Consider the following 57,671-nt stretch of genomic DNA (forward strand, 5'->3'; position numbering starts at 1 on the left):
TTCAATGCTAAGAGACGGTGTTTCATGGGTAGCGCCAAAAGTTATAAATTAACTATTGACGCCATAGTCTCTTGTTAAGTATTAAATGTTAAGTATTACTGGCTTTTAAGGTATTTTAGTTTACTCATGCTAAAGAACCCCGTAAACACATATAGCTTAAAAAAGTAACGATTTTATAAAGCAACACAAATAACTGTATATAAACACAGTGCATGCGATTTTGGTATTTAAACCCGCATATGCAGCCGATACTAAATTAAAAAGTGCTTATGAAAAAATAGCCCGCATAAAATTATGCGGGCTATTTAATTTAGGGTTAAATACGTTTATTTAAATATATTATTGTTCTCGTAATGTTAGTGATACATCGTCCACATAAAAGTCAGCTGTGATCTCGTTTGATTCAACATAAAGTAATGCGACACTTTCTTGTGTTGTGATTGAATGCGTGTAGGTACCTGACAACTGTACCCAACTACCCGCGCTTACTGTTGTAACGGGCGTGAGTTCAAGATACTCAGTGCTAGCGTGCTCTATTTGTAGGGTTAGTTTTACCCCTGGTGAAACAGTGCTGGTATCGTCAGATAACTTAATCCATGCAGACACATTATATATTTCACCTGCTGTAAATAAGCCTTTAACATCTTTTTGAATACCATTCCAAGTTTCAGTTCGCCCTTGTACTAAAGCACTATTACTGCCAGTGTGAGCTTGGGTTGCATCTAGGGTTATGCTTGCACTTCCGCGCGCTTGCCATGAATCAAGCCCAGCTTCAAAGTCACCATTGGTGAGCAGTTCTGATGAAGGTTTTGGCTCTACTACTTCAATTAGCTCTTTTAATGCATTTGCAAAACCTTGTAACGCTGGCTTAGCTGTATAGTCGTTAAAAAATAAAAGTGGCCATTCTGTAGTAGGCTCTGGCCAGTTTTGTAACCAGCTATCTTCGTCAATTACACCCCAAATAGTTATGCCACCGCGTTGATCTTCAGGGACAGTTTCTAAATAGGTTTTAACAATATTGTAGTAGTACTGCTTTTGTTCATCCGCTCTTTCACTTGTTAGGTAAGTTAAAGGAATGCCACCTTCGTTGTTCATTCGAACATCTAATTCGGTAATTTTAACTTTAATTTTAGGGCGAATATCGACCACTTTTTGAAGATGAGCTTGTATTGTAGAAATATCAGGGCTGTTGAGTGAAATATGAGATTGAAAACCTATGCCATCAATAGGCACGCCATTATTTTGAAAATCGTTAACCATAGATATAACGGCATCTAATTTGTCGGCGTTCCAAATTAGGTTGTAATCGTTGTAGTATAAATCTGCATCGGGATCGGCAGCTCTTGCGGCTTTATAGGCTAGCGGTAAAAATTCAGCACCTATGTTTTCAAACCACACTGATTCATCGGCACTGTCACTTGTGGTTTTTTCGCCACGGTATTTACCATTTTCCATAAACGCTTCGTTAACTACATCCCAACTCACTACGGTATCGTTAGCGCCTTCTTCTTCAAAATGAGTGGCTATTTGCGTTATGTGATCTTCCATCATTGTTATCCAAGCAGCTTTATCCCCTTGAAAACTTTGCATCCACGGTGCTATTTGTGAGTGCCACACAAAAACATGGCCATGCACGGTGAGTGAGTTGTCTTTTGCGTAGTTTACAAGCTCATCAGAATCATCATAAAAAAATTCGCCTTGGGTAGGTTGTAAATAGGTAGGCTTCATAATATTTTCGGCAGATAGTTGATTAAAGTGTTGTTCAATAATCGTTTTAATTTCTGGTCTATCTATTATGCTGTTACCAAAATCGCCCGCAGGCACAGCAACACCTATGTTAAAGTTAGGTGCTAAAGCTTTTAAACTTTGTGCTGTTACTTCGCTGTATTGCACATCAGGTATTTCTTCTGCTGGTACATCGTCTAAAATAAAGCCTGAAAACTCATCTATGTATATAGATTTATTAATGTTTTCTTCTTTTGAAAAGTGAATTGCTAATCTAACTAATGAGTCAGCTTCAGCAGTTGCTGCTGTTAATGTTATTTTTTGCCACTCGCCTGTTAGCGTTTCTTTTACTAGGCTAAGCTGGCCGTAATCTGGAGCGGGTGTTTGTATCCAAAAATCGGCACTGGTTCCCTCTTCACCTTTGGCCCAAACACTAAACTCGTAATTTTTACCGCCAGTAACAGGAATGTCCTCATAAGCTATTTCAATACCCCAAGGGTTATCACCTAATGTATTAACAGTAACCTGAACCGCTTTAGTGCCTTTGTAAGCATTAACGCCTTCTTCTGATTCGATTACTTCTATTGTTGAAGAAGCACTTGATTCTTGATCTGGCCTAAATACCCAATTTCCAACTGGTGTTGTTTGCCCTGCCGCGTCTTCTTCAAAGCTACCATTTATTATTTCAGCCGCTTCTGGGGCGTCAGGTACTGGCGTTTCTGGCACTACAACTTCAGGTGTTTGTACTTCTGGCACCTCAGCGTCGTTATTACTCCCTCCGCACGCCATTAATAGTGACACTAAGGTCACTAATCCAGTGTTACGAAAAATCGATTTTTTCATTTTTTATTCCTTAGACTAAAGCAATAAATGAGTCGTTTAGCAAAATGTTATAATCGTCATCTCAGTGAGTAAAAATGATGGAATATTTTACATCACTTCAAATACACTTTTATTCATAATGACTACAACTAATTTAATTAAACAAATACTCATCTATTTTTATTATTGTAATATCTCATCAAATTTTAATGTCTCTCTTGTGATAAACCACAAAGATAAATTAAAAACCAATGAGTTATAGTTAAGGTTTAAATTAAATTTTTACTGTTCAATATTGTGTGTGTGAATATATCATCATTAAATTAACCTAAAACCAACATTGTTATAGTCTAATTTACAATAACTATCAAGGTTAAAATTCACTCAGTTTTTTATTAGATATAATGGCTTAATAGTAAAATTGATACTTTTACTGAGGTGCTTAGTGGGCTTTGTTATGTAAGCTAATAATAAATCAGAAGGTAAATACAATAAAAAATAAAAGGGGTTACCGCTTAGCTAAACCATACAATTTATAGCTTTAATGATATGAATATAAGCGAATTGGTATAAAACAAAAAGCCAGCGATTAAGCTGGCTTATAGGTTTGCTAATTACGTTATTTAGCTAATTATTTACGTAGTGCGTCGATTCGTGCATCAAGCGGCGGGTGCGATGAAAACAATTCAGCCATGCCTTTGCCACTTGCAATACCAAAGGCCATCATTGAGCCTTCTAATTGCGAAGGATGGTTTTGCTTTAATCGCTCAATGGCTGATCGCATTTTGTCAGCACCAACTAGTTTTGCTGCGCCGCTGTCGGCTGCAAACTCACGTTTACGGCTGTAACTTGCAACTACTATGCTTGCTAATACACCAAATAATACTTGGAATAACATATCGAATAAGAAGTATGTCCAGCTACTGCCGCCCTCTTCTTCATCGCTATTAATAAAGTTATCTACTATGCCAGCCAGTACTTTTGCGGCAAATATTACAAAGGTGTTTACCACGCCTTGTATTAGCGTAAGCGTCACCATGTCGCCGTTAGCAATATGCGATACTTCGTGGGCAAGTACGGCTTCGGCTTGATCTTTGGTCATGTTGTGCATTAAGCCTGTGCTTACTGCCACTAATGAGTTGTTTTTACTTGGGCCCGTTGCAAAAGCGTTCATTTCTGGGCTGTCGTAAATAGCCACTTCTGGCATTTTAATACCTGCTTTTTGTGCTTGCGCAGATACCGTTTGTACAAGCCAATGTTCGGTTTCGTTTCGAGGCTGCGTAATTACATGCGCGCCTGTTGATTTTTTAGCGATCCATTTCGACATAAATAACGAAATAAACGATCCACCAAAACCAAATACGGTGGCTATAAGTAAAATTCCGCCAAGGCTACGATGGCTTAAGCCCAGCGCGCTCATTATTATTGAAAGCACTACACCTAATACCAACATAACCGCTAGGTTAGTTAATAAAAACAAAAATACACGTTTCATATTGTCCTCACAAAAATAGGTTTGATCACCGAACATAAAATTAAATTAGGTTAAAGCAATCACTGCGCCATGACACACTATGTCATAACGTTAGCGCTATTTTGTGACAAACTATGTCATAACACAAGTGTTATTTATGTGTTTATTGATAATTTTTTTAAGAAGCGTTTTACAGCAATTTTAAAACTGAAGTTTCTTTATAAATCAGCTTATTACAAGCTGTTATTTAGCTCTGCCATATCAATTGGAAATCCACGCTCGTGTGCCAATATGCGCGCAACTTCGTCAATACTTTCGCTGCTATTATGTTTAAGGTATGACCATTGATGGGTACTGCGGTGATGATTTACAGCAGGATCGCTGCTTATTATTCCCAATTTTATAAACTCACCCACTATCTGATCTGCCGCTATTAACGTTGACGATGCTTTAACATTTTCGGCCCGTGCATAATTAATATGCGAATATAAGCTTACATCGGCTACGCGCAAAGTGTCGTCATCACCTGGGATTTGTTGCCCGCCAAACAAGGCATTATTTTGTGTATTAGCAGTTTTAAACGCAGGTACAAACTCGGCTACATAATCAATTGCTGTTTGGGTGCGTGTTTGCAATGCTGCTTCATCCCAGCCATCTTTAATATAATGCAGATATTTATCGGGGAGTTTAGGTTGTGCGCTCATTGGCGTTGCATCAGCTAACCCATCATTAAACAATGTAATGTTGTTAGTCATGCCATGTATTTGAAAATATCCGTTAGGGTAAGGCGTTAACTGCGCCATACCTTCTGGCGTACCACGGTTACCATAAATGATTATTTCGGGTATTTGCCCACCAGCACCTTGCCAATGAGTAATGTAAGAGGCTTTAAATTCGACCATGCGTTTTACATCTACCCCAACCAGGTCGTCAATAATACCGGTTTGAAAACCACACGCATTAATAAGGTAATCTACCTCAATCGTTTGTGTATCGACTTGTGTATCGGTTTGAGTATCAGGTTGTTCATCAAGGCTTGGCTCTGATTGGTATTCAATGCGCCACTTAAGTGTTTGCTTATCATTATTGGTATTTATAACTGGCGATACACTTTTAACACTGGTGCTTGTTAAAACGTGAGCGTGTTTGTACTGTGCAAGTGCTAGTTGTGCACTGGCCGATAAACGAAATATATTCCAACCATATTCTTGTGCAACAATAAGCGGAAACTTTAACTTATCTAAATCTAAATGCTTAGCCACGGGTATCATCCACTCATCTAACGACGTGGGCTTCGCTACTTGTTTTTGCTTAGCAAGCTTTAGCATTTGCTCATAACTATATAACTGATAATAATGCTCTGGCTCGCCTAATATTTTGTTAGCGCTATCTTGCTCAACAAGCTCGCTGTAGGCTTTTACTAATTTATTTAAACGCGGAAATAAATCCTCGGGTGAGTCGTCATCGCGCTTAGGCACGGCAAATACTGTAGGGCGAACATCAATAGTGTGAGGATAAAGACGCGCAATATCTATACATTGCTTGAGTAAATCTATGCAGTCTTCGTCGGGTATTTCACGGTATAAGTTGCCACCTGCATGCAAATGGCACATTGGAGGGCCATCAATTAACGACTTTTTCTTTTCAAGTACATAAGTTTCTAACCCTAACGCAGCAAGCCTAATGGCAATTGTGGCGCCTGCTGTACCCCCACCAATTATGCCTACGCGTTTTTTAGGTAAGCCATAGTTTAGTGCTTTTGGCTCAGCGCTTACGTGCGCATCAGGGGCGTAGCTTTCAATAAATGGGTGCGTCATATAGTCGTTATGTCCTTAGTAACTTAGTAACATTGTCTTTAAGCAAGCTATGTATTTATAAATGTTTATATGTGTACTAAGGCTGACTATTTCAAGATTTACCTAAAAAAGTAAATCTTTTTAAACCACTTAAGTGTTTATAGATAATGCACTAAGCAAGCTTTTGTATATTTGTAACTTAGGAGTTTGCTCGCTGTATGGGCTTATAGCAAGTATTGGGAACGGTAAACGTGCTTTAAGTGAATCAAGGTTTGCTTGGTACTCGTCCATGTTTTTATCGACTTGGTTTGCAATCCAGCCAACACAGTTTATACCCATACTTTGCATATGCGCAGCGGTTAGTAACGCATGATTTAAGCAACCTAGTTTCATACCAACAACGAGTATTACCGGCATTTGCTCTGCTTTAACCCAGTCGTATAAATACTCCGTATTGTTAATAGGTAACGCCCAGCCACCAGCGCCTTCGGTAAGTATGTAATTAGCGCCCTGCTGTTTTACATCTTTATAAGCATCACTTAGTTTATCTATAGTAATACTAACCCCAACTTGCTCAGCGGCTATGTGCGGCGCAATAGGTGGCGCAAACGCAAACGGATTTACTACGTCGTATTTAGCGCTGACTGTTGCGCTTTCCATTAGTATTAGAGCATCAGCATTTACTAGTTGATCGAACGCCATTTCGCAGCCCGCAGCAAGGGGTTTAAAGCCAATGGCTTGTTTTTTGTGTTGGGCAAGTAACTTTAATAGCAAACTGGTAACGTGGGTTTTTCCGGCATCAGTGTCGGTGCCTGTTATAAAAAATTCTTTCATGCGTTGCCTTTAATGTCTTTGGGCTTATTTAGTGTTTTTCTAATGATAACAGCACCACATGATAAGACACACATGCTTTGTTATTTATAAGCGGATACGCACTGCATACTTTTTGTAGCGCCGATTTGGTAAGTAGCCCTTGGCGTGTATTGGTATGATTTTGCGTAGTAGCGCCAATAGCCTTAATTGAAGCAATAGCTTTTAAAGGTGTTGTGTATTCATCGGTGTAAATACGTTTTTTAGCACTATTAATAGTAAAGCCTGCCTTTTGGACTGATTGGTTTATATGCAATTCACTATTAAAGGTATTTATATGGCTGTTAGAATCAAGCGCGGCAAAGGCCGTTTTTATTTCGTTAAGTGAGCCCTCTACCACAGTGCTTATGTATGCCCGCCCGCCTAGTTTTAATATGCTGTAAAGCGATTGCATTAAAGCCGAAAAATTAGCAGACCACTGCACTGCAAAGTTACTGTAAATAACATCAACACTGTTTGCTTGCAGCGGTAAGTTATCCATATCTGCACATATTTTAGGTGTGGTTAAATTACTACTTTGCAGCATGTTTATGCTCAAATCCATGGCAATAACGCTTGCAAACATACTTTGTAAGGTATGCGTATTAACAAGTGGGCCTGCGCCTAAATCAACACAAAGCTTATTTTTATTAAAGCCTGGTTTTATAAGTTTAAATAGATCGGTCGCTGCGTGTTTTTGTACATTTGCATGGGTGTTATAATGCTCAGCTGCTTTTGAAAACTTACTTTGGGTGGACTTTTTAAGCTCCTTGTTTAGCTCCTTGCTTAAATCCTTGTTTAACTCTCTATTTGAATCGCTACCCACTAGGCACGGTTTTACAAGTTGTGTTTGCACTAGGTCTGTTTTTAATACTGGCTGAGCAATCATGCTATTGCACCTACTAAATGCTTAACTAAGTGCGTTATGTCTTGCTCGGTATGTGCGGCTGTTAAAGTAATGCGCAAACGTGAGGTGTTATGTGGAACCGTCGGCGGTCTAATTGCAGTGAGCCAAATACCCTCTTGTTTAAGTTTATCTGCCGCTTGCAACGTTTGCTCAGCGCAGCCTAATACAATGGGCTGTATGGCTGTGTTTGACTCCATAACTGCAATATTATGGGTTTTAGCGAGTTGCTTAAATAATGCAATATTGGCATTTAGCTTATTGCGTTTATCATCAGCTGTTTTTATGCTTTTAATACGCGCAAGTGTGTGGCTTGCCATAAGCGGTGACATGGCGGTTGAATACGTGTAATCGCGATTAAACTGCAGCATGTAATCAATAAACTGTTTACTGCCTAATACACACGCACCACTACTAGCCGCTGCTTTACCAAAGGTAATGACTAATATATCTGGAAGCGTTTGAGTAATAAATGCTTCGCAACTGCCCAAACCTGTTTTACCTAATGCGCCAAAGCCGTGTGCGTCGTCAATCATTAGCCATGCGTTGTGCTGTTTTGCAAGTGCGAGTAATTCTTTAAGAGGCGCGGTATCGCCATCCATCGAAAACACGCCTTCGCTTATAATTAGCTTGTTTTGCGCTTTTGATTTTTCGAGCCGTGAGCGTAAATGGTTCATGTCGTTGTGATTAAAACGGACTAAAGCCGCGTTACAATGCAGAGCACCGTCAATCAGGCTTGCATGATTTAACTTATCTTGAAAAATAGCGCTGTTTTGTGCAGCGGCTTTATCTTGAAACAACGCCTTAATTACGCTGCTATTAGCGCTAAACCCTGAGTTAAATAGCATCCCTGCGCCATAACCAAATTGCTCGCATAAGTATTGTTCAAGCGCTTTTTGCTGCGCCTGATAACCTGTCACTAATGCGGAGCTGTGGCTGCCTAATGCTTGGGAGTCATCAAGATTAACAGCCACATCTCCAAAGCCTAAGTAATCGTTACTGGCAAAATTAAGATAGGTTTTATTATTAACCGTTATGGTACGCGCTGTTGCATGTTGCACTACGTGGCGCTTACGAAGTAACGCATCTTGCTGGCGAGCTTGCAGATGCGTATTTATAAAATCAAAAGGCATAGATAAAAGCCTACGCTTCGTAAAACAATTCAGACGTTGCTTTGTCGGCTACTTGCGATGAAAGCGAGGCTTCAACTGCTTCGTCTGAATAGTCGTGACGCTTTTCTGGGTTCATACCTAATTTTTTAATTAGGTTCATATCGGCATCAGCGTCTGGGTTTTCGGTGGTAAGAAGTTTGTCGCCATAAAATATTGAGTTAGCGCCTGCAAAAAAGCACATCGATTGCATTTGCTCGTTCATGGCGTTGCGCCCTGCCGATAAACGTACATAACTGTGTGGCATCATAATGCGCGCTGTTGCTATGGTACGTATAAATTCAAAATGATCTAAATCGTCTGCGTTTTCAAGCGGTGTGCCTTTAACTTTAACGAGCATATTAATAGGCACGCTTTCTGGCTGTTGTGGCAAATTAGCTAGCTGCATCAGTAACCCATAACGGTCGCTTGCTTGCTCGCCCATACCGACTATTCCGCCTGAGCATACTTTCATACCGGCATCGCGTACGTGGTCAATGGTATTTAATCTATCTTGAAAAGTACGGGTTGATATAATTTGCTCGTAATACTCAGGTGACGTGTCAAGGTTATGATTATAGTAATCAAGCCCAGCGTCTCGAAGTTCATGAGCTTTTTCGTTTGTGAGTTTACCCAGCGTCATACAGGTTTCTAGCCCTAGCTCTTTTACTTCTTTAACCATTTGCGAAATGTATGGCATGTCTCTGTCTTTTGGATCTGACCATGCAGCCCCCATACAAAAACGCGTCGCGCCTTTTTGTTTTGCAAGGCGCGCTTGCTCTACTACTTTTTCTACTTCTATTAAGCGTTCGCGTTCTAAATCAGTTCGGTAATGCCCCGACTGCGGGCAATACTTACAATCTTCTGGGCAAGCGCCTGTTTTAATTGATAACAACGTAGAAATTTGCACTTCATTTGGGTTGAAGTTAGCACGGTGAACCGATGCGGCTTTAAAAAGTAAATCGTTAAATGGCATTTCAAATAATGCTTTAACTTCAGCGTGGGTCCAATCGTGACGAACAGGTGCAAGTTCCATAATACTCTCTTATTTTTTCTCAACGGTGATATTGGCTTAGTCTACGAGTTGAAGTAACATTGTCAACGAAGCCCATCAAGTTAAAGTTTACATATGATTAAAAAGAATACGATTGACCTTGATTTTGATCGTGAGCACATTTGGCATCCATATACATCTATGACTAAGCCAATTCCGGTATACCCTGTTACACATGCAAATCACAACATTATTCACCTCGAAGCTGGCGAGCAATTAATCGATGGCATGGCCTCGTGGTGGAGCGCAATACATGGCTATAACCACCCTGTTATAAATAACGCCATGATTGAGCAAATTAATAATATGAGCCACATTATGTTTGGCGGTATTACGCATAACAGCGCAGTAGAGCTTTGCAAAAAAATAGTAAATATAACGCCGCCTAGTTTAACTAAAGTGTTTTTAGCCGACAGCGGCTCGGTAAGTGTTGAAGTAGCAATAAAAATGGCGCTGCAGTATTGGTTAAGCCAAGGCATTACAACAAAACAAAAATTAATGACGCCTTACAAGGGCTACCATGGCGACACTTTTGCAGCCATGAGCGTATGCGACCCCGTTAACTCAATGCATAGTTTATATTCAGGCTTTTTACCTGAACACGTTTTTGTACCTGCACCGGTTAGTAAGTTTGGGGGCGAGTTTAACCAGGCAGAAGCACAAGAGCTTGAAGCGTACTTTAAAGCAAACCATAACCAAGTAGCCGCCTTTATCATTGAGCCAATAGTACAAAACGCGGGTGGGATGAACTTTTATCACCCTGATTATTTAGCCTGCGTGCGTAAATTATGCACTCAATATAACGTACTGCTAATTTGCGACGAAATTGCCACAGGCTTTGGCCGTACAGGTAAATTATTTGCTGTAGAGCACGCTAATATAGAGCCCGATATAATGTGTATTGGTAAAGCATTAACCGGCGGCTCAATGACACTATCGGCCACTATTACTAGCGATAAAATAGCCATTGGCATCAGCGAAGGTGAAGCAGGTGTTTTAATGCACGGCCCTACTTTTATGGGTAACCCGCTTGCCTGTGCTGCGGCCTGCGCAAGTATTGATTTATTACTTGAGCAAAACTGGCAACAACGAATAAAGCAGCTAAATACCCAGCTACAACAACTTAATAAATGCAGTGAACTAGATACGGTTGCCAATGTGCGTACCTTAGGTGCAATAGGCGTTGTTGAACTAAACGAGGCTGCTGGCAATGTTGATGTTGCTAAAATTCAGGCTTATTTTGTAGAGCAAGGCGTATGGATACGTCCATTCGGTAAACTAATTTACCTTATGCCACCGTATATAAGTGACGACACCAGTATAAAAACACTGTGTGATGCCATTTACAATGCCATTAAAGGCAAGCATTACGCTTAATAGCCGGTCTCAATAAAGGTTATAGCGATATTTGCTGTAACCTACCGCTACATTTAGTGTTTTTATCTATTAAGCGAGTTTGTAGTTATTGATCTCGTTAACTATTAGCTATATGATAATGTCTATCATTTACAATTACCTTTTTGGACTTCTTTGCTATGAAATTACTATTTAAACCAGCCAAAACTTTAGGTGCAAGCCTTTTACTAGCCTCGGCGTTTATGGCTCAACCAGTATTAGCTAACGGCCCTATTGGCGAGCATGTTAATCATCTTCAAGCTAACCTTAAAAGTTACGCAGAAGAAGTAGAATGGATGGTAGGCAAAGTTGATACCATGGTAAGCGACTACGACACTAAAGGCGCAAAAGCGGTAAAAACTGATGATTTAATTGAATACTGGGAATCAGTTAAGTTTCACAGCGCAATAGAAACTAACTTCGTACCGGTATACGCTTCTATTTGGCAGGGTCTTTATGGCGTAAAAATGGCCATTGATAATAAACAGCCTGCTGAGGAAGTTCGTAAACAACAAAAAGCGATGAACATAGCCTTGTGGCAAGGCCTTGGGGCTGTTAAGCTTGCTGCAAAATTCCAGCAAAAAGGCTTGTTAGACACTGTAAAAGCAACCGCTACAAAAGAAATGACACAAAGTGCCACAATTGATGAAATTAAGCACAAATTAGACCGTGTAGTAGCTAAATTTGCTGAGCGTTTACAAGACGAAGCAACTGAAATTGTTCACGATACTTATCTACACCTGTTTGAAGGCGTTGAAGGTACACTTATTGAGCAAGACGCTAACCTAGTTGAAGTGCTGGAAAAAGACTTTAACGTAACACTGCCACTAGCAATTAAAAACAGCAAAAGCGTAGATGAAGTACGCGATGTGATCAGTGATATGCAAACAAAATTAGACCGCGCTAAGGTTTTAATAGAAAAAGCCGAAAAAGCCCGTAAGGATGTATTTTAAGTGAAGCGTAGGACCTTTATTCAAGGCCTAGCTGCGTTAGGGGTGGTTGGCTCATTGCCACTACCTCTTTCTCGTGCGCTAGCCGCTGATATAGCAAACCCAGTTTCTGTTGATGATTTACCAAAGCTTAAAGGCGAGTTAACCCTTTATTTAGGCCGAGGCGAAGGTGGTTTGTATGAAAACGTATTGCAAGCAATCCAGAAAAAAAATCCAGACTTTAAACTCGGTATACGCCGAGGTCCTACTGCTGCTTTAGCAAATACGATTGTTGCAGAAGCTAAAGCCGGCGTTCGCCGCGCTGATTTGTTTTGGGCAGTTGATTCAGGCGCAATTGGTTTAGTAACCGATGCAGGCCTTGCACAACCTATCCCAGGTGATTTATCTGCTCAGTTACAACCACAGTTTAGATATAAAGAGTGGGCTCCAGTAACTGGCCGTATTCGTACATTGCCATATAACACGTCGCGTTTGACCAAAGATCAAATTCCAACAAGTATTATGGAAATTGCCGACAGCGATTTAAGTATTGGTTGGGCGCCCGCCTACGCTTCTTTTCAATCGTTTGTAACCGCAATGCGAATTTTAGAAGGCGACGACAAAACTGCTAAGTGGCTCAAAAAGATTAAAAAACGTGCTAAAACATACGCTGGTGAATTAGGTGTTGTTATGGGCGTTGAACGCGGTGAAGTTGATATTGGTTTTGCTAATCATTATTACACATTGCGTTTAAAATCAGGCAAGCCTAATGCTAAGCTTGATTTAGCATTTACACAAAATGATGCGGGCTGTTTAGTTAATGCATCGGGTGTATTAGCGCTTAACGACGATCCGCTTGCTACTAACTTTATGCGTTACTTACTAAGTAAAGAAGTACAAGGTTACTTAGCCAGTGAAGCGTACGAAATTCCGTTAGTAAATGGTATTACCCAACCTGAGGGTCTACCATCACTTGCTAATATTTCTCCACCTAAAGTAGATTTAACACAGCTTGCTGATTTACGCCCTACTATAGATTTGATGCGTAGCAGCGGCGTATTGTAATGAAAATACCTGCCTCTTATCCAATGGCGCTGCTTGCAGCGCTTGTTGCGCTTACCCCTGTTTATGTATTAATAGTGCTTGCAAGCGATGCAAGCTCAGTGTTTGACACCCACAATCTTCAAATTTTAGGTAACACGTTATCGTTAATGGGTTTAACGGTACTCGGATCTATTTTAATTGGTGTGCCACTGGCGTTTATTAGCGCGTATGTGCATTTGCCATTTAAAAAACTCTGGCTGGTTGTATTTGCGGCGCCGCTGGCAATCCCCAGTTATATTGGCGCGTTTACACTTTATGCTGCTTTTGGCCCCGGTGGCGAAATAAACACCTTAACAGGAATAGAAACACCATCAATGTATGGCCTAACAGGCGCTGCAATTGTGATGACGCTTTATACTTTCCCGTTTGTAATGATGACAACTCGCTCATCCCTACTAAGCCTTGATGCAAGCATGGTTAATGCCGCGCGTACGCTGGGTATGTCGATGACGCAAAGTATATTTAAAGTTATATTACCGCGCGTAGTTAACGGTATTGCAGCAGGCTCTTTGTTAGTAGCGCTTTATACGTTATCAGACTTTGGCACGCCCGCAATGATGCGCTTAGATACGTTTACCCGCGTAATTTACGTTGAATACAACGCTTTTGCGTTAGGGCGCGCAGCTATGCTTTCGCTTCAACTGATGGTTATTGTTGGCTTTTTACTTTTAGTTGAATCACAAATAAAAACAGCCCCTGAGCGCCAAGGTCGTCCGTTAATTTTATTCCCAAGCAAATTACAATTAAGTGCCATGTTTGTTACGTTTGCACCTGTTTTGCTACTCGCTATTGGCTTGCCTTTGGCTATATTTTCGCTTTGGTTAGCTCGTGATGGTTTTAGCTCATTTGATTTTAATATTGCGTGGAACTCTACGTATGCGTCGGGTATTGCGGCAATTGTAGCTGTTATCGTTGCGATCCCCGTTGCACATGCCGCACTGAGTGGAAAAGCGGGTCGTATAATGGAACGTGTTACTTACTTTGGTTTTGGTATTCCGGGTATAGTAATGGGCACAGCGCTTGTTTACGGTGGTTTGCAGTTACCGTTTTTATATCAAACACTGGGATTGCTTATTATTGCTTATATGCTGCGATTTTTACCACTTGCTGTAGGCTCTGTTAGAACAAGCACCGAACACTTAGATCCAAGCTTAGTAAAGTCTGCGCGCGTATTAGGGGCAAGCCCACGTGAAGTATTTACTCGTATAACACTGCCTTTAACAATGCGCGGTATTATTGCCGGTGCAGCACTGGTGTTTCTAGAGTCAATGCGCGAACTAGAAGCCACGCTACTACTTGGCCCAACAGGGTTTGAAACCCTCTCTACATATTTATGGCGTGTATACGAAGCGGGCTATTTTGGTCGCGCCGCTATTCCTGGATTATTGTTAGTAGTGATATCTGCCTGCGGGTTAGCTATTATGATGTCTGGCGAAAAACGCAACCAGTTTGAACATTAAGGATTTAAGAAACAATGCTATCTGTAAGTCAGTTGTCTATAGATTATGGCAGTAACCGCGTAGTAAGCGATTTAAACTTATCGCTGGGTGAAAACGAAATCCTTATGCTTGTAGGGCCAACAGGTTGTGGTAAAAGTACAATTTTACAAGCCCTTGCTGGCCTTATACCTATTAGCGAAGGCGAAATAAACACAGGTAAATGGCGCGCTACACTCAAATTAACAATACCTCCTGAAAAACGCAGTGTAGGTATGGTTTTTCAAGATTTTGCGTTATTTCCGCACTTAACCGTACAGCAAAACATTTGCTTTAGATTAAAAGATACAGCCCCTGCTGAGTATTGGATAAAACTACTTGGACTGAGCGATTTTAGAGATAAAAAACCAGCAACGCTTTCTGGCGGACAAAAGCAACGTGTGGCACTTGCGCGCACCCTTGCCCACCAACCTGATTTTGTATTGCTTGATGAGCCGCTTTCAAACTTAGATGCCGCCCTTAAAGACATGCTTCGTTGGGATATTAGAAACGCACTTAAAGCAGCTGGCGTACCTGCAATTTGGGTAACACACGACCAAGAAGAAGCTCTCTCAGTTGGCGATCGTGTTGGTGTACTTAAAGGCGGCAAAATTCAGCAAATCGATACACCCGAGCGCTGCTTTAGTACCCCAAACAATCGCTTTGTGGCACGTTTTTTAGGTGAAGCCAGCTTTATTAGCGGCCAATTTAGCCAAGGGCAAGCCACTACATCAATTGGTAATGCACCCGCTCATGGCGTTGACTGTGAAAGTGGCGACGTTGATGTACTACTACGCCCTGACGATGTATTGCTTGTACAAAGCAGTGTTGGCAATAACGGCGAAGTAATATGGGTACGTTTTGAAGGTGGCAGCCGCTTGTGCGCTGTAAAACTTGCGTGCTCTACGGTTGTAACTAGCCGAGTAAGCCATGAAGTTGTGGTAAACCCTGGCGACGAAGTGCATGTATCACTAAGCACATCGCACCCATTAGCGGTTTATAAACAAAAAGCTTAACTACTTTTTTACTTACATAAACCAAAAAGCCCATATATATGGGCTTTTTAATAGGTATTACTATGTATGTTACTAACTAAATTCGAAGCACTACCACTCGAACATGTAGGCCATTTTGCTTATTGTTTTAAGCGGGACATTATGCGAGTTACGTTTAGCATATAAGTGCTGCATTGATTTGTCTTTCACTTCACCCACTATTACTTCTTTTACTTGATAACCTAAAGCAACAGCAGCTTGAGTGTAAGCTATAAATTCCCACTTTTTAATATTGGTGTTATCTACAATCACCAATGGCATACCTTGAGCAAGTGCATTTATAAAGCGCGCTAAATTTAAATTATGAAATTGCGACAATTTAAATTTATCGAAATGATATTCGCCCTGCTCATTAATAAAGTAATCATCAGTTGAGCAGATTAGGTATTGGCTTTCGTCAACTCCACCTAATTCGTCAGCAAGGCTTTGCGCGTAGTAAGACTTACCGCTTCCTGGTAGTCCTCGTAAAATAAAAACTTGTTTCATAGCATCGATTTTTTAAGTGTGAATAAATATTGATTTGTTTGTTAATAATGCCACAAAATCATTAAATTTAAGAGCAACAAATCATAATAGTAGCAATTAAACTCTAAAAACTGTTTAAAAATAAACCGCATGCATAAAAACTTTTAAAGAGTTGCCCACAATAGTTTTTTTATTCAACTTTACTAGGTAAGATACAGGGTTCAAGTGCAGCGCCGTTTATGTGCAATTTATGCCCGAGTGCTGCGCACAGTTAAAATAAAATAGTTAGGCAACTTATATCATTGGAGTGAAGATGAGCCATTTAGCGATTTCAGAGCTATTAAAAGGCAATGTTGCGGTAGACAGCCAAGTAACAATTAAGGGCTGGATCCGTACTCGCCGCGATTCAAAAGCAGGAATTTCATTTTTAGCCGTTCATGACGGTTCGTGTTTTGATCCTATTCAAGCGGTAGTTCCTAATTCACTGAATAATTATGATGAAGTTACTAGCTTAACAGCCGGTTGTTCTGTGTCGGTTACTGGTGTTTTAGTACAATCTGCTGGTCAAGGTCAATCTTACGAAATTCAAGCTAATACAGTGACTGTATTAGGTTGGGTAGAAAACCCAGATTCATACCCAATGTCGGCAAAGCGCCACAGCATTGAGTACTTACGTGAGCACGCTCACCTTCGCCCTCGTACAAATATGATTGGCGCGGTAACTCGTGTACGTAACTGTTTAGCACAAGCTATTCACCGTTTTTACCACGAGCAAGGCTTTTACTGGATCAGCACGCCAATTATTACGGCAAGTGACTGTGAAGGTGCTGGCGAAATGTTCCGTGTATCTACGCTTGATATGCAAAACTTACCGCTTACAGACAAAGGCGAAGTTGATTACAGCGAAGATTTCTTCGGTAAAGAAGCATTCCTTACTGTATCTGGCCAGTTAAATGGCGAAACTTACGCGTCTGCAATGTCAAAAATTTACACGTTTGGCCCAACATTCCGTGCAGAGAATTCAAATACATCACGCCACCTTGCAGAATTTTGGATGGTAGAGCCTGAAGTTGCGTTTGCTGATTTAGAAGACATCGCAAAACTTGCTGAAAATATGCTTAAGTATGTGTTTAAAGCCGTACTTGAAGAGCGCCGTGATGACATGGAATTTTTTGCACAACGTGTAGAAAAAACCGCAATTACGCGTTTGGAAGAATTTGTAGAAAAAGACTTCGCGCAGGTAAATTACACTGAAGCAGTAGAGATCCTTAAAAACTGTGGTAAAAAGTTTGAGTACACTGTTGAATGGGGTGTAGATTTACAGTCTGAGCACGAGCGATACTTAGCTGAAGAGCACTTTAAAGCACCGGTAGTTATTAAAAACTACCCACGTGACATTAAAGCATTCTACATGCGCCAAAACGAAGACGGTAAGACCGTTGCCGCAATGGACATTGTAGCACCCGGTATTGGTGAGATCATTGGTGGTTCACAACGTGAAGAACGCCTTGATGTACTTGATGCACGCTTAGAAGAAATGGGCTTAAACAAAGAAGATTACAGCTGGTACCGCGATCTACGTAAATACGGTAGCGTGCCGCACTCAGGCTTTGGTTTAGGCTTTGAACGCTTAGTTGCTTATGTAACAGGTATGGGCAACGTACGTGACGTTATTGCCTTCCCTCGTACTAAAGGCAGCGCAACTTACTAATACTAAGTTAGCCGTTTATAAATACTAAAAACCAGCCAATTGGCTGGTTTTTTTGTGTCTTTAATTTACCGAATAAAAAAGCCGCAGCACTCAAAGAGCACCACGGCTTTCAACCAGAATAAATTTTGCTAAATTAAGCGCTATAAAGCACTCTCTAACTGTGGCAGTACTTCAAATAAGTCAGCCACTAAACCGTAATCTGCAACTTGAAAAATAGGTGCATCGGGGTCTTTATTAATCGCGACGATTACTTTTGAGTCTTTCATACCGGCTAAATGCTGTATAGCACCGCTAATCCCTACTGCAATGTATAAATTAGGCGCTACAATTTTACCTGTTTGCCCTACTTGCATGTCGTTAGGTACAAAGCCTGCATCAACCGCTGCGCGCGACGCACCAATGGCTGCTCCCAATTTATCGGCAATACCATTAAGTAGTGCAAAGTTTTCACCGTTTTGCATACCGCGACCACCCGATATAACCACAGTGGCAGCCGTAAGTTCAGGGCGTTCTGATTCGGTTTGTTCAACACTTACAAAGCTACTTAATTGCGAATCAGACACTGTATCAATGCTTGTTATAGCAGCAGCTGATTGCTCACCTTGTAAATCAAAGCTACTAGCACGTACGGTAATTACTTTTTTACTGTCGAGTGATTTAACCGTTGCGATTGCATTACCAGCATAAATTGGACGTTTAAATGTATCGGCGTCCACTACTGCGATAATTTCAGAAATTTGCGCAACATCTAATAACGCAGCAACACGTGGCATAAAATTTTTGCCTGTTGTAGTAGCACTTGCAACAATGTGGCTGTAGGTGTCGCTAAGAGATAAAACTAAATCGCTCATGCTCTCAGCTAACTGATGCTCATAAACGCTATTATCGGCAACTAAAACATTAGCTACGCCATCAATGCTGGCCACTTGTGAGCTCATTGCGCTTAGGCTGTTACCTGCAATAAGTACATCAACAGGAAAACCTATTTTTACTGCGGCGTTAATAGTTTTTGAGGTTTCTGGTTTTAAGGCACCGTTGTCGTGCTCTGCAATTACGAGTGTTTTCATTTAAATCACCTTTGCCTCTGTTTTTAATTTTTCTACAAGCTGTGCAACGTCTTCAACAATAATTCCTGCGGTACGTTTAGCTGGCTCTTCTACACTTATTAATTGAATACGCGGTGTTAAATCAACACCAAGCGAATCAGCTGCTATTACTTCAAGCGGCTTACGTTTGGCTTTCATAATATTTGGCAGTGATGCGTAACGAGGCTCGTTTAAGCGTAAATCAGTTGTAACAACCGCCGGTAAATTAAGTGCTACCGTTTGCAGGCCCCCATCAACTTCGCGGGTCACGTTTACTTTGCCATCGTTAATAACTACTTTTGATGCAAATGTACCCTGCCCGCGATTAGTAAGCGCAGCAAGCATTTGACCTGTTTGGTTATTATCTGAATCGATTGACTGTTTACCTAAAATTACAAGCTCAGGCGATTCTTGATCTACAATTTTAGCGAGTAGCTTTGCAATATGAAGTGACTCGAGCTTTTCATCGGTTTCGATGTGAATGGCTTTGTCGGCGCCCAGTGCTAGTGCTGTACGTAATTGCTCTTGCGATGCTTTAGGACCAATAGTAACAGCAACAACTTCATTGGCTGTACCGGCTTCTTTAAGGCGGATTGCTTCTTCTATAGCAATTTCACAAAACGGGTTCATTGCCATTTTAACGTTGGTTAAATCAACGTCGCTGTTATCACTTTTAACGCGTGCTTTTACGTTGTAATCAATCACTCTTTTTATTGGTACGAGAACTTTCATAGGAACTCCATAATTATTTAAGCCTACAAGGCAACGTGCACGTCAACCTATTTATTTTATGAAATTAGACTACTTCCTGTTGACGTAAACGTCAACCTAAAATAACCTTTAACTATTCACAGTCTGTAACGTTTAATTTGCAAGGTTAAAAATAGGCTGTACACCTTATTTAAATGCGTAGTAAACATTCGAATAAGTCCGTCATATATAAAGAGGTTATTATGGTCGAACGTGAAACCATGGAATTTGATGTAGTAATTGTTGGCGCTGGCCCTGCGGGGCTTTCAAGTGCAATTAAACTCGCGCAACTAGCACAAGAAAAACAACAAGAGTGCATGATTTGCGTCGTCGAAAAAGGTTCCGAAGTAGGCGCACATGTACTCTCAGGCGCTGTTTTTGAAACCAAAGCTTTGGATGAACTGCTACCAAATTGGCAAGCGCTTGGCGCACCGGTTACAACCAAAGTAACTAACGATGAAATTTATTGGTTTAATAACGAGCAAAAATCGACATCAATCCCCCACTTTGCTACGCCAAAAACATTTCATAATGACGGTAACTACATTGTATCTATGGGTAATGTATGTCGATGGCTTGCTGAGCAAGCTGAAAGCTTAGGCGTAGAGATTTTTCCAGGATTTAGCGCACACTCTTTAATAATTGAAGATAAAGCAGTAAAAGGCATTATTACTGGTGATATGGGTGTCGACAAAGACGGTAATGAAAAAGACGGTTACATGCCTGGCATGGAGCTTCGTGCAAAATACACTATATTTGCAGAAGGCTGCCGAGGTCATTTAGGTAAGCAGCTAATTAATGAGTTTGCACTTGATGCAGATTCATCGCCGCAGCATTACGGTTTAGGCTTTAAAGAAATTTGGCAAATTGATGAAAGTAAGCATGAGCTTGGCAAAGTTGTTCATGGTACTGGTTGGCCACTTAGCGGCGATACTAATGGTGGTGCATTTATGTATCACAGTGAAAACAACCAAGTCGTTGTAGGTTTAATTGTTGACTTAAATTACTCAAACCCATATTTAAGCCCGTTCGATGAGTTTCAGCGAATGAAGCACCATCCAGTATTTAAAAACGTACTAGAAGGTGGCGAACGTATTGCTTACGGCGCACGTGCTATTGCTAAAGGTGGCTTGCATTCATTACCAAAAATGCATTTTGCGGGTGGCTTAATTATAGGGTGCGATGCAGGCACACTTAATTTTGCAAAAATTAAAGGTAATCACACTGCAATGAAATCGGGAATGGTTGCCGCTGAAGCTATTTTTGAAGCATTGCAAAATGAGTTGGCAAATACCGATTTAACTCATTATCAAACTGCGTTTGAGCAATCGTGGGCATATAAAGAGTTATATCAATCTCGTAACTTTGGCCCTGCAATGCACAAGCTCGGTAAGTTTGTAGGTGGTGCGTATAACACGCTTGATCAAAATATTTTTAATGGCGGTTTACCATTTACATTTAAAGATAATACGCCCGATCACTCGACCCTTGTTGATGCTAACGCTGCTGACAAAATAGCGTACCCAAAACCAGATGGACACCTTAGCTTTGATAAACTCTCAAGTGTGTTTTTATCAAATACTAACCACGAAGAATCACAGCCTTGTCATTTAAAGCTCAAAGATGCGTCAATTCCTATTAACGTAAATCTAGTTAAATTTGATGAGCCAGCACAGCGTTATTGCCCTGCTGGCGTTTACGAAGTACAAGAAATAGCAGGCAATAAAGAGTTTGTTATTAACGCCCAAAACTGTGTGCACTGTAAAACCTGCGATATTAAAGACCCAAGCCAAAACATTACTTGGGTAACCCCAGAAGGTGCTGGTGGGCCAAACTACCCTAATATGTAACTAAATTATGCGTTATATACACATATAATCACTTTTTTTACATATAAATTATAAACATATCCTAAATTGCAGGGGCTTCGGCCCCTTTTTTACGTTATGCTAATAGTAGTTTTAATAATAAGAGTGTTATCTATGCCGTCGTCAAAAGTTGTTTTTCGTTTTTTAGCAGAGCCTACCGATGTTAATTTTGGTGGTAAAGTTCATGGTGGAGCAGTCATGAAATGGATTGACCAAGCAGGCTATGCATGTGCTGCGGGTTGGAGTGGTCACTACTGCGTAACGGTTTCGGTTGCGGGTGTTAAATTTAGACGCCCAATTCTAGTAGGTCAAATAGTCGAAGTAGAAGCTAAAATTGCCCATACGGGTAGAAGTAGCATGCAAATATTTATACAAGTGCGTTGTGGCGATCCAAAAACACAAAATATGGTTGAAACAAATCATTGTGTTATCAGCTTTATTGCAATGGATGAAACGGGTTACCCAATAGAAGTGCCTTCGTTTAAAGCTGTAACAGAAGAAGATATTAAATTAGAAAATTACGCTATAAAAATGAAAGAAATAGCAATTGAAACAGAAAACTTGCTTCATACAGTGTAATTACTAGTTTAAATAAAGTCAGGCTATGTAAAAAACTCATTATACTTTGTAAAACATACAACTTATTTTAGAGTACTCAATTACACAAAAGTTCACTTTGATTATAAAACACGCTAAACACCGTAAAAACCAATACAAAAGAATTAATTAAGGCGTGTTTTTAATTCATTTTAATATTGGCACGCTCGCTGCAAGTAGATAATTGAAGTTTGATTAATGAAATCAAGCATTTGATTATTTTTTGTAAAGGAGCTATTCAATGATTAAAACACTTTCTCTTTCAGCTATTGCACTAGCAACACTGGGTTTTAACTCTGCAGCACACGCTGACATTTCTGATTTCGATTCTCCACGTATTTATACTGGTATCGGTTACGGTCAATATTCTTTTGAATTTGAAGACAGTGATAACGACACTGACTTTGACGACGATGCACAAATGCTTAAGGGTTACGTTGGTGCACAATTTAACGAGTACTTAAGCTTAGAGCTTGCTTATCAAAACTTTGATGAAGTAAGTGATATAGACAGCAAAGCTGAAATTGATGGCGTATCGCTTGCCGCACGTTTGGGCTACCCTATAACAGAAAGCTTTTCTGTGTATGCAAAAGGCGGTTGGCTTGAATGGGATGCAGATTACACACAAGATTTACCAGTAGGTGGCGTATCAGCGTCTACAGATGGTGGTGATGCATTTTACGGCGCTGGTATTGAATACGCGCTTACAACAAATGTACAATTTCGTTTAGAGTATGAGCGTTATAAACTTGATGACGACATTGACCCAGATATGGATGTAGCGTCTGTATCAGTTCAATACATGTTTTAATTAGTCTTTAGCATGTATAAAAGGTAAGCCCAAGGGCTTACCTTTTTTGTTTTAGGCTCTTTTTAAATATTAATATAAACCAATAAGTCTAATAAAAAACTTTAAACCGTTTGGTCTATAATGCCAAGTGCATTAAATAATTGTTCTATTGTAGCACTAAGAAAATAGCGTAATAACAAGGCAAAATTATAATATATAGTTGTTATCACAAATTGCTCCCTGCATTGCTTTACCTCCTGCATCCATGCAGTCAACTGTGAATAATTCTTAACAAAGTAAGTGCGCTATTTAATGCAGTAGAATAATCATATTTTTAATAAAATTGGTATACGCAATAAACTTGCTTACATTAATGCCATAAATGCTAAATGCGGGTAGAATAGCGCTCTATTTTATTTGTACCCGAGTACTATGAGCGATTATACCATTTCGGCTATTGGCCACATTCAATCTCCTTATAAACAAAAGTTTGCTATACCTAGGCAACCACGTTTAGTGCCACAAGCTAAAGCAAAGCTTATATTTGCCCCCGATTTTAATCGCGAAGAATTTGTACGTGGTTTAGATGAATTTACTCATATTTGGTTGTTATTTCGTTTTCATGAAACGGCTGATAAAGGTTATTCTGCTATGGTGCGCCCGCCTCGTTTGGGTGGCAATGAGCGAAAAGGTGTATTTGCGACCCGTGCTACATTCAGACCAAACGCAATTGGAATGAGCGCCGTAAAACTTGAAGGTATTGAATATAAAAACGGACAACTTAGCTTATTACTCGCTGGCATTGATTTACTTGATGGCACACCGATTATTGACATAAAACCGTATTTGCCGTATTCAGACTCTATGCAGGATGCAAGTGCTGGCTTTGCTGACACGCGCCCAGAAACACAAATGACGGTTGAATTTAGCCCTCAAGCAATTGAGTTTGTTAATGCGCAAACACAATACCCAGATTTACATGATTTTATTGCCAATGTTTTAAAACAAGATCCCCGCCCTGCATATAAAAAACAAAAAGACGGCGAGCAGAGCTATGGTATGACTTTGTATAATTATAATATTCGCTGGCAAGTCAATGGCGAGCATAACGTAGTAACAAGCATAGAAAAAAACTAAATAACTCAGTTAGCGCTTTAGTGTAAAAGCATCCGCTGGTAAACTTAAGCTCTATTAAAAGAATATAATTACTCTATTTCGGAAAAAACATGCGTACAAGCCAATATATACTCGCAACACTTAAAGAAACGCCATCAGATGCTGAAATCGTATCGCATCAGTTAATGCTTAGAGCCGGTATGATCCGTCGCGTCGCTTCGGGTTTATACACTTGGTTACCCTCTGGTTTACGTGTGCTACGTAAAGTAGAAAACATTGTACGTGAAGAGATGGACAAAGCGGGTGCAATTGAAATGCTAATGCCTGTTATTCAACCTGCTGATTTGTGGGAAGAGTCTGGCCGTTGGAATGAATTTGGTCCTGAGCTTATGCGCTTTACAGACCGTCATAACCGTACATTTGCACTTGGCCCAACACACGAAGAAGTAATAACTGATTTCGTACGTAAAGAAATAAGCAGCTACAAGCAATTACCAGTTACTTTATACCAAGTACAAACTAAAGTACGCGACGAACGTCGTCCTCGTTTTGGTGTAATGCGTGCTCGTGAATTTACAATGAAAGATGCCTACTCTTTTCACTTAAGTGAAGAGTGTTTAGATGCGACTTATCAAGCGATGCACAAAGCATATTGTAATATTTTTGAGCGTTTAGGCCTTGATTACCGCCCTGTTATAGCCGATACAGGCTCTATTGGTGGTAGCGTATCGCACGAGTTTCATGTACTTGCTGAGTCGGGCGAAGATGCAATTGCATTTAGTGATGGCAGTGATTACGCCGCTAATATTGAAAAAGCAGAAGCACTGGCACCAAGCGAGCCTCGCCCTGAAGCATCAAAAGAGCTTAAAGCGTTTCCAACGCCTGACGCTAAAACTATTAACGAGCTTAAAAAACACTACGGTGTTAAGCCACATCGCGGTGTTAAAACGTTAATTGTTTATGGTACGCCTGATGAAAACGAAGTACGCGGTTTAGTAGCCCTAGTACTGCGTGGCGATCACGAATTAAATGAACTAAAAGCTGAAAAGCACCCATTAGTAGACTCTCCGCTTGAAATGGCAACAGAGGCAGATATTGTTGCTGCTATTGGCGCAAAACCTGGCTCATTAGGCCCTGTCGGCTTATCAATGCCTATTATTGTTGATAGAACCGCTAACATACTTGCTGATTTTGTTGCCGGTGCAAATAAAGACGATGAGCATTACAGCGGTATTAACTGGGATCGTGACGTAACTGATTACGAAGTTGCTGATATTCGTAATATTGTTGAAGGCGATATGAGCCCATGTGGCCAAGGCGTTTTACAAATTAAACGTGGTATTGAAGTAGGTCATATTTTCCAACTTGGCACTAAATACTCAGAAGCGATGAAAGCAGGTGTATTAAACGAAGGTGGTAAAAACCAAACCATGACTATGGGTTGTTACGGTATTGGTGTTTCACGTATTGTTGCTGCTGCTATTGAGCAGAACAACGATCAATACGGGATCATTTGGCCAAAATCAATCGCGCCATTCGATTTAGCAATTGTTCCAATGAACATGCACAAATCGCATCGTATTCCTGATATTGCAAATAACCTTTACCAAGGTTTAAAAGATGCAGGTCTTGATGTGTTATTTGATGACCGTAAAGAGCGTCCTGGTGTTATGTTTAACGATATGGAACTCATTGGTGTGCCATTTACGCTAGTAATTGGTGAGCGTAATCTTGACGAAAACAAAGTTGAGCTTAAAAACCGCCGTACAGGTGAAAAGCTAATGATTGATATCGATACAGCAATTGATGCAATTAAAGCAGCTGTTAAAGGTTAAGCTAAAAATACTTATAAGTAATTTTAAAACCGCTTTTTAAAAGCGGTTTTTTTATACCTAAATTTTATGTGTGTTATTTAGCTTTAGTATTACTGTCGTATAATTGTCATTTTCATTCCCTAAAGTATTTAACCTGAACTCTGGATAATAAATCTATCTCGAGCAGCTATTTTCAGCGCTAACTGCGTTGAATTTACTTGCAATAGGCTCGCTATTGACGCGTAAATTCGCCTTGTTTTCACTGAAAATCTCTGGCTAGAGAAAATAAATTTAAATATCACCATGGTTCAATACCTTAGTAAATCTCTTAACCAGAGTTCAGGTTATTTAACTATTACACTCGATACTTTAGGGAATGAAAATGAGTAATGGCGCAAACACTAAGAAGCAACACTACCCTGCTATTTGGATATCTGATGTTCATTTAGGTTACAAAGACTGTAAAGCAGATTACTTACTCGATTTTTTAAACTCGGTAGAATCCGACACACTTTATTTAGTGGGTGATATTATTGATTTATGGTCAATGAAACGTCAGTTTTATTGGCACCCTTCGCATTATCAAGTATTAAACTCTATACAAAAAAAAGCAGCTAGCGGTACACGCGTCATTTATATTCCCGGTAATCATGACGAAACGTTTAGAAACTATATAAATCAAACGTTATTTGGTATTGAAATCCACCAGCAGTTTATTCACACCACTAAAGCTAATAAACGTTTTTTACTCGTACACGGCGATGACTTTGATTCCGCGACACGCTATAACAAACTTATTAGTATCGCGGGTGATGCAGGGTACGACTTTTTATTATTTTTAAACCGCTGGACCAATCGTATTCGAAAGCTATTTGGTGGTAATTACTACTCGCTTGCATCATGGATAAAAGCCCGCGTACACAAAGCACGTGAAGCAATTAAAGCCTTCGAAGATGCCGCAATTCATGAAGCTAAAAAACAAAACGTAGACGGTATTATTTGTGGACACATTCATCATCCCAAAATAAAAGTAGATGACGGAATTATGTATTACTGGATTGAGAGTTGTACGGCGCTGGTAGAGCAGCAAGATGGAAAAATTGAATTACTACATTGGTCAGACACACAAACCGTACTCGATAGCGCCGACATAACAAAGTTAAATATATCAACGGATGCTAAACCAAAAAAATCAGCTGCATAAGCAGCTGATTCTCATTTAATAACGATTAACTTAGCCAGGTGATTAACTTATCTTTTAGCGTTCGTGGCTTGATTGGTTTAGTAATATAGTCGTTCATGCCTGCAGTTAAACAACGTTCTCTATCACCTTCCATTGCGCTTGCTGTCATAGCAATAATAGGTATGTAAGTGTAGTCTACCCCGGCCTTACTATTTCTGATTTCACTTGTTGTATCGTAGCCATTTAAGTTAGGCATTTGGCAATCCATTAAAATAACATCAAAAGCTTGCTCTGTGTTTTCTCTTAATGCATCTAATGCTTCTACACCGTCTGATGCACAGGTGATTTTTACTTTAGTGCGTTTTAAAATCGCCTTAGCAACTTCAATGTTTATCATATTATCGTCTACTAATAATATATGATAAGCAGACAAGTCAGGCTCTACTTGTTCTTCTGTTAAGCCTTTTGGTGGCGCTATAATGCAATCATTACTGGCACCAAATAAGCTGGCTAACTTATAGCTAAATTGATCTTGGGTAAGCGGTTTATTTAGAATGTGGCTACCCTCAGGTAATATCATTTTAGTCGGTTTATCGGTCACCATGTCGCGTAAAATTAAGACGTACTTTTTATTAAACTGTTTACAGTAATCAATAAGGGCATCAATTTGAGGATGCTCATCGTCAATCAATAATAAGTCAGCCTCAAACTCTTTATGCTCACTAAAGTAGTCGAGTCTTACAATGTTTTCTGCATTTACTTTACAGGTTAGTAGCAATAAATCGCACACGTTTTTATAAACGTTATCGCGCGCTATTAATGCCGCTACGTTAATACTTGTAGCAAGCTCAATACCTGTGTTTAGTTTTTTCTCTTGTGCTACATGTAGCTCAACTGTTGCGGTAAAGGTACTACCAGCACCCTTTTCACTTATAACCGTAATATTACCACCCATTAACTGAGCAAGTTTTTTACATATAGATAAGCCTAAGCCTGTACCACCAAAATGACGGGTTGTACTTGAATCTTCTTGTGTAAACACTTCAAATAGTTTGTCTATGTTCTCTGGCGCTATACCAATTCCGGTATCTTTTATTGTAAAGCTCATTAATAACTTTGAGTCGGTAATGTACTTAGAGCCGACAGTTAAACTTACTTCACCTCGGTGGGTAAATTTAAATGCATTATTAACTAAGTTAATTAAAATTTGTTTTAGTCGATGGCTGTCGCCAATAACCATTCTATCTACTACATCTTTTGTATCTAAGAATACTTCAAGACCTTTGCGCTGGCCCTGTAACGCTAAAGAGCTAATCATATCGCTACATACTGTAACAACATCAAATGTATGATTATCAATATCAAGCTTACCCGCTTCTATTTTAGAAAAATCGAGAATATCGTTAATCAAATTCATCAGAGAGTTAGCACTACTATTAGCTAATTTTAAGTAATGGTATTGTTGTTCACTTAAGCCATCTTCTTTGAGCATTTCAAGCATACCCAAAACGCCATTCATCGGTGTGCGTATTTCGTGAGATATATTTGCTACAAAGTCACTTTTTGCTTGGCTCGCTGCTAATGCTTGATCAATTGCTCGCTCTAGCTCAACAGTCCTTTGTGATACTTTTAGCTCTAAAGTACTGTTTAAGCCTTCAAGCTCTGATTGAGTATTTTTTAATGAGCTAATATTTCTTAAAATAGCCGCTACCTGATAACGGTTATTGTAGACATCAAAAATACTACTGAGTGTAATTGAAAAGTATTGTTTGTTGCCATAACCATCTGTGTAGATAGCTTCAAACGGCATTTTTGATCCGTTTGAAATAGTCTCTTCTATACAGTTATTATCGGCTTCATTTAAGTTAAATAAAGAAACAAAGTCAGGGCTAGTGACTGAGATTGAATTACCGAAAACCTCTTTAGCTGTATTATTAAAGTGAACAATTTCGCCGTTTTGCTCAATTGTAAAAATAGCATCCAAAGAATTTTCTATTACTTTATTGTTTTGCTCTTTTAGAGAATTAATTAACAACTTACGGTTTATAAAACGTTGGTATAAAAAGGCAATAACTAAAAATACGCTAAAGAATACCACTAGCATTGCAATAAAGTTTTGACGCCTTTCGTTCACCTTTGCAAACAACGTTTTAGTATCAACACTTACACCAAGCTCTAAAGGTAACATCGCAATATCACCATCAAGCGAAATACGTTTTTTTAACGTGTAAGCAATTGGGTAATTGCTTAGCGGTAAAGTGCCTTGCTCTGCCATTGTGCTTGCAGTGGAAAATTCTTCAGTCCATGTTTTTGCTTTATTAAATTCAAAACCGAAGCGTAATTGAGAGTTTGGATGATATAAAAATTCACCTTCATTATTCATTAGGTAAATTTGTGTTCCTTGTGGAGATTCAACCGTTAAACTTTTTATTAATTTATCAGCAAAGTAGTTAGTGACTAATATTGCAAAAATTTTATTTTTTTCATCAAAAACAGGCTTAGCTACACGAAAAGTACTTATATAAGGTTCTTGTATCTGCCCATTTTCACGGTTGTAGTTAATTGGAGAAATATAAACACTTTTATTATCGAGCATACTCGCTTTTATCATGTAATCGCGTTGGCCTTTCTTTTGTAATTGCAGACCTTGCAGTCGATTAATTTCTCCAAGTTGGTTTCTATCAACCCTGACAACTTCTTGCCCACCATCTGCGAGAATAATATAGCGAGCCTGAAGTATGCTGTCGTCTGTGCGCATAAAACCACTAAAAATACTCGCTAAGCGCTCTTCCCAAACGTCAATGTGCGTGCCTAACAAGGGATCTATTTTCTTGTTTTCAGTGGCGCGAGTAATGCCTTTAATCGGGGGCGTTGCGTCTAAAAAGCGAATAGCGGTAACACTATCTTTAAGATGGCTTTTTAGTGAAAGGCTTTTTGTTTCAAGCTCACGTTTTAATTCTATTTGGGCTGAATTATAAACATCACTTCTTACTTTTTGGTCAAACAAATACAGAGATGGTAAAGCTATAAGAACAAATATTATTGTTGCAACGAGCATTAGTCTATTATTTTTTGTCACATTCAAAAAATTATTCTTTTTCAACATTTACCTTCACCATAAATTTTTATTGTTATTAGTATAGAGCATTAACGAAAGAATTGGACCACCTAACTAATCGGTTATCGTTATAATTTTTATAATAAAAAGACTAAATCATTAGTTTTATTTAGAGCACACTCTCTATATGAATTATAAATGAATGAGAGTACCCATATCGACTTACACAGACTATAAAATAGTTGTTTCAACCAATCATCCCTTTAAAATATAAAAGGTAGCCAATGCTACCTTTCATATTTTTTCAGAATGCTAAATCTATATAATTATCTAAACAGCACATCTTCTCTGTTAAACCATTTAACGCAAAATGCCAGTAGTCCGGCTGCAATGATTGCAGTTGCTAAAAATATTAAGCCTACAAATGTGTAATCAACAGTCCCTTTTACTATTTCTTTAATTGCTAAAGCCACGTTTGTAACAGGAATGAATGCTGTTTTAGCAGTAAGCTCCATATTTGGCATTATTGAAATAATAATAGGGAAAAACACGCCCATACTTAACGGGGCCATATAGTTTTGTGCTTCTTTAAACGTACGTGCATAAATAGATATAGCCAGTGCCAAAGCCGAAAATATAGCAGCCACAGGCAGTAGCAATACAAATATCATCAGTAAATCGGTTACCGCTAATGTACTAAATGCCGCTTTAATAAAATCTAGATCGGCAAATGCTAACGCCAGTGCTATCCAGCAGCCCATACTCAAGACCGTTATGGTTGTGGAGGCAATGGATGTAGTTAACAAAGTTATAAATTTACCAAGCACCAGCTCTGTACGCGTAATAGGTGTAAGTAGGAGTGTTTCTAGCGTGCCGCGTTCTTTTTCGCCAGCGCCTAAATCAATAGCGGGATAAGTAGCCCCCATTAGTACTAATGGTATAAGTAAGTAAGGTAAAAACCCGCCAATTTTTTCGCCAAGGTTTTCACGTTTATCGGCTGTATCCACCTTAATTACTTCAATTGGGTTAAGAATAGATTTTTGAACAGACTCTTCAATACCAAAACTGATTAGCTTTTGAGTTTGCAGCACGTCACTGTATTCTTTTGCTAGCTCTTTGACGCGTTCGAATAAAAAGTTGATAGATTTTGAATCGTTAAATACAACTTGCCACTGACTTTGTTCACCATTATCTAGTGTTTGCTCAGCATGGCTTGGTAAATAAATACCCATATCAATATCGCCAGCTATTACGCCAGCTTTAAGCTCTTCAATGTTATTAAAGGTTTTAGCCCCTTTATAAAGCTCAAAACTTTTGTGATAAAACACTTTGTCAGTAAATTCTTGTGCGTATTCACCATTAATAATGGCATACGTATTTACTTTTTGTTCTGCGTCCATTGCTGCTTGTGAGCTTATAAATGCCATTACGGCAAACAATAACGGAAATATAGCGACAGGAAGCGCAACAACAAATAATAGCGTTTTTTTGTCGCGTAATAACTCTCTTAATTCCTTTTTAAATACCTCAAACATCATGTTTCTCCGTTAATATGTTCATAAACGCTTGATTAAGCTCATCACTATTACCTGCTTGTTTAAATTCATCTACTGTTCCGTCAAAGCAGCTAATACCTTCGTTAATTACAGCGACTCGGTCACATAAAAGTGCAACTTCATCTAAATGATGGGTAGAAAAAATAACAGGAGTACCTTGCGCCTTTAAACCCTTAATAAATTGAATAACGGTTTGCGTGGTCATTATATCCAGACCAGTTGTTGGCTCATCAAGTACAACAACTGCTGGGCGATGCACAACAGCACGCGCAATATTTGCTTTTTGCTTCATACCTGTTGATAGGTTTTCAGCACGCTTATCAATAAACTTATGCATATCAAGCAATGTGAATAGCTCATCACAACGCGATGCAATATCGCTTTTGCTCATACCGTGGAGCTTTGCAAAATACTCTATGTTTTCTTTTACAGTTAAGCGACCATACAAACCGGTAGAGCCCGATAAAAAACCGATAGACTTACGCCCCAGTAGCGGTTTTTTTACAATGTCGTTTCCGGCAATTGTTATTGAACCTTCATCAGGCTTTAACGCGGTTGAAATCATTCTAAGTGTAGTTGTTTTACCCGCACCATTTGGGCCTAGCAACCCAAGTACTTCACCCTTTGCGCAGCTAAAACTCACATCTCGTACTGAATGAAAGTAATCTTTATCTTCACGGGGGTCGATGTCGTCTATTTTATTTTTTTTGTGATCTTTAGTTAGCTTAAATTTCTTTTTAAGCCCAGCAACTTCTATCATGTTCGTATCCTTCGTTTCGCTCTAAAATAATCTGTATTGTTGTAAAAAGAGTCGTCTTTATTTTCGTCATGCCAGCCAGGCACACCTAATAAAGGCAGTGGTGAAAGCTGTTTGTTATCGGCTAAGCAGTTATCTGTATTAATCATCTCATAAAGGGCTTGGTCTAGGTACTGATATTGAGTAACTAAATCTTTACAAAATATTTCATCCGGTACACAAACAAACAATGCTTTACCCGTTAAACCTATATAAGGTTTGGTGAGCATTTCATAATTAGCATGGCCAAACATAAAAGGTTTTATTGTTTTACCCCACTCATGCTTGTGTTCAACAAATGCTGTTTTCCATTGATGATCGCAAAGCCACTGCTGCCATTTACTCTCACTTATAGCTAATACAACACCACATTCATCAAAGAGCGTTAATGCATTACGATGTTTGGTACGCTGTTGTAATCCATGTTCAGCTATATCTTGTACATGCCGCTGGTTAATAAGTGCTTTGGTTTTAGGAAATAAACACCAAATAAAGCCACCAAATAAGTCATGCCAGTTCTCACTGCGTGTAGGTACAACGCCGGTTTCAAAAATAACTTGTTCGTAATAACGATCGCCAAAATCTACCTTTGCATCATCTTCAAAACTAATAGGAATATTATTCGCATTAATAGCGGTTAAAAATGGAGAAAACCACTGCGGCGCCGGCCAATCTGTTAGTTCGTTAACTTTAAATAGCTCACGTAAATGCGCAAATGCACCTGTTTCTAAACTACTGATTTGCCACTGCTCGGGGGGAGTAAAACGCTTCATTTAAACCTTTAACAATTTATGCCTCTAATTTACGAGAAGTTTACCGCAAAAACTGGTTCTACTTAATAGAAGTTAATATACTAATCACAACTTAAAACAAAAAAGAGCTGACATGAAACATTATTTCTCTCTCACACTCCTCGCTACTGCTGTTTTAGCAGGTTGCGCAACAACAAGTATTACACCTACTGATGTAACAAATGGTTATAACAGTATCCAAGCTGATGAACTGGCTAAACATGTAAAAGTACTTGCATCAGACGAATTTGGTGGTCGTGCTCCTTCATCACCAGGCGAAAAGCTAACGCTTGATTATTTAACTGCGCAGTTTAAAGCTTTAGGTTTAAAACCAGGTAATGGCGACAGTTACTTACAAGAAGTGCCATTAGTTTCTTTAGAAGCAGATTCGAACATGGTGCTTAGTATTGGCGGTAAAGACTACCAATACAAAAAAGACATGGTTATGGGTAGCAGCCGCATAAGCGCACAAGAAGGCATAGAAAATTCTGAACTTGTATTTGTAGGCTATGGCGTTAACGCGCCTGAATACAATTGGAATGATTACGAAGGCTTAGACGTTAAGGGCAAAACGGTTGTAATGCTGGTTAACGATCCGGGTTTTGCAACAAAAGACCCTGCTTTATTTACTGGCGACGCAATGACCTATTATGGGCGTTGGACATACAAATACGAAGAAGCGAGTCGCCGTGGTGCCGCAGGTGCAATTATTATTCATGAAACAGCACCTGCATCTTACCCGTGGTCGGTTGTTGAAAATTCTTGGAGCGGCGAGCAGTTTGGTTTTCAAAAAGAAAACAACAACATGGACCGCGTAGCCGTTGAAGGCTGGGTTACAACTGACGTAGCAAAAGAGCTTTTTACTAAAGCAGGATTAGATTTCGATACTGCGAAAGAAAACGCAGCTAAAGGTGCTTACCATGTTGATATGGGCGATTTAACTGCTTCTGTTAATGTTAAAAACACGATTAAAAAATCAGTATCGTATAACTTTATCGCCACTTTACCTGGTAGTGAAAAACCAGATGAGCATGTTATTTACTCGGCTCATTGGGATCACTTAGGTACAGACAAAACACGTAAAGGCGATCAAATTTATAACGGTGCTCACGACAATGCAACGGGTACCGCTGGGCTAATTGAAGTAGCTGAAGCCTTTACTAAATTACCAAAGCACCCTAGCCGCTCAATGACATTTTTAGCAGTAACTGCTGAAGAGCAAGGCTTATTAGGGTCTAAATACTATGCGGCAAATCCCGTGATTGCAGCGAATAAAACAGTCGCTAACATAAACATGGATAGCTTAAATTTATTAGGCAAAGTAAAAGACATGAATGTGGTTGGTATTGGTAAATCACAAATGGATGAGTTTTTAGAAACTGCGGCTAAAGAGCAAGGCAGAACAATATCAGGTGATCCTAAACCATCATCGGGTGGCTATTACCGCTCTGATCACTTTGCATTTGCAAACATGGGCATTCCGGCTATGTACGCAGGTGGCGGCACAGTGGCTGCTGATGAAGAAACGGCTAATTACCGTAAACGTATGAGTTTAGTACTTCGCGGTTGTTACCATCAACCATGTGACCGTTACCGTGATGAATGGGATTTATCGGGTGCTGTTCAAGACTTACAATTATTTTATAAAGTAGGTTTTGATATTTCTGAAACAGAACAGTGGCCAACGTGGAATACAAACTCTGAATTTCAGCGTAAGTAACCCAATTTAATCACAGCCTTAAATTCAAATTTAAACTAACTTAGATTTGGCTATCGAAAAACTCAAACAGAGTAATCGATTTAAATAGATGCAAATGATATTGATTATCATTTAATTAAAATATACAGTGTGACCTAGTTAATTTATTAGGTCGCATTGTATGATTTCACTCCCTCACATTGGTTTTATTACTCCTGCCTCAAAACGATTTTTGAGCCAAAATAAACGCTTACTGCTGCCTTTATTTATTTTAACTTGTCTTGCAATACCGCAATTACGCGAAATAACAATGACCGCACTAAGTGATGCATTTTTTCAAGTGAGTGTGTTTGTTGCTGCTACCCTTTTAATTTATTACTACGCTATAGAACACTTACCTCAATTAGAGCTTAGTTATTTAAGTGCCAAGTCCCCTATTTTAGAAATTAGCTTTGCAGCGGTTTTAGGTGCATTACCTGGCTGTGGTGGCGCTATTATTGTGGTTACTCAATTTACAAAAGGCCAAGCAAGCTTTGGTGCTATTGTTGCTGTGCTAACAGCTACAATGGGAGATGCAGCATTTTTATTACTTGCTACCCGCCCTACTGAAGGCTTGTTAATTATGGGAATAGGGTTAGTTGTGGGTACATTCAGTGGTTTACTGGTTAATACAATACACAAAAAAGACTTTTTACGCCCAACAGCGCAAGAACAAAAGCACCAAATTAAAATACTCTCAACTAACATTATTAAAATCAGTAAACCGGTTTGGATGGTAGCAATTATCCCAAGCCTTATAATTGCCTTTTTGATTGCCTTCAATGTTGATTTTTCGCAGTTTGGAGCAAGCACAGGCACTGTAATTACGCTATTTGGTGCATTAATGGCTTTATTTATTGTTAGTATTTGGGCACTTTCGTCAAGAGGTGAAAGCTATCAAGAAGTAACGTCAGAAGACGATGCATGTAACCCCCCTTCTAAAATAATAAAAGTATTACAAGATACCCATTTTGTAACGGCATGGGTTGTAGCCTCTTTTATGCTATTTGAGATTTTGGTTAACATTGCAGGACTTGATTTAAAAACGTGGTTTGTACATTACGCCTATTTGGCCCCATTAATTGCAGTGCTTATTGGTTTTTTACCTGGTTGTGGTCCGCAAATAATTGTTACAACGCTTTATATTCAAGGCATTATTCCCTTTAGTGCTTTAGCAGGAAACGCAATTTCTAACGATGGTGATGCGTTATTTCCAGCAATAGCAATGGCGCCTAAAGCTGCAGTTATAGCTACACTTTATACGTCTATTCCCGCATTAATAGTTGGTTATGGGTTGTATTTTTTTGCTGAAATTTAAAAGAATGAGAAATAAAAAAACAAAAAAGCTCAGCAATTGCTGAGCTTTTAACATGTTAAGTTATTCTTACTTATACAGTAGTTGGTTCTACTGCTAATTCTTTTGGATTTGGACCAAAATCGTTTTCACCTTCGTGCGAATCTTGCGCAAGAAAAACAATTAAAACAATCCAACCAATGACTGGCACTAACCAAAGTAGCTGCCACCAGCCTGAACGGCCTGTGTCATGTAGACGACGAGCACCAATACTTAAGCCAGGAATAAATAGCGCTAAGCTATAAATAGAGCTTACGAACATTGTGTCTGTAATACCATCTATAACACCTGTCAAAAGCGAAAAAATAAAATTAATTAGCATAAACATCCAAAATGCTTTACGACGATTACGGCCTGAAAAATCTGCGTAGCTACGCAACGCGTTCATATAGTGTTCCATAAAATTTCCTTAGTGTTATTTTTTATATTCCCTAACGGGGTTAATCCAATTACTTTTTAGTAACATTTGTATCTTAATTAAAAACAGCTGACATTAAAACAAAAACCAGCTAAAAGCTGGTTTTTATTAAATATTAACAATTTAGCTATTAACTCATAGCCATCATCATTGCCGATGGGTTTTCTAAGTAAGACTTCCATAGGTTATTAAAACGAGCAATAGTGCCCCCATCAATAACACGATGATCGCCAGACCAGCTCACTTGCATAATAGCTTTACTCACAACCTGCCCACTTTCATCAAAACGCGGTAGATGCTGCAGTTTACCTAGCGCAACAATAGCCACTTCTGGTTTATTAATTATAGGGGACGCGATAGTGCCGCCAATAGCACCAATGTTAGAGATGCTAATTGTCCCACCTTTTAAATCATCGGGTGCAACACGGCCTTCTCGCGCTGAATGAGTTAAGCGGGTTAAATCATTTGCCACATCAATAATGCTTTTACTCTGGCACGATTTAATATTAGGCACTAACAAGCCAATTTTAGAATCAACCGCTATACCGATATTATGATCGTTATAATAGGTAAGCTCTGAGCATTCATCGTTCACTTTTGAATTAAGTACAGGGTACTCTTTCATTGCTAGCGAGAGTGCTTTTACAAAAAATGGCATCATGGTGAGCTTAACGCCCTGTGCTTTGTACTGCTCTTTTAAAGCGCTACGCAAAGCTATAAGCTGTGTTAAGTCTATTTCATCACTAAACGTAAAGTGCGGAATAGTTGAAACCGAAGCCACCATTTGCTTGGCCATGGCCGCTTTAATGCCTTTAATTTTCTCTACTCGTACGCCACCGCTTTGATTCTGTGTTTGGTTTTGTACTGCACTTTGAGAAGCATCGCTATTAAGCGGTGAAGTATCAATAGTATTTGGCACTTCGCCTTTTACAAACTCTTCAATATCTTGCTTGTAAATACGTCCATTTTTACCACTACCTGGTACACAGGTTAAATCAACATCTAGTTCACGTGCTTTACGACGAACCGCAGGTGATGCAACCGCTTTTTGATTGATAACTTTAGCAGCTTGCTGCGTTTTAACAGGGGCAACTTTTTCAGCGACGGCATTAGTTTGAGCCTTTACGACCGCTTGGTTTATATCAACACTTGGTTTTGCTGCACTGCCTGCAATTGTCATTTGAAACAACGGGCTATGTACTTTTGCTATTTCGCCTTTTTGGTAATATAGTTTTTTTACTGTGCCTGTATATTTTGCCGGAATTTGTACTAATGCTTTGTCGGTCATTACGTCACAAACCGCTTGGTCTTCTTCTATTTCGTCGCCTTCAGCAACTAACCAATCAACAATCTCACACTCAACAATACCTTCACCAATATCCGGTAATATAAAGTCCTCAACCACATCAGCTGCATCATTAGTTTTATTTTCAGCTTGTACTGGCTCTTGTACTACTTCATTGCTAATGCTTTCACCTGCTACATCCATAGCGAATAAAGGGGCATGTACTTTAGCAATCTCACCTTTTAGATAATATAGCTTTGAAATAACGCCATCATGCACTGCCGGAATTTGTACTAATGCTTTGTCTGTCATAACATCGCAAATTGGCTGATCCTCAGATACGGTATCGCCTTCTTGTACTAGCCATTCAACTACTTCGCATTCAACAATGCCTTCACCAATATCGGGTAATATAAAATCTTTAGCCATGGTAACCCCTAAAAATCCATTGATTGTTTAATTGCAGCCAACACTTTTAGTGCATCTGGTACGTATTCTTTTTCAAGTGCCAGCGGGTATGGCGTATCTAGACCACATACACGTAAAATTGGCGACTCTAAATGCAAGAAACACTCTTGTTGTATTGTCGCGGCTATCTCTGCACCAAAGCCATTGGTTATAGGCGCTTCATGACTCACGATTAAACGGCCGGTTTTAATAACCGATTTAGCAATCGTTTCAACATCCCATGGTAAAATACTACGAAGGTCAATAACTTCACAGCTTATACCTTGCTCACTTGCTTGCTTTGCTGCATCTTCAATAATCTCCATTTGAGCACCCCACGCTAAAAGCGTAATATCAGCCCCCTCTTGCACTACTTCAGCCGTGCCTAATTCAATACTATAATCTTCTTCTGGCACTTCGCCAATTGATGCACGATATAAACGCTTAGGCTCAAAAAATATGACCGGGTTATCGTCTTTAATTGATGCACGTAATAAACCTTTAGCTTGATAAGGGTTACGCGGTACAACTACTTTCAAACCCGGTGTGTGTGCAAAATAGGCTTCGGGTGATTGTGAATGGTATAAACCACCAGCAATACCGCCACCATAAGGTGTACGAATAGTTAAGTTACCGACATTAAATTCATTACCACTGCGATAACGAAATTTAGCGGCTTCATTTACTATTTGATCAAACGCTGGGAAAATATAATCAGCAAATTGAATTTCTGCCAATGCAGGCGCACCAAAAGCAGCTAAACCATTAGCAAAACCTAAAATACCTTGCTCGGTTAAAGGCGTATTAAAAACACGATGTTTACCATACTTTTCTTGTAAGCCCGATGTTGCTCTAAATACACCACCAAAGTAACCAACATCTTCACCAAAAATACAGGCTTGAGGGTGTTCATTCATCGTAATATCGAGAGCAGAGTTAATTGCGTGGAGCATGTTCATTTTAGCCATTACTTAATTCTCCCTGCGGTTACTGGGTAAGCATCTGGATGCTGTTTTATATGTTCTTTTAGTTGCTCGTACTGGCGTTGCAATAATGGAATTGGTGTATCGTAAACGTCAGATACCAGTTCTTCTAAAGCGGGCTTTGCAACAACTTCAGCACGTTTAAGCGCGGCTAAAATTTCTTCACGAATCGACTCTTTTGCTTTTATATCGTCTTCTTCGTTTAACCAGTCTTGCTTGACCAGCCATTTTCTAAATTTATCAATAGGGCACGTTTGATGATTCGCTTCTTCATCTTTAGAGCGATAACCACTTGGATCGTCTGACGTAGAGTGCGCACCCAAACGATAAGCAATCGATTCAATGAGTACAGGCTCACCTTGTGTTGAGGCTATTTCGCGTGCTTTTTTAGTCGCCGCATACACAGCAAGTGCATCTGTGCCATCAACACGAATTGTTTTAATGCCATAACCCACACCACGCGAGGCAATACCATCGCCTTTAAATTGCTCATCAGCAGGGGTTGATATTGCATAGCCGTTATTACGTGCAAAAAATATAACCGGCGCTCTGTGAACAGCGGCCATATTTAAACCGGCATGAAAGTCACCTTCAGATGCAGCACCTTCACCAAAGTAACAAATAGTCACATTATCAATTGTGCTGGCAAGCTCGCCTGTTTTAACGTCGATGTGCTTTATTTTTTGGCCATATGCATAACCCGTTGCCTGTGGTATTTGCGTACCCAATGGCGATGAAATCGTCATGTAGTTTAGCGCTTTAGAACCATAGTGAATTGGCATTTGACGGCCTTTGCCTAAATCCAATTCATTTGAAAACATTTGGTTCATAAATTGATCAAGCGTAAAGCCACGATAATGCAGGGCTGCCTGTTCACGATATTGAGCCATGATCATATCGTCTTGATCAAGTGCAGCAGCAGAGGCTGTAACTGCGGCTTCTTCGCCTAGGCATTGCATATAAAAACTAACACGGCCTTGGCGCTGCGCGCCTTGCATACGTTCATCTAACAAACGTATAAAACGCATTGTTTCATATAACTTAATAGCGGTATGTTTTGAAATGTCAGGTGCGGTTGCACTAGGATGAATGTCGCCGTCCTCAGTTAAAATACTAAGGGTTGGAATATTAAGCGCTTGACCATCAATAAATTCAAGCTCGTGGTTAATATTCAGCGATACGTTATTTGGATTACTCATAACCTACCTTCTTTTGTTGTCGGTAAAACAGTGCCCCTTTAAATTATTATTGTGGGTGATTGTTGCTGGTTAAACTTTGCAACATCTGCACTATCTTTAATTAAAGCTGCCAACACTTTACGTTAACGTAAAGTGTTATTCAACAGATCTGGGACGAAACAAAAGCAAATACTGGTTAAATAAGTGGCAAGTTAACGATACGGTTACTTTAATTTATAGTAATCATATAGTTAACTTTAAGTTAATAGTGGTCTGATGAGTTAAATTAGACGAAATTGCTATCAATATCCATTGGAATAACAGTAAGGAGTGCTCTTTGCCCTAATGCTACGCTCGCATTAGGAAAAATAATAGCCTCTCCTTCAACGTCAGCGTAAATCGCTGTACCACCGTCGGTTGCAAGTAGTTCACCTTTCGCAAAGCCAGTAAAGTTCTCGGCATCGTCAGAAAAAGGAAAGCTAAAATCGTTCTGCGTTCTATTAATTGTGCGATGGACAGCAAACAATTCAAAATCGTTTGCATTAAATTCAGGATATTTAACTTCATTTTGACTAATTAATGCAGTTAAGGTTTGCTTTGTTTTTTCAAAGCGAGCCATATCGTTTTGACCAAATGGCTTAACTTGACCCAGCTCTACCGTAAAAGAATCAGCACCGTGTATAAATGACGAATAATAGCTAAATGTTGTTGCAGGAGATTTCATCATAAGCACGGTATTTACACCACAACTCAATAAAAATTGTAGCTGCGACTTTTTCCATGGCTTACCATGTAAAAATGGATACACAGCAAATTTTTCGTTTTTAGAGCCTCTAATTGCAGTGTGTAAGTCGTAATGACATCGCGTACTGCCTTGCTCGCCACGTGTATAAAAATCGCTTACGTATTGCTCAAGCTTTGCAGCGCGGTTTCGCTCATTATTCATTGGTACACCTTCAACTGTATGGTGACCATTAAATAATCTATTTAAGTTTTCTTCTACAAAACGCAGGCCAATATTAATTGATTGTGGATTACCGTAAATAAACAAAACACGCTGCTTAAGTATCAGCTCGCCTTTTATAATTTGTTTAATAAGTGCATCACAAATTTCAATTGGGGCAGTTTCGTTACCGTGTACAGCGCTTGAATAAACTACATCTTTTGACGTTGTAACAGCAGGTTGAAACTCAATGACTCCGGTATCGTGTATATTTACACGAGTCCCATTATCTAAAACAAAGTCACCTGCATCTAAATGCCATTCGTTGTCACGACTAAGCGTTAAAAAATCGCCTGTTTGTTTTAGTTCATTTAAGTAAGATGGATTGGCTGACATATAATAAGCCCTTTAAAAATAATGTGAGAGTAGACTCTTATGCATATATTTTTATAAATACACAAGGTATAGAAACGAAAACGGCTGAATAAATCAGCCGTTTTAAAATTATTAGATTAAGTTAGCTTATAACTGAATCTACAAGCTTTTTAGCTTCTTTTTCAAGTAACGCTAAATGCTCTTCACCTTTAAATGATTCAAGGTATATTTTATAAATATCTTCAGTACCTGATGGACGCGCTGCAAACCAGCCATTTTCAGTGACCACTTTTAAACCACCAATGGCGGCATCGTTACCGGGTGCATGAGTCAATTTTTGCAAAATAGGCTCGCCAGCAAGTGTATCTGCTTTAACATCAGAAGCACTCAATGCTTTTAAACGTGATTTTTGACCGCTTGTGGCTGGTGCATCTAGGCGTTTATAAATTGGAGAACCAAACTCTTGTTCTAATTCTTTATAAAGCGCTGATGGCGTTTTACCTGTCACAGCAAGTATTTCTGCAGCGAGTAGACCCATAATGAAGCCGTCTTTATCTGTACACCATACAGAGCCATCAAAACGTAAGAATGCAGCACCTGCGCTTTCTTCGCCACCAAAGGCAAGCTTGCCTTTGCTTAAGCCTTCAACAAACCATTTAAAGCCTACTGGTACTTCTTTAACCTTACGGTTGTTACGAGCAGCTACTTTGTCGATCATAGAGCTAGAAACCAATGTTTTACCAATTTCTACGGTTTCATTCCAATCACGGTGTTTAAGTAAGTAATCGATTGCCACTGCTAAAAAGTGGTTTGGATTCATTAAACCATCTGGCGTTACAATACCGTGACGATCGTAGTCAGGGTCGTTACCAATAGACACATCAAAATCATCTTTTAGTGCAATAAGATTTGCCATTGAATAAGGTGATGAACAATCCATACGAATTTTGCCGTCTTTATCAAGTGGCATAAAAGCAAAACGTGGATCAACAACATCATTTACTACGGTTAAATCTAAATTATATTTTTTTGCAATGACTGGCCAAAAGTTGATGCCTGAACCACCTAGTGGATCGATACCAATTTTAATACCTGCATCGCTAATTGCTTTTAAATTAACGATATTTGCTAAGTCATCAATATAAGGAGTCATTAAATCTTCGTAGCGGATAAAGCCAGAACGCGATGCTTTAGCGAATGGGAATAACTCAACTTCAACTAAATCTTCTAGTAAAAGTTGATTAGCTCTGTCTTCAATCCATTTAGTGACGTCGGTATCTGCTGGTCCGCCATTAGGTGGGTTGTATTTAAAGCCACCATCTTCAGGAGGGTTATGCGAAGGCGTAACAACAATCCCGTCTGCTAATTCATTTGGGTGTAGCTTATTGTGGCTAACTATGGAATGGCTGATAACTGGCGTTGGTGTAAAATCACCGTCTTCTTGCGTTATCACTTGCACTTCGTTAGCAACTAATACTTCAATAGCCGAGTTAAATGCGGCTTCACTCAATGCGTGTGTGTCTTTGCCTAAAAATAACGGACCAAATATGTCATTTTGTTTTCTGTAATCACAAATAGCCTGAGTAATCGCTAAAATGTGTGATTCGTTAAATTTAACATCGTAAGAACAACCACGGTGGCCTGAGGTACCAAAGGCAACACAATGCTCTGGATTTTGTTCAAGATCAGGTTCATTTAAGTAATACGCAGATACTAATTTAGGTACGTTAACCAGTGCCGATTGTGGAGCAGTTTTGCCTGCGCCTGAGTGAATAGCCATTATATTTCCTTACAGGTAATCGCGAATTTTTTCAGCTTGCTCTGCACTATATCCAAGGCAAAGAGCAACTTCATGAAGCATCATTTTTTTACGCGTTGTATTAGAATTAGTCATAACCCAATATTCACTATCGGTTATGTTTTTAGGATTCATACTACTACCGCTATTTACTAAAGCTTCTTTACTAGTAGCAAAGTAAACACGGTCACGCCCTTTTATGTCTAATACCGCAGAAAAATCAGTTTTATGTGTGCGGTAAAATGCACTTAAAATAAACAAAAAGCGTCCAACAACACCTTTTTGCATTGCCAGCTCTTCTTTATTTAATACATTAAAAACATTATCGCTTTTTTGCTTCACGGGTACGTGAGCTACAGGCGTTTGTTTTTTTGAAGTCTCAGCAGCAGATGGCTCTGAGCTTTTTAATGTGGCGGTAGACGTAGTCGCAGTTTGATTATTTTGAGTTAGTTCTACGTTTGCGGTTTGAATTTTTTCGCCGCTCAGATTTAATAAACGACGTAAAATAGTGGATGCACTTTCACCAATACTTTGCGTATTGCTAGCAATATATTGATATAACTCGTCGTCTATGTCGATTTGTTTCATGTTCTTCCTGTCATTACGGGTCACATTTTTTTCTCCCGTGTGATTATACCCAAACCAATCAGAAATGCGAGTTACAACAAGCACTCCCGTAAACATATTAATATTTACCTCATTGTTGTTGATTTAACAAACAAAAGCCCAACTTAATAAATAGTCGCTGTATTTTTTGCTTTTTAGAGCAATGCTCGGCAAACTATGGCGAAATTTTCAGGAGGCGAGTATGCAGTTAAATTACAAGCAACAAGGGCAAGGTCCTAATGTTATTTTGATACATGGGCTTTTTGGATCATTAGAAAACCTAAATGTAATAGCAAAACCATTAAGTGAACACTTTAATGTTATTAACGTTGATTTACGTAACCACGGGCTTTCTCCTCATAGTGATGAAATGAACTACCCGGCAATGGCACAAGATATTGTTGAGTTATTAGCACATTTGAACATAGATAAAGCACATTTAGTTGGGCACTCTATGGGTGGTAAAGTGGCAATGGAATTAGCGCTTACACATCCTGAACTTGTAAATAAGCTTGTTGTACTTGATATAGCACCTGTTAGTTACCCTGCTCGGCACACAAAAATATTACAGGCATTAAAAGCGGTTTCAGCACAATCAATTGACGATAGAAAACAAGCTGATGCTCTAATGCAGCCTTACATAGAAGAACAGGGAGTTCGACAGTTTCTACTTAAAAGCCTCGCTAAAAATGAGGAAGGTCATTTTGCATGGCGATTTAACTTAGATGTGCTTGACGAAAAATATTCTACAATCACATCCAATGTTAATGAAAACAATTCTTGTTTATGCGATACTCTTTTCATTAAAGGTAATGATTCTGACTATATTTTGCCCGAGCATCGTACTGCAATTAAAGCTCGCTTTAAAAATACCAAGGCTAAAATAATTCATGGCGCAGGCCATTGGCTTCATGCTCAAAAGCCACTTGCTGTAAATAAAGCGATAAACGACTTTTTAACTGCGGTTTAAAGCAATTTTAATCGCGTGTTTTTGATTTTGCGCACTAAATATATGAATAATTATATGCTATAGTACGCGCCGTTTAATTTAAAGGTTATACGTTGATGGTCAGTCAGTTAATTAACGAATTTGATACCCTAGGGTTGTATTTTGGCTTAGCCGGTATTTTCATATTCATCGGCATGGCAATTAAAGACGTACTAAAAAGTGGCAATGTGCCTAAGTTCGGACAATACATTGTCTGGGGCGTGCTCTTTTTAGGTTGTTCAGGCTTTATTGCTAAAGGTCTTATTCAAGTATTTTGGCAAGGCGCAGGTGTAGGTTAAGCATGGCGAAGTCAGAAACAGATAGAACTACACTCGATTTATTTGAATACGAAAAACGCCCAGGCAGACCTAAAACCAATCCCCTATCACGGGATATGCAGTTAAAGGTAAATAAACGTAATCAAATAAAAAGAGATAAAGCACGTGGCTTAAAGCGTGTTGAATTTAAAGTTTCATCGCAGTTATATCAAGCATTGAGTGATATGGCAGATGCACAAAATATTAGCCGCAGTGCGCTGATTGAAACGATTTTACAAGAAAGATTGGCTATTGATACATAAAAGGTTTTAAATCCATGGCAAGTGTAGGCATTTTTTTCGGAAGTGACACAGGTAACACAGAACACGTAGCAAAAATGATCCAAAAAGAATTGGGTAAAAAGCTAGTGGCTGTTCATGATATTGCAAAAAGCTCTAAAGAAGAGATTGCTGAATTTGATTTAATCTTATTCGGTATCCCTACTTGGTACTACGGCGAAGCACAATGTGACTGGGATGACTTTTTTCCAGAACTTGAAGAAGTAGACTTTGAAGGTAAACTTGTTGCTATTTTTGGTTGTGGAGACCAAGAAGATTACGCTGAGTACTTTTTAGATGCGATGGGCATGATCAACGATATCGTTACTGAACGTGGCGCTATTGTTGTTGGTCATTGGCCGAGCGAAAGCTATGACTTTGAAGCATCTAAAGGCATGGCTGATGATAAGCATTTTGTAGGTTTGGGTATCGACGAAGACCGTCAACCAGAGCTTACAGAACAACGTGTTAAAGCATGGTCTGCTCAAGTATATGAAGAAATGTGTTTAAGTGAATTAGCTGACTAATTTACTGCATATATCGCTAGCTGTTTAAATAATTATCAAACAGTTAGCGTTTTAAGCTTTAGTGGCAATATAAATCAATTGTTCTTTGCACTTAACGCTTAGGCACGTTATCCTGTTTGTTGCTAATGTGTCGTGTACATCTTTGCAAGATGTCTAGTATAACCAAATAAAATTGAGACAGATTTAATGACTGATCATAACTTGGAACTTAAAAAAGCCGGTTTAAAAGTAACTTTACCGCGTATTAAAATATTAGAGATTTTACAATCTCCAGATAACCAACACATCAGTGCTGAAGATGTTTACAAAATTCTTTTGGATCTAGGTGAAGAAATTGGTCTTGCAACTGTATATCGCGTACTTAACCAATTTGATGATGCGGGTATTGTAAGCCGTCATCACTTTGAAGGTGGCAAATCAGTATTTGAACTTTCAGGAAGCACACACCACGATCATTTAGTATGTTTGAAGTGTGGCAAAGTGGTAGAGTTTGAAGATGAGATGATTGAACGTCGTCAACTTGAAATTTCTGAAGAAAATGGTATTACACTTACAAACCATTCTTTATATTTATACGGTGAGTGTAATGATAAAGCAGCGTGTAAAGAATTTAGCGACGCTAACAGCTAATACCGCTTTAAAAAAGCAATAAAAAACCTGCTAAGTGCAGGTTTTTTTGTGTCTAAAATACGCTTGTAATGAATATACCCAGTAAATACTGGGGATATTAAACCTGAACTCTGGTTAAGAGATTTACCAACGCATTGAATCATGGTGATATTTAAATTTATTTTCTCTAGCCAGAGATTTTAAGTGAAAACAAGGCGAATTCACGCGTCAATAGCTGGCCTCTTGCAAGTAAATTCAACGCAGTTAGCGCTGAAAATAGCTGCTCGAGATAGATTTATTATCCAGAGTTCAGGTTTTTTAGATATTACTTATTGAGTCTTAGACCATGAATCACGAAGACCCACTGTTTGGTTAAATACAACGTTCTCTGATTTAGAATCACGAGAGAAATAACCCGTACGCTCAAACTGAAAGCCCTGCTCTGCTTGTGAATTAGCAAGCGATGGCTCTAATTTAGCGTTTGATAAAACAACCAGTGACTCTGGATTTAATGTTGTTTCAAACTCATCAGCGGCTGCTGGGTTTGGAACACTAAACAAACGATCGTATAAACGAACTTCTGCCGTAATAGACTCTGGTGCTGAAACCCAGTGAATAACACCTTTTACTTTACGTCCATCACTTGGATTTTTACCAAGTGTTTCAGTATCGTAAGTACAGAATATAGTTGTAATTTCGCCATTTTCGTCTTTTTCAACACGTTGTGCTTTAATAACATAAGCACCACGTAAGCGTACTTCTTTATCAAGCACTAAACGTTTAAACTTGTTATTCGCTTCTTCTTTAAAGTCTTCTCGTTCTATATAGATTTCACGAGTAAATGGTACATCACGACGACCCATTTCTTCTTTATTTGGGTGGTTAGCCACAGATAAAACCTCAACCTTGTCTGCATCGTAGTTTTCAATAACAACTTTAACAGGATCGAGTACGGCCATTGCACGTGGTGCATTTTCGTTTAGATCTTCACGGATACATGCTTCAAGCATACCCATTTCAACCATATTCTCTTGTTTTGTTACACCAATACGCAAACAAAACTCACGGATTGAACCTGGTGTATAACCACGGCGACGTAGGCCTGCAATTGTAGGCATGCGTGGGTCATCCCACCCTTCTACATGGTTATTTACCACTAAATCGCTTAACTTACGCTTAGACATAATTGTGTATTCAAGATTTAAACGTGAAAACTCAATTTGCTGTGGGTGACACTCTAAACTAATGTTATCAAGTACCCAGTCGTACAAACGACGGTTATCTTGAAACTCGAGTGTGCATAATGAATGTGTAATACCTTCAAGTGCATCAGAAATACAGTGCGTGAAGTCATACATTGGGTAAATGCACCACTTGTCTGCTGTTTGATGATGATGAGCAAAACGTACGCGATAAATAATTGGATCACGAAGCACCATAAATGAGCTAGCCATATCAATTTTAGCACGCAGGACACATTCGCCTTCTTTGAATTCGCCAGCACGCATTTTTTCAAATAACGCTAGGTTTTCTTCAACTGATGTATCTCTGTACGGGCTATTTTTACCTGACTCTTTCAATGTACCACGGTATTGGCGTGCTTCGTCTGCTGTTAAAAAACAAACGTACGCTAAGCCTTTATTTATAAGCTCAACAGCGTAACCATATAAAGTATCAAAATAGTTAGAAGAATACTTTATATCGCCATCCCAGTTAAAACCTAACCACTGTACGTCTTCTTTTATAGAATTAACATAGTTAATGTCTTCTTTTTCTGGGTTTGTATCGTCAAAACGCAGGTTACATAAACCGTTATAATCTTTTGCGATGCCAAAATTTAAACAAATTGATTTGGCATGACCAATATGCAAAAAGCCATTTGGTTCAGGTGGAAAACGTGTATGCGTTGTTGCATGCTTTTTACTTGCTAAGTCTTCATCAATTCGGGTTCTAATAAAGTTACTTGGGCGATTCTCAATTTCCGCCATAGGAGTGCAGTCCTCTAAATATTACGTAATAACAAAACTAATGCATTATTACAAAAACATACACTAACATACAGCACTAGATTAAGGTTTATTTTTGATATTGCTTAACTTTAATTCAGCTGAACCATTGTTTATGAATAAAATTTGTTTTAACGCAATATTTAAGTCATCTAAACAGTTTATAGTAGGTAAATAACCTACATTATAAGGATTTAAAGATGGCGACACTTAATCAACATCGTGTATATATTCCAACTAATGCACGCGCTAACCACTACCTTTTAGCTGAAATAACCCCTAATCACGATTTTTATAAAAGCTTTAGTGATATAAATTGCTGCTATGAACGTATTGCACGCCAGCTGTTTGCTTCTTGTGATGAGTACGAGCTTTATAATGTGCACTTATTAGCGAATGATAAACTACCCGTTGTAAGATTTAATGATGAGTCTTATCAATTAGAAACAGATAAACAAATGCTCTTTTTTTATAATCCCCGTTATCACGAAGCGCATAAGATTTATTACACTGAAGGTACACCAAGTAAAAAAATACGCATTCTATTTTTAGCAACAGGCGATGATTTACGAGCCAATTCTGCAGAATTTCATAATAAAGTCCAAAAAGTGTTAGACACTTTACAAGGACAACTCTTAATAAATCAGCCCCAGTTTAAACTACGCGACCATCAACACTTAACGTATGACCTATTTGCTAAAGAAAAAGGCAACAAGGAAAGCTATGGTTACAAATTAAGAAGTCTCTACCCTCGCTACCAATCAAGACAATGCAGCATACCCAATGATTATGCAGAGATGACTTACGCCACTTTTACTATACCGGTTTCGCGCGCTATTAAAACGCAGTTTCAAACACTAATGAACACAAACGATTATGCTAAATTTTATGACTACTTTGCTTATGCATTTATACGTGCGTGTCAAAATAATAACTTAAACCATGGCGCTATGGTTGCTAACGGTGCAACGCCTATTATACGCAACAGTAAAATAGATAAAAGTGAAGGTAATGATGAACTTCAAAAGTTAAGTTTTGATATTGAATCTAATGAAAATCAAATTAAGCACTTTTATGAAGCAAGTAAATTGGTAGAAACGCTGCATTTTGTAGTAGTCGCAACGCAGCAGGATAAACATGAAATGGGCTACGGTCGATTTATGAACCAAGTAGAAAAAACAATCTATACTCTGTGTAATGAGCTGGCTATAAATAAACAACGCCAAGACTTATCTGTACGTTTTTTCCAGCATATTAGTTACCCGTTCTAAATTTTCATCTAATAACAAAAAGGCCCGCATATGCGGGCCTTTTCAAAGAAAAACAAGCGATTACCAGCCTGTTTTCTCTTTAAGTGCTTTACCGATATCAGCAAGTGAACGTACAGTTTTTACGCCCGCAGCTTCTAATGCAGCAAATTTCTCATCAGCAGTACCTTTACCGCCGGCAATGATTGCGCCAGCGTGACCCATACGCTTACCTTCTGGTGCAGTAACACCAGCAATGTAAGATACTACAGGTTTAGTTACGTGAGCTTTGATGTACTCTGCAGCTTCTTCTTCTGCAGTACCACCAATTTCACCAATCATTACGATTGCTTCAGTTTGTGGATCTTTTTCGAACATTTCTAGAACGTCGATAAAGTTAGTACCTGGAATTGGATCACCACCAATACCAACACACGTAGACTGACCAAAACCAGCATCAGTAGTTTGCTTAACTGCTTCGTACGTTAAAGTACCAGAGCGAGAAACAATACCTACTTTACCAGGTTTGTGGATATGACCAGGCATGATACCAATCTTAGTCTGACCTGGAGTAATAACACCTGGGCAGTTAGGACCGATCATACGAGTACCTGTTTGATCTAGTTTGATTTTAACATCAACCATATCAAGTGTAGGGATACCTTCAGTAATACAAACTATTAGCTCGATGCCAGCATCGATAGCTTCTAAGATTGCATCTTTACAGAAAGGAGCTGGTACGTAGATAACTGAAGCAGTTGCGCCAGTTTCTTTTACAGCATCACGAACTGTGTTGAATACAGGAAGACCAAGGTGCGTTTGACCGCCTTTACCTGGGCTAACACCACCAACCATTTGTGTACCGTACTCAAGCGCTTGCTCTGAGTGGAAAGTACCTTGGCCACCAGTGAAACCTTGACAGATAACTTTTGTATCTTTATTGATTAATACAGACATTATTTGCCCTCCGCAGCAGCAACAACTTTTTCAGCAGCGTCTGTTAGTGATTCAGCAGCAATGATATCTAGACCAGAGTTCTTAAGAACTTCACGACCTAATTCAGCATTAGTACCTTCTAAACGTACAACTACTGGTACGGTTACGCCAACTTCTTTAACTGCGCCAATGATGCCTTCAGCAATCATGTCACAACGAACGATGCCGCCAAAGATGTTTACTAAAACAGCTTTAACATTGTCGTCAGAAAGAATGATTTTGAATGCTTCAGAAACACGTTCTTTAGTAGCACCGCCACCAACATCCAAGAAGTTAGCCGGCTTGCCGCCGTGTAGGTTTACGATGTCCATAGTACCCATTGCTAGGCCTGCACCGTTAACCATACAACCAACATTACCGTCTAGAGCAACGTAGTTAAGCTCGAAGCTTGCTGCGTGTGCTTCACGAGCATCTTCTTGAGATGGATCGTGGAATTCACGGATTTTAGGTTGACGGTAAAGTGCATTACCATCAATACCGATTTTGCCGTCAAGACAGTGAAGGTTGCCTTCATCTGTAATTACTAACGGGTTGATTTCAAGTAGTGCGAAATCAAAATCAGTGAACATTTTACCAAGACCCATAAAGATCTTAACAAACTGTTTCATTTGTACTGGGTTAAGACCCAATTTGAAACCTAGTTCACGTGCTTGGTAAGCTTGAGGACCTACTAACGGGTCGATCTCTGCTTTGTGGATAAGCTCTGGTGTTTCTTCAGCAACAGTTTCAATTTCAACGCCGCCTTCAGTAGACGCCATGAAAACTACTTTACGAGATGCACGGTCAACTACTGCACCTAGGTACAATTCGTTAGCAATGTCAGTACAGCTTTCTACTAAAATTTTAGCTACTGGCTGGCCTTTCTCGTCTGTTTGGTAAGTAACTAGGTTTTTACCTAACCAGTTAGCTGCAAACGCTTTTACTTCTTCGATAGTTTTAACTAGCTTTACACCGCCAGCTTTACCACGTCCACCTGCGTGAACCTGAGTTTTAACAACCCACATATCGCCGCCAATTTTTTCAGCAGCTGCAGCAGCTTCTTCAGGTGTATCGCAAGCGTAACCTGTAGAAACGGGTAAACCATATTCGGCAAAAAGTTGTTTTGCCTGATACTCATGCAAATTCATGATGCTTTATCCAATTTTTTATACTAAAAGAGCTGAATATTTTTTCAAATAAACAACTATCCCAAATTGCGCACCTAGTATAGATCCCAAGGCTTAACATGAAAACCCCAGTACGACCAAAGGCGCAAAAAAAAAGCTGTGAATGTTCATTCACAGCTTACATTTCATACAACTAGATTAAACATCTAGCAATAAGCGAGTTGGATCTTCAAGTAACTCTTTAATAGTTACTAAGAAACCAACAGATTCTTTACCATCAATGATACGGTGGTCATAAGAAAGTGCTAAATACATCATAGGTAGTATTTCAACTTTACCATTTACAGCCATCGGACGGTCTTGAATTTTATGCATACCCAAGATTGAAGACTGTGGCAAGTTAATGATAGGTGTAGATAGCAATGAACCAAATACGCCACCATTAGTAATAGTGAAATTACCACCCGTCATATCAGCAAGCGTTAGCTTACCATCACGACCTTTAAGTGCTAACTCACGAATACCTTTTTCGATTTCAGCAACAGATAGTTTGTCACAATCTTTAAGTACTGGAGTAACTAAGCCACGTGGAGTAGATACTGCAATGCTGATATCGAAATAGTTATGGTAAACAATATCGTCACCATCAATTGAAGCATTTACATCTGGAAAACGCTTAAGAGCTTCAGTTACAGCTTTCACATAGAAAGACATGAAACCTAAACGAATGCCGTGACGCTTTTCAAACGTTTCTTGATACTGCTTACGAAGGCTCATGATTGGTCCCATGTTCACTTCGTTGAATGTTGTTAACATTGCAGTTGAGTTTTTAGCTTCAAGAAGGCGTGTCGCAATCGTTTTACGTAAACGAGTCATAGGTACACGTTTTTGAGTACGATCGCCCATCGGTGCAGCTGGAGCAGAAGCTTCTGCTTTTTTAGCCGCTGGCGCTGGTGCTTTTAAGAAAGTATCAACGTCTTCTTTAGTTACACGACCATTTTTACCCGTGCCTTTAATTTTAGAAGCGTCTAGGCCTTTCTCAGCAATTAAACGACGAACTGATGGTGTTAACACATCTGAACTTTCGCTTGAATCTGCTGCTGGCGCTGCGTCTGCTTTTGCAGCTGGAGCCGCTGGTGCACCGCCTGCTTTAACCGAACCAATTACTTGCTCGCCTAATACAGTATCGCCTTCGCCGTGAATGATATCACCCATGATGCCATCTTCTTGAGCTACTACTTCAAGAACAACTTTATCTGTTTCAATATCTACCAAGTTTTGGTCGCGTGTTACCGCGTCACCTGGTTGTACATGCCATGTAGCAATTGTTGCGTCTGCAACTGATTCTGGAAGTACAGGTACTTTAATATCCACTTCTTTACCTTCTGATGCTGGTGCTGATTGCGCCACTGGCGCGTCTTCTGATTTAGCTGGTGCTGATTCTTCTTTAGTTGAACCTTCACTTGCTGGCGCTGCATCAGCATCACCAAGTAAACCCATAACTTGGTCGCCAAGTACGGTTGCACCTTCTTCTTGTGATATTTCTGTTATTACACCGTCATGCTGTGCAACAACTTCTAAAACCACTTTATCTGTTTCAATGTCTACTAAGTTTTGATCGCGAGTTACTTTGTCGCCAACACTTACATGCCATGTAGCAACGGTAGCATCTGCAACCGACTCAGGAAGAACAGGAACTTTAATTTCTGTGCTCATTGCTTATCCTTTATTTTCTATAGTAAGCGCGTCGGCAACGAGCGCTTGTTGTTCTTTAGTATGTACTGACATGTAACCACACGCTGGTGATGCAGACGCTTTACGTCCTGCATATTTTAATTTAGCACCTTGTGGGATTGCATCAATAAAGTGATGTTGTGAACAGTACCATGCACCTTGGTTTTGTGGCTCTTCTTGACACCATACAAAATCAGTTACGTGTTGGTAGCGCTCTATAATTGTTTGCATTTCATCGTGTGGGAACGGGTATAACTGTTCAACACGTACAATTGCAATATTATCTTGCTCAAGCTTACGACGCTCTTGTAGTAACTCGTAGTAAACTTTACCGCTACAAAATACAACGCGCTCTACTTTCTCAGGGTTAATATCATCAACTTCGTCGATCATATTATGGTAAACACCGTGTGAAAGCTCTTCAAGTGATGAAGTTGCAAGCGGGTGACGAAGTAGCGACTTAGGCGTCATAACAATCAGAGGACGACGAAGTGGTCGAACTGATTGACGACGAAGCATAGCGTAAACTTGCGCCGGCGTTGAAGGAACACATACTTGCATGTTGTGATCAGCACATAGTTGCAAGAAACGCTCTAAGCGCGCTGAACTATGCTCTGGCCCTTGACCTTCGTAGCCATGAGGTAACAAAATTGTAAGCCCACATAAACGGCCCCACTTTTGCTCACCAGAACTTAAGAACTGGTCAAATACAACTTGTGCACCATTGGCGAAGTCACCAAATTGCGCTTCCCATATTACGAGAGACTTAGGTTCAGCGGTAGCATATCCATATTCGAACGCAACGACAGCTTCCTCAGATAAAACAGAATCAAAGACTTCAAATGTGCCTTGATCTTCACTTAAATGCTCTAAAGGAGTGTAAGTTGTACCATCGGATTGACCATGAACAACAGCATGACGATGAAAGAATGTTCCTCGACCTGTGTCTTGTCCTGTTAAACGAATGTCAGTACCTTCAGACGCAATTGTTGCATAGGCAAGAGTCTCTGCCATACCCCAATCAAGTGGTTTTTCACCTGTGGCCATTAGCTTACGATCGTCATAAATCTTTTTAACGCGAGATTGAGCTTTATGTTGTTCTGGGTAAGAAGCTACTTTCTCACCAAGAGCTTTTAGCTTCTCTACAGATACGCTAGCATCGTAGTCAACATTCCATTCATGACCAATATATTTGGCCCACTCAGAAGAATGCGACGTTTCTGGCTGTATTTCTGAAACAACACAGCTGCCTTCATCTAGTGCATCACGGTACTCATCAGCTAAGGCTTTAACTTCTTGTTCAGAAAAAGAGCCTTCAGCAATCAGTTGGTCTGCATAGATTAAACGCGGCACTGGATGCTTTTTGATTTTTTGGTACATGACAGGCTGAGTTGCATTAGGCTCATCAGCTTCATTGTGACCATGGCGACGGTAACAAACTAAATCAATTACTACGTCACGCTTAAACTGATTTCTAAAATCAAGAGCAAGTTGAGTAACAAATGCAACGGCTTCAGGATCATCAGAATTAACATGGAATATTGGAGACTGAACCATTTTAGCAATGTCAGTACAGTATGGCGTTGAGCGAACGTCATCTTGCTTAGAGGTTGTGAAACCTACTTGGTTGTTGACAACAATACGAATACTACCACCACAACTAAACGCATTAGTTTGTGACATGTTAAACGTTTCTTGAACAACACCTTGTCCAGCAATAGCAGAATCACCATGGATGGTAATAGGTAGTGCTTTAATGCCTGACTTATCACCTAAACGGTCGAGACGACCACGCACAGAGCCCATTACAACAGGGTTTACGATTTCTAGGTGAGATGGGTTAAACGCAAGCGCCATGTGTACATTGCCACCTTTGGTAGCAAAGTCAGACGAATAACCCATGTGATATTTAACATCACCAGAACCTAACGTTTCTTTATGTATACCAGCAAATTCATCAAATAATTCTGATGGGTTTTTACCAAGTACATTAACTAAAACGTTTAGACGACCACGGTGAGCCATACCAATAACAGCTTCTTGTTGGCCGCTTTCACCAGCGCGGTGAATAAGCTCTTTAAGCATTGGAACTAACGCATCGCCACCTTCAAGTGAAAAGCGCTTAGCACCAGGGAACTTAGACCCTAAATATTTTTCTAGACCATCTGCTGCAGTAAGCCCTTTAAGGATACGTAGCTTTTCATCTTTTGAGAATTTAGGCCTAGACTGGACAGATTCTAGACGTTGTTGTAACCAACGTTTTTCCTCTGTTGATGTGATGTGCATATACTCAGCGCCAATTGAACCACAATATGTAGTTTTTAGTGCTTGGTATAGTTCACCTAAAGGCATAGTATCGCGCCCTACGGCAAACGATCCTACGTTAAACTCGCGGTCAAAATCACTTGAAGATAGGTCGTGGTACTCTAGCTCTAAATCTCGTACACGCTCTCGTTGCCAAATACCTAATGGATCTAGGTTTGCATTTTGGTGCCCACGAAAACGGAAAGCATTAATAAGTTGTAGAACTTTAACCTGTTTAAGGTCACCGCCACTACCCTCTGCTACCACTACTTCTCTATGCTTGTTTTTTGCAAGCTGTGCAAACTGTGCTCGAACCTCTGAATGTTTTACTTCAACATCCACACCATCAACTTTAGGTAATTGTTCAAACACTTCTCGCCATTCGTCTGGCACAGAAGTCGCATCGTCTAAATACGCTTCATAAAGCTCTTCTACATAAGCAACGTTGCCGCCGTTTAAATGTGAAGATTCTAGCCATGCCTTCATCACACCTTCGTGCATTTATAAGCCCTTTTTTTTAGCGCAGAAATTAATAGTTATTATAACAAGATGGCTAATATAATTTAATATTAGCCATCTTACCTTTACTAAGCTATCAAACCGCTCGGTTTAGTAACATAGATTTGATTTGTCCAATTGCTTTGGTCGGATTAAGACCCTTAGGACAAACGCTAACACAGTTCATGATACTGTGACAACGGAACACACTGAACGCATCGTCTAAATCCGCTAAACGTTCTTCAGTTGCTGTATCTCGGCTATCAGCCAAGAAACGGTAAGCATGAAGAAGGCCTGCTGGACCAATGAACTTGTCTGGATTCCACCAGAACGAAGGACACGATGTTGAACAACATGCACACAAAATACACTCATAAAGCCCATCTAATTTATCACGTTCTTCAATAGTTTGAAGACGTTCGCCTGCTGCAGGCTGATCATTAATTAAATAAGGTTTAACTTTTTCGTACTGAGTGTAGAACTGACTCATGTCAATAACAAGGTCACGAACCACAGGTAAACCTGGTAATGGACGTACTACGATTTTACCTTTGCCATTTTTTTGTAGCGTAGATAAAGGAGTAATACATGCTAAACCATTTTTACCATTCATGTTAACACCATCA

47 protein-coding genes (1 of these 47 running past the window's edge) are annotated in these 57,671 nt (G+C 39.4%); 20 read left to right on the forward strand and 27 right to left on the reverse strand.

Annotated elements, in window-relative coordinates; all coding sequences use genetic code 11:
* Positions 1-339: 339 nt before the first annotated feature.
* The 7 genes from AAEY68_RS07580 to bioB all read right to left on the reverse strand — a co-directional run bounded on the left by AAEY68_RS07580 (position 340) and on the right by bioB (position 9,754).
* The gene (locus AAEY68_RS07580; RefSeq protein WP_350585757.1) at positions 340-2,568 is read right to left on the reverse strand and encodes an endo-1,4-beta-xylanase; all 2,229 of its coding nucleotides are present in this window, start codon (positions 2,566-2,568) and stop codon (positions 340-342) included.
* Positions 2,569-3,178: 610 nt separating this feature from the next.
* Positions 3,179-4,042, reverse strand: coding sequence for a protease HtpX (htpX, locus tag AAEY68_RS07585; protein WP_024593488.1), 864 nt, complete (start codon positions 4,040-4,042; stop codon positions 3,179-3,181).
* A 212-nt stretch (positions 4,043-4,254) separates the two neighbouring features.
* Complete coding sequence (locus AAEY68_RS07590) at positions 4,255-5,838, reverse strand: FAD-dependent oxidoreductase (protein WP_024593489.1); 1,584 nt, start codon at positions 5,836-5,838, stop codon at positions 4,255-4,257.
* A gap of 129 nt (positions 5,839-5,967) precedes the next feature.
* Complete coding sequence (bioD, locus tag AAEY68_RS07595) at positions 5,968-6,651, reverse strand: dethiobiotin synthase (RefSeq protein ID WP_024593490.1); 684 nt, start codon at positions 6,649-6,651, stop codon at positions 5,968-5,970.
* Between the two features lie 28 nt (positions 6,652-6,679).
* Positions 6,680-7,555, reverse strand: a complete 876-nt coding sequence (locus AAEY68_RS07600) for a methyltransferase domain-containing protein (RefSeq protein WP_024593491.1) — start codon at positions 7,553-7,555, stop codon at positions 6,680-6,682.
* Positions 7,552-8,703: an aminotransferase class I/II-fold pyridoxal phosphate-dependent enzyme gene (locus AAEY68_RS07605; RefSeq protein WP_350585758.1), complete on the reverse strand. Its 1,152-nt coding sequence runs from the start codon at positions 8,701-8,703 to the stop codon at positions 7,552-7,554. The genes AAEY68_RS07600 and AAEY68_RS07605 overlap by 4 nt, the downstream gene beginning before the upstream one ends.
* A 10-nt stretch (positions 8,704-8,713) precedes the next feature.
* On the reverse strand, positions 8,714-9,754 hold the full coding sequence (bioB, locus tag AAEY68_RS07610; RefSeq protein ID WP_024593493.1) for a biotin synthase BioB: 1,041 nt from the start codon (positions 9,752-9,754) through the stop codon (positions 8,714-8,716).
* Positions 9,755-9,847: 93 nt separating this feature from the next.
* On the opposite strand from bioB, the gene bioA reads away from it, so the two are divergent.
* From bioA to AAEY68_RS07635, 5 genes are all read left to right on the forward strand, one after another.
* Positions 9,848-11,149: an adenosylmethionine--8-amino-7-oxononanoate transaminase gene (gene bioA / locus AAEY68_RS07615; RefSeq protein ID WP_350585759.1), complete on the forward strand. Its 1,302-nt coding sequence runs from the start codon at positions 9,848-9,850 to the stop codon at positions 11,147-11,149.
* Positions 11,150-11,307: 158 nt separating this feature from the next.
* Entirely contained in the window at positions 11,308-12,120 is an 813-nt protein-coding gene (locus AAEY68_RS07620; RefSeq protein ID WP_007586790.1) for a hypothetical protein, read from the forward strand.
* The gene (locus AAEY68_RS07625) at positions 12,121-13,161 is read left to right on the forward strand and encodes an extracellular solute-binding protein (RefSeq protein WP_024593496.1); all 1,041 of its coding nucleotides are present in this window, start codon (positions 12,121-12,123) and stop codon (positions 13,159-13,161) included.
* Positions 13,161-14,660, forward strand: coding sequence for an ABC transporter permease (locus tag AAEY68_RS07630; protein ID WP_024593497.1), 1,500 nt, complete (start codon positions 13,161-13,163; stop codon positions 14,658-14,660). The genes AAEY68_RS07625 and AAEY68_RS07630 overlap by 1 nt, the downstream gene beginning before the upstream one ends.
* 14 nt (positions 14,661-14,674) lie before the next feature.
* Positions 14,675-15,691, forward strand: a complete 1,017-nt coding sequence (locus tag AAEY68_RS07635) for an ABC transporter ATP-binding protein (protein ID WP_350585760.1) — start codon at positions 14,675-14,677, stop codon at positions 15,689-15,691.
* A gap of 90 nt (positions 15,692-15,781) precedes the next feature.
* On the opposite strand, the gene AAEY68_RS07640 is transcribed toward AAEY68_RS07635, so the two are convergent.
* Positions 15,782-16,216 carry an ATP-binding protein gene (locus tag AAEY68_RS07640; protein ID WP_007586798.1) on the reverse strand — a complete coding sequence of 145 codons (435 nt, stop codon included), beginning with the start codon at positions 16,214-16,216 and terminating at the stop codon, positions 15,782-15,784.
* Between the two features lie 292 nt (positions 16,217-16,508).
* Here AAEY68_RS07640 and asnS point away from each other — a divergent pair, with 292 nt between their 5' ends.
* The gene (gene asnS / locus AAEY68_RS07645) at positions 16,509-17,906 is read left to right on the forward strand and encodes an asparagine--tRNA ligase (protein WP_024592600.1); all 1,398 of its coding nucleotides are present in this window, start codon (positions 16,509-16,511) and stop codon (positions 17,904-17,906) included.
* Between the two features lie 140 nt (positions 17,907-18,046).
* Here the strand turns inward: asnS and AAEY68_RS07650 are convergent, their stop codons facing one another.
* Both AAEY68_RS07650 and AAEY68_RS07655 read right to left on the reverse strand, forming a co-directional pair.
* A complete protein-coding gene (locus AAEY68_RS07650) occupies positions 18,047-18,973 on the reverse strand; it encodes an electron transfer flavoprotein subunit alpha/FixB family protein (RefSeq protein WP_350585761.1) in 927 nt (308 codons plus the stop codon).
* The gene (locus AAEY68_RS07655; protein WP_350585762.1) at positions 18,974-19,723 is read right to left on the reverse strand and encodes an electron transfer flavoprotein subunit beta/FixA family protein; all 750 of its coding nucleotides are present in this window, start codon (positions 19,721-19,723) and stop codon (positions 18,974-18,976) included. It abuts the gene before it with no gap.
* Between the two features lie 221 nt (positions 19,724-19,944).
* Between AAEY68_RS07655 and AAEY68_RS07660 the strand changes: the two genes are divergently transcribed.
* From AAEY68_RS07660 to AAEY68_RS07685, 6 genes are all read left to right on the forward strand, one after another.
* Complete coding sequence (locus AAEY68_RS07660; protein WP_350585763.1) at positions 19,945-21,591, forward strand: electron transfer flavoprotein-ubiquinone oxidoreductase; 1,647 nt, start codon at positions 19,945-19,947, stop codon at positions 21,589-21,591.
* A gap of 132 nt (positions 21,592-21,723) precedes the next feature.
* On the forward strand, positions 21,724-22,188 hold the full coding sequence (locus AAEY68_RS07665) for an acyl-CoA thioesterase (RefSeq protein ID WP_007586808.1): 465 nt from the start codon (positions 21,724-21,726) through the stop codon (positions 22,186-22,188).
* A gap of 259 nt (positions 22,189-22,447) precedes the next feature.
* Positions 22,448-23,017 carry an outer membrane beta-barrel protein gene (locus tag AAEY68_RS07670; protein WP_007586810.1) on the forward strand — a complete coding sequence of 190 codons (570 nt, stop codon included), beginning with the start codon at positions 22,448-22,450 and terminating at the stop codon, positions 23,015-23,017.
* Between the two features lie 411 nt (positions 23,018-23,428).
* Positions 23,429-24,133, forward strand: a complete 705-nt coding sequence (tsaA, locus tag AAEY68_RS07675) for a tRNA (N6-threonylcarbamoyladenosine(37)-N6)-methyltransferase TrmO (RefSeq protein ID WP_350585764.1) — start codon at positions 23,429-23,431, stop codon at positions 24,131-24,133.
* 89 nt (positions 24,134-24,222) lie between these two features.
* A complete protein-coding gene (locus AAEY68_RS07680) occupies positions 24,223-25,947 on the forward strand; it encodes a proline--tRNA ligase (RefSeq protein WP_010552731.1) in 1,725 nt (574 codons plus the stop codon).
* 361 nt (positions 25,948-26,308) lie between these two features.
* A complete protein-coding gene (locus tag AAEY68_RS07685) occupies positions 26,309-27,130 on the forward strand; it encodes a UDP-2,3-diacylglucosamine diphosphatase (RefSeq protein WP_350585765.1) in 822 nt (273 codons plus the stop codon).
* Between the two features lie 25 nt (positions 27,131-27,155).
* Here AAEY68_RS07685 and AAEY68_RS07690 read toward each other — a convergent pair whose 3' ends face one another.
* The 4 genes from AAEY68_RS07690 to AAEY68_RS07705 form a co-directional block, all read right to left on the reverse strand.
* On the reverse strand, positions 27,156-30,167 hold the full coding sequence (locus AAEY68_RS07690; protein ID WP_502935708.1) for a hybrid sensor histidine kinase/response regulator: 3,012 nt from the start codon (positions 30,165-30,167) through the stop codon (positions 27,156-27,158).
* Between the two features lie 326 nt (positions 30,168-30,493).
* Entirely contained in the window at positions 30,494-31,702 is a 1,209-nt protein-coding gene (locus tag AAEY68_RS07695; RefSeq protein WP_008171197.1) for an ABC transporter permease, read from the reverse strand.
* On the reverse strand, positions 31,695-32,483 hold the full coding sequence (locus AAEY68_RS07700; protein ID WP_024592592.1) for an ABC transporter ATP-binding protein: 789 nt from the start codon (positions 32,481-32,483) through the stop codon (positions 31,695-31,697). Before AAEY68_RS07700 ends, AAEY68_RS07695 begins: the two co-directional genes overlap by 8 nt.
* Positions 32,480-33,292 (reverse strand): DUF3025 domain-containing protein, encoded by an 813-nt coding sequence (locus tag AAEY68_RS07705; RefSeq protein ID WP_024592591.1) that lies wholly within the window; start codon positions 33,290-33,292, stop codon positions 32,480-32,482. The genes AAEY68_RS07700 and AAEY68_RS07705 overlap by 4 nt, the downstream gene beginning before the upstream one ends.
* Before the next feature lie 112 nt (positions 33,293-33,404).
* Between AAEY68_RS07705 and AAEY68_RS07710 the strand changes: the two genes are divergently transcribed.
* Both AAEY68_RS07710 and AAEY68_RS07715 read left to right on the forward strand, forming a co-directional pair.
* Positions 33,405-35,030, forward strand: coding sequence for a M28 family metallopeptidase (locus tag AAEY68_RS07710; RefSeq protein WP_024592590.1), 1,626 nt, complete (start codon positions 33,405-33,407; stop codon positions 35,028-35,030).
* A gap of 160 nt (positions 35,031-35,190) precedes the next feature.
* Positions 35,191-36,366 (forward strand): putative manganese transporter, encoded by a 1,176-nt coding sequence (locus tag AAEY68_RS07715; RefSeq protein WP_024592589.1) that lies wholly within the window; start codon positions 35,191-35,193, stop codon positions 36,364-36,366.
* Between the two features lie 70 nt (positions 36,367-36,436).
* Here the strand turns inward: AAEY68_RS07715 and AAEY68_RS07720 are convergent, their stop codons facing one another.
* The 7 genes from AAEY68_RS07720 to seqA form a co-directional block, all read right to left on the reverse strand.
* On the reverse strand, positions 36,437-36,802 hold the full coding sequence (locus AAEY68_RS07720) for a DUF805 domain-containing protein (RefSeq protein WP_007586837.1): 366 nt from the start codon (positions 36,800-36,802) through the stop codon (positions 36,437-36,439).
* Between the two features lie 148 nt (positions 36,803-36,950).
* Positions 36,951-38,534 (reverse strand): dihydrolipoyllysine-residue acetyltransferase, encoded by a 1,584-nt coding sequence (locus AAEY68_RS07725; protein ID WP_024592588.1) that lies wholly within the window; start codon positions 38,532-38,534, stop codon positions 36,951-36,953.
* Between the two features lie 8 nt (positions 38,535-38,542).
* Positions 38,543-39,520, reverse strand: coding sequence for an alpha-ketoacid dehydrogenase subunit beta (locus tag AAEY68_RS07730; protein WP_008171214.1), 978 nt, complete (start codon positions 39,518-39,520; stop codon positions 38,543-38,545).
* The gene (locus AAEY68_RS07735) at positions 39,520-40,734 is read right to left on the reverse strand and encodes a thiamine pyrophosphate-dependent dehydrogenase E1 component subunit alpha (protein WP_024592587.1); all 1,215 of its coding nucleotides are present in this window, start codon (positions 40,732-40,734) and stop codon (positions 39,520-39,522) included. The genes AAEY68_RS07730 and AAEY68_RS07735 overlap by 1 nt, the downstream gene beginning before the upstream one ends.
* A gap of 265 nt (positions 40,735-40,999) precedes the next feature.
* On the reverse strand, positions 41,000-42,052 hold the full coding sequence (gene astE, locus AAEY68_RS07740) for a succinylglutamate desuccinylase (RefSeq protein WP_024592586.1): 1,053 nt from the start codon (positions 42,050-42,052) through the stop codon (positions 41,000-41,002).
* 121 nt (positions 42,053-42,173) lie between these two features.
* Positions 42,174-43,811: a phosphoglucomutase (alpha-D-glucose-1,6-bisphosphate-dependent) gene (gene pgm / locus AAEY68_RS07745; protein ID WP_350585769.1), complete on the reverse strand. Its 1,638-nt coding sequence runs from the start codon at positions 43,809-43,811 to the stop codon at positions 42,174-42,176.
* A 9-nt stretch (positions 43,812-43,820) separates the two neighbouring features.
* Positions 43,821-44,417, reverse strand: a complete 597-nt coding sequence (gene seqA, locus AAEY68_RS07750; protein ID WP_024592584.1) for a replication initiation negative regulator SeqA — start codon at positions 44,415-44,417, stop codon at positions 43,821-43,823.
* A gap of 220 nt (positions 44,418-44,637) precedes the next feature.
* On the opposite strand from seqA, the gene AAEY68_RS07755 reads away from it, so the two are divergent.
* The 5 genes from AAEY68_RS07755 (at position 44,638) to fur (ending at position 47,175) form a co-directional block, all read left to right on the forward strand.
* Positions 44,638-45,405: an alpha/beta fold hydrolase gene (locus AAEY68_RS07755; RefSeq protein ID WP_024592583.1), complete on the forward strand. Its 768-nt coding sequence runs from the start codon at positions 44,638-44,640 to the stop codon at positions 45,403-45,405.
* A 95-nt stretch (positions 45,406-45,500) separates the two neighbouring features.
* Entirely contained in the window at positions 45,501-45,722 is a 222-nt protein-coding gene (locus tag AAEY68_RS07760) for a DUF2788 domain-containing protein (protein ID WP_002962930.1), read from the forward strand.
* Between the two features lie 2 nt (positions 45,723-45,724).
* The gene (gene ybfE / locus AAEY68_RS07765; RefSeq protein WP_002962928.1) at positions 45,725-46,003 is read left to right on the forward strand and encodes a LexA regulated protein; all 279 of its coding nucleotides are present in this window, start codon (positions 45,725-45,727) and stop codon (positions 46,001-46,003) included.
* Between the two features lie 14 nt (positions 46,004-46,017).
* Positions 46,018-46,545, forward strand: a complete 528-nt coding sequence (fldA, locus tag AAEY68_RS07770; RefSeq protein ID WP_007586856.1) for a flavodoxin FldA — start codon at positions 46,018-46,020, stop codon at positions 46,543-46,545.
* A gap of 186 nt (positions 46,546-46,731) precedes the next feature.
* Positions 46,732-47,175 (forward strand): ferric iron uptake transcriptional regulator, encoded by a 444-nt coding sequence (gene fur, locus AAEY68_RS07775; RefSeq protein WP_007586857.1) that lies wholly within the window; start codon positions 46,732-46,734, stop codon positions 47,173-47,175.
* 308 nt (positions 47,176-47,483) lie between these two features.
* Here the strand turns inward: fur and glnS are convergent, their stop codons facing one another.
* Positions 47,484-49,142 (reverse strand): glutamine--tRNA ligase, encoded by a 1,659-nt coding sequence (gene glnS, locus AAEY68_RS07780; protein ID WP_024592582.1) that lies wholly within the window; start codon positions 49,140-49,142, stop codon positions 47,484-47,486.
* Positions 49,143-49,360: 218 nt separating this feature from the next.
* Here glnS and AAEY68_RS07785 point away from each other — a divergent pair, with 218 nt between their 5' ends.
* Entirely contained in the window at positions 49,361-50,431 is a 1,071-nt protein-coding gene (locus AAEY68_RS07785) for a DUF3083 family protein (protein ID WP_024592581.1), read from the forward strand.
* Between the two features lie 60 nt (positions 50,432-50,491).
* On the opposite strand, the gene sucD is transcribed toward AAEY68_RS07785, so the two are convergent.
* The 5 genes from sucD to AAEY68_RS07810 all read right to left on the reverse strand — a co-directional run.
* A complete protein-coding gene (sucD, locus tag AAEY68_RS07790) occupies positions 50,492-51,364 on the reverse strand; it encodes a succinate--CoA ligase subunit alpha (protein ID WP_010552674.1) in 873 nt (290 codons plus the stop codon).
* Entirely contained in the window at positions 51,364-52,530 is a 1,167-nt protein-coding gene (gene sucC, locus AAEY68_RS07795) for an ADP-forming succinate--CoA ligase subunit beta (RefSeq protein ID WP_007586870.1), read from the reverse strand. The genes sucD and sucC overlap by 1 nt, the downstream gene beginning before the upstream one ends.
* Positions 52,531-52,707: 177 nt before the next feature.
* Positions 52,708-54,225 (reverse strand): 2-oxoglutarate dehydrogenase complex dihydrolipoyllysine-residue succinyltransferase, encoded by a 1,518-nt coding sequence (gene odhB / locus AAEY68_RS07800; RefSeq protein ID WP_007586871.1) that lies wholly within the window; start codon positions 54,223-54,225, stop codon positions 52,708-52,710.
* A 3-nt stretch (positions 54,226-54,228) separates the two neighbouring features.
* Entirely contained in the window at positions 54,229-57,048 is a 2,820-nt protein-coding gene (sucA, locus tag AAEY68_RS07805) for a 2-oxoglutarate dehydrogenase E1 component (protein ID WP_010552673.1), read from the reverse strand.
* 94 nt (positions 57,049-57,142) lie between these two features.
* Positions 57,143-57,671, reverse strand: partial view of a succinate dehydrogenase iron-sulfur subunit gene (locus AAEY68_RS07810; RefSeq protein WP_007375751.1) — the 3' portion only. 188 nt of this gene lie beyond the right edge of the window; the window shows 529 of its 717 coding nt (coding positions 189-717); the start codon falls outside the window, past its right edge; the stop codon is at positions 57,143-57,145.

This window comes from Pseudoalteromonas sp. RB2-MNA-CIBAN-0110 (assembly GCF_040309305.1).
In the GTDB taxonomy this organism is placed as follows: Bacteria; Pseudomonadota; Gammaproteobacteria; order Enterobacterales; family Alteromonadaceae; genus Pseudoalteromonas; species Pseudoalteromonas arctica.

What these genes read in the sequence shown, in the direction of transcription:
- htpX (WP_024593488.1), bottom strand. Translation starts at nt 4,042, where the DNA reads ATGAAACGTGTATTTTTGTTTTTATTAACTAACCTAGCGGTTATGTTG.
- AAEY68_RS07720 (WP_007586837.1), bottom strand. Translation starts at nt 36,802, where the DNA reads ATGGAACACTATATGAACGCGTTGCGTAGCTACGCAGATTTTTCAGGC.
- AAEY68_RS07715 (WP_024592589.1), top strand. Translation starts at nt 35,191, where the DNA reads ATGATTTCACTCCCTCACATTGGTTTTATTACTCCTGCCTCAAAACGA.
- AAEY68_RS07695 (WP_008171197.1), bottom strand. Translation starts at nt 31,702, where the DNA reads ATGTTTGAGGTATTTAAAAAGGAATTAAGAGAGTTATTACGCGACAAA.
- AAEY68_RS07725 (WP_024592588.1), bottom strand. Translation starts at nt 38,534, where the DNA reads ATGGCTAAAGATTTTATATTACCCGATATTGGTGAAGGCATTGTTGAA.
- AAEY68_RS07655 (WP_350585762.1), bottom strand. Translation starts at nt 19,723, where the DNA reads ATGAAAGTTCTCGTACCAATAAAAAGAGTGATTGATTACAACGTAAAA.
- AAEY68_RS07580 (WP_350585757.1), bottom strand. Translation starts at nt 2,568, where the DNA reads ATGAAAAAATCGATTTTTCGTAACACTGGATTAGTGACCTTAGTGTCA.
- fur (WP_007586857.1), top strand. Translation starts at nt 46,732, where the DNA reads ATGACTGATCATAACTTGGAACTTAAAAAAGCCGGTTTAAAAGTAACT.
- ybfE (WP_002962928.1), top strand. Translation starts at nt 45,725, where the DNA reads ATGGCGAAGTCAGAAACAGATAGAACTACACTCGATTTATTTGAATAC.
- pgm (WP_350585769.1), bottom strand. Translation starts at nt 43,811, where the DNA reads ATGGCTATTCACTCAGGCGCAGGCAAAACTGCTCCACAATCGGCACTG.
- seqA (WP_024592584.1), bottom strand. Translation starts at nt 44,417, where the DNA reads ATGAAACAAATCGACATAGACGACGAGTTATATCAATATATTGCTAGC.
- bioD (WP_024593490.1), bottom strand. Translation starts at nt 6,651, where the DNA reads ATGAAAGAATTTTTTATAACAGGCACCGACACTGATGCCGGAAAAACC.
- AAEY68_RS07785 (WP_024592581.1), top strand. Translation starts at nt 49,361, where the DNA reads ATGGCGACACTTAATCAACATCGTGTATATATTCCAACTAATGCACGC.
- sucC (WP_007586870.1), bottom strand. Translation starts at nt 52,530, where the DNA reads ATGAATTTGCATGAGTATCAGGCAAAACAACTTTTTGCCGAATATGGT.
- asnS (WP_024592600.1), top strand. Translation starts at nt 16,509, where the DNA reads ATGAGCCATTTAGCGATTTCAGAGCTATTAAAAGGCAATGTTGCGGTA.
- AAEY68_RS07680 (WP_010552731.1), top strand. Translation starts at nt 24,223, where the DNA reads ATGCGTACAAGCCAATATATACTCGCAACACTTAAAGAAACGCCATCA.
- AAEY68_RS07755 (WP_024592583.1), top strand. Translation starts at nt 44,638, where the DNA reads ATGCAGTTAAATTACAAGCAACAAGGGCAAGGTCCTAATGTTATTTTG.
- bioA (WP_350585759.1), top strand. Translation starts at nt 9,848, where the DNA reads ATGATTAAAAAGAATACGATTGACCTTGATTTTGATCGTGAGCACATT.
- bioB (WP_024593493.1), bottom strand. Translation starts at nt 9,754, where the DNA reads ATGGAACTTGCACCTGTTCGTCACGATTGGACCCACGCTGAAGTTAAA.
- AAEY68_RS07630 (WP_024593497.1), top strand. Translation starts at nt 13,161, where the DNA reads ATGAAAATACCTGCCTCTTATCCAATGGCGCTGCTTGCAGCGCTTGTT.
- AAEY68_RS07760 (WP_002962930.1), top strand. Translation starts at nt 45,501, where the DNA reads ATGGTCAGTCAGTTAATTAACGAATTTGATACCCTAGGGTTGTATTTT.
- AAEY68_RS07620 (WP_007586790.1), top strand. Translation starts at nt 11,308, where the DNA reads ATGAAATTACTATTTAAACCAGCCAAAACTTTAGGTGCAAGCCTTTTA.
- AAEY68_RS07600 (WP_024593491.1), bottom strand. Translation starts at nt 7,555, where the DNA reads ATGATTGCTCAGCCAGTATTAAAAACAGACCTAGTGCAAACACAACTT.
- AAEY68_RS07700 (WP_024592592.1), bottom strand. Translation starts at nt 32,483, where the DNA reads ATGATAGAAGTTGCTGGGCTTAAAAAGAAATTTAAGCTAACTAAAGAT.
- AAEY68_RS07640 (WP_007586798.1), bottom strand. Translation starts at nt 16,216, where the DNA reads ATGAAACAAGTTTTTATTTTACGAGGACTACCAGGAAGCGGTAAGTCT.
- AAEY68_RS07660 (WP_350585763.1), top strand. Translation starts at nt 19,945, where the DNA reads ATGGTCGAACGTGAAACCATGGAATTTGATGTAGTAATTGTTGGCGCT.
- AAEY68_RS07650 (WP_350585761.1), bottom strand. Translation starts at nt 18,973, where the DNA reads ATGAAAACACTCGTAATTGCAGAGCACGACAACGGTGCCTTAAAACCA.
- tsaA (WP_350585764.1), top strand. Translation starts at nt 23,429, where the DNA reads ATGAGCGATTATACCATTTCGGCTATTGGCCACATTCAATCTCCTTAT.
- fldA (WP_007586856.1), top strand. Translation starts at nt 46,018, where the DNA reads ATGGCAAGTGTAGGCATTTTTTTCGGAAGTGACACAGGTAACACAGAA.
- AAEY68_RS07735 (WP_024592587.1), bottom strand. Translation starts at nt 40,734, where the DNA reads ATGAGTAATCCAAATAACGTATCGCTGAATATTAACCACGAGCTTGAA.
- glnS (WP_024592582.1), bottom strand. Translation starts at nt 49,142, where the DNA reads ATGGCGGAAATTGAGAATCGCCCAAGTAACTTTATTAGAACCCGAATT.
- AAEY68_RS07670 (WP_007586810.1), top strand. Translation starts at nt 22,448, where the DNA reads ATGATTAAAACACTTTCTCTTTCAGCTATTGCACTAGCAACACTGGGT.
- AAEY68_RS07665 (WP_007586808.1), top strand. Translation starts at nt 21,724, where the DNA reads ATGCCGTCGTCAAAAGTTGTTTTTCGTTTTTTAGCAGAGCCTACCGAT.
- AAEY68_RS07635 (WP_350585760.1), top strand. Translation starts at nt 14,675, where the DNA reads ATGCTATCTGTAAGTCAGTTGTCTATAGATTATGGCAGTAACCGCGTA.
- odhB (WP_007586871.1), bottom strand. Translation starts at nt 54,225, where the DNA reads ATGAGCACAGAAATTAAAGTTCCTGTTCTTCCTGAGTCGGTTGCAGAT.
- sucA (WP_010552673.1), bottom strand. Translation starts at nt 57,048, where the DNA reads ATGCACGAAGGTGTGATGAAGGCATGGCTAGAATCTTCACATTTAAAC.
- AAEY68_RS07690 (WP_502935708.1), bottom strand. Translation starts at nt 30,167, where the DNA reads ATGCTCGTTGCAACAATAATATTTGTTCTTATAGCTTTACCATCTCTG.
- AAEY68_RS07685 (WP_350585765.1), top strand. Translation starts at nt 26,309, where the DNA reads ATGAGTAATGGCGCAAACACTAAGAAGCAACACTACCCTGCTATTTGG.
- AAEY68_RS07590 (WP_024593489.1), bottom strand. Translation starts at nt 5,838, where the DNA reads ATGACGCACCCATTTATTGAAAGCTACGCCCCTGATGCGCACGTAAGC.
- AAEY68_RS07705 (WP_024592591.1), bottom strand. Translation starts at nt 33,292, where the DNA reads ATGAAGCGTTTTACTCCCCCCGAGCAGTGGCAAATCAGTAGTTTAGAA.
- AAEY68_RS07605 (WP_350585758.1), bottom strand. Translation starts at nt 8,703, where the DNA reads ATGCCTTTTGATTTTATAAATACGCATCTGCAAGCTCGCCAGCAAGAT.
- AAEY68_RS07710 (WP_024592590.1), top strand. Translation starts at nt 33,405, where the DNA reads ATGAAACATTATTTCTCTCTCACACTCCTCGCTACTGCTGTTTTAGCA.
- AAEY68_RS07730 (WP_008171214.1), bottom strand. Translation starts at nt 39,520, where the DNA reads ATGGCTAAAATGAACATGCTCCACGCAATTAACTCTGCTCTCGATATT.
- astE (WP_024592586.1), bottom strand. Translation starts at nt 42,052, where the DNA reads ATGTCAGCCAATCCATCTTACTTAAATGAACTAAAACAAACAGGCGAT.
- sucD (WP_010552674.1), bottom strand. Translation starts at nt 51,364, where the DNA reads ATGTCTGTATTAATCAATAAAGATACAAAAGTTATCTGTCAAGGTTTC.